The organism is Rummeliibacillus sp. POC4, from assembly GCF_003576525.1.
Lineage (GTDB): Bacteria > Bacillota > Bacilli > Bacillales_A > Planococcaceae > Rummeliibacillus.
Genome location: NZ_QWUA01000004.1, coordinates 1 through 57,671 on the forward strand (window position 1 = coordinate 1; position 57,671 = coordinate 57,671).

Annotated in this window: 58 protein-coding genes and 1 other annotated feature (1 of these 59 running past the window's edge); of the genes, 51 read left to right on the forward strand and 7 right to left on the reverse strand. The window is 35.0% G+C overall.

Translation table 11 applies throughout. From position 1 onward, the window contains the following. Positions 1-168: 168 nt before the first annotated feature. Together ctaG and D1606_RS01095 are read left to right on the forward strand one after the other, a co-directional pair. Positions 169-1,089 carry a cytochrome c oxidase assembly factor CtaG gene (gene ctaG / locus D1606_RS01090; protein WP_119414174.1) on the forward strand — a complete coding sequence of 307 codons (921 nt, stop codon included), beginning with the start codon at positions 169-171 and terminating at the stop codon, positions 1,087-1,089. Positions 1,090-1,121: 32 nt separating this feature from the next. Then, on the forward strand, positions 1,122-1,586 hold the full coding sequence (locus D1606_RS01095) for a DUF420 domain-containing protein (protein WP_199670632.1): 465 nt from the start codon (positions 1,122-1,124) through the stop codon (positions 1,584-1,586). Positions 1,587-1,616: 30 nt separating this feature from the next. On the opposite strand, the gene ytvI is transcribed toward D1606_RS01095, so the two are convergent. Both ytvI and D1606_RS01105 read right to left on the reverse strand, forming a co-directional pair. After that, positions 1,617-2,672 (reverse strand): sporulation integral membrane protein YtvI, encoded by a 1,056-nt coding sequence (gene ytvI / locus D1606_RS01100; RefSeq protein ID WP_119414175.1) that lies wholly within the window; start codon positions 2,670-2,672, stop codon positions 1,617-1,619. 177 nt (positions 2,673-2,849) lie between these two features. Beyond that, a complete protein-coding gene (locus D1606_RS01105; protein WP_119414176.1) occupies positions 2,850-3,209 on the reverse strand; it encodes a YugN family protein in 360 nt (119 codons plus the stop codon). 144 nt (positions 3,210-3,353) lie between these two features. On the opposite strand from D1606_RS01105, the gene D1606_RS01110 reads away from it, so the two are divergent. Next, positions 3,354-4,418: a CAP domain-containing protein gene (locus D1606_RS01110; protein WP_119414177.1), complete on the forward strand. Its 1,065-nt coding sequence runs from the start codon at positions 3,354-3,356 to the stop codon at positions 4,416-4,418. Here the strand turns inward: D1606_RS01110 and D1606_RS01115 are convergent. After that, complete coding sequence (locus tag D1606_RS01115; protein ID WP_119414178.1) at positions 4,415-5,155, reverse strand: amino acid kinase family protein; 741 nt, start codon at positions 5,153-5,155, stop codon at positions 4,415-4,417. The two genes, D1606_RS01110 and D1606_RS01115, sit on opposite strands and share 4 nt — an antisense overlap. A 114-nt stretch (positions 5,156-5,269) precedes the next feature. On the opposite strand from D1606_RS01115, the gene D1606_RS01120 reads away from it, so the two are divergent. Together D1606_RS01120 and D1606_RS01125 are read left to right on the forward strand one after the other, a co-directional pair. Next, positions 5,270-6,733, forward strand: coding sequence for a UDP-N-acetylmuramoyl-L-alanyl-D-glutamate--2,6-diaminopimelate ligase (locus D1606_RS01120; RefSeq protein ID WP_158582301.1), 1,464 nt, complete (start codon positions 5,270-5,272; stop codon positions 6,731-6,733). Positions 6,734-6,805: 72 nt separating this feature from the next. Beyond that, positions 6,806-7,255 carry a YlbF/YmcA family competence regulator gene (locus D1606_RS01125; RefSeq protein ID WP_119414180.1) on the forward strand — a complete coding sequence of 150 codons (450 nt, stop codon included), beginning with the start codon at positions 6,806-6,808 and terminating at the stop codon, positions 7,253-7,255. 80 nt (positions 7,256-7,335) lie between these two features. On the opposite strand, the gene D1606_RS01130 is transcribed toward D1606_RS01125, so the two are convergent. Beyond that, complete coding sequence (locus tag D1606_RS01130) at positions 7,336-8,235, reverse strand: glycerophosphodiester phosphodiesterase family protein (protein WP_119414181.1); 900 nt, start codon at positions 8,233-8,235, stop codon at positions 7,336-7,338. A gap of 130 nt (positions 8,236-8,365) precedes the next feature. Between D1606_RS01130 and D1606_RS01135 the strand changes: the two genes are divergently transcribed. Beyond that, positions 8,366-8,638, forward strand: a complete 273-nt coding sequence (locus D1606_RS01135; RefSeq protein ID WP_119414182.1) for a YlbG family protein — start codon at positions 8,366-8,368, stop codon at positions 8,636-8,638. 82 nt (positions 8,639-8,720) lie between these two features. On the opposite strand, the gene D1606_RS01140 is transcribed toward D1606_RS01135, so the two are convergent. Then, a complete protein-coding gene (locus tag D1606_RS01140) occupies positions 8,721-9,110 on the reverse strand; it encodes a DUF7147 family protein (RefSeq protein ID WP_119414183.1) in 390 nt (129 codons plus the stop codon). Between the two features lie 54 nt (positions 9,111-9,164). Here D1606_RS01140 and D1606_RS01145 point away from each other — a divergent pair, with 54 nt between their 5' ends. Genes D1606_RS01145 through coaD form a run of 3 tightly spaced genes read left to right on the forward strand, consistent with a single transcriptional unit; the run spans position 9,165 to position 11,681 of the window. Continuing rightward, on the forward strand, positions 9,165-10,586 hold the full coding sequence (locus D1606_RS01145; RefSeq protein WP_119414184.1) for a hypothetical protein: 1,422 nt from the start codon (positions 9,165-9,167) through the stop codon (positions 10,584-10,586). A gap of 41 nt (positions 10,587-10,627) precedes the next feature. After that, entirely contained in the window at positions 10,628-11,203 is a 576-nt protein-coding gene (rsmD, locus tag D1606_RS01150; protein WP_119414185.1) for a 16S rRNA (guanine(966)-N(2))-methyltransferase RsmD, read from the forward strand. Further along, positions 11,193-11,681: a pantetheine-phosphate adenylyltransferase gene (gene coaD / locus D1606_RS01155; RefSeq protein WP_369973720.1), complete on the forward strand. Its 489-nt coding sequence runs from the start codon at positions 11,193-11,195 to the stop codon at positions 11,679-11,681. The genes rsmD and coaD overlap by 11 nt, the downstream gene beginning before the upstream one ends. Before the next feature lie 55 nt (positions 11,682-11,736). Here coaD and D1606_RS01160 read toward each other — a convergent pair whose 3' ends face one another. After that, on the reverse strand, positions 11,737-12,654 hold the full coding sequence (locus D1606_RS01160) for a hypothetical protein (protein WP_124218554.1): 918 nt from the start codon (positions 12,652-12,654) through the stop codon (positions 11,737-11,739). A 184-nt stretch (positions 12,655-12,838) separates the two neighbouring features. On the opposite strand from D1606_RS01160, the gene D1606_RS01165 reads away from it, so the two are divergent. Further along, positions 12,839-13,888 (forward strand): SepM family pheromone-processing serine protease, encoded by a 1,050-nt coding sequence (locus tag D1606_RS01165; RefSeq protein WP_119414188.1) that lies wholly within the window; start codon positions 12,839-12,841, stop codon positions 13,886-13,888. Here the strand turns inward: D1606_RS01165 and D1606_RS01170 are convergent, their stop codons facing one another. Further along, on the reverse strand, positions 13,889-15,088 hold the full coding sequence (locus D1606_RS01170; protein WP_119414189.1) for a nucleotidyltransferase: 1,200 nt from the start codon (positions 15,086-15,088) through the stop codon (positions 13,889-13,891). 126 nt (positions 15,089-15,214) lie between these two features. Here D1606_RS01170 and D1606_RS01175 point away from each other — a divergent pair, with 126 nt between their 5' ends. The 41 genes from D1606_RS01175 to pyrF form a co-directional block, all read left to right on the forward strand. Beyond that, positions 15,215-15,748, forward strand: coding sequence for a YceD family protein (locus D1606_RS01175; protein ID WP_119414190.1), 534 nt, complete (start codon positions 15,215-15,217; stop codon positions 15,746-15,748). Between the two features lie 24 nt (positions 15,749-15,772). After that, positions 15,773-15,946 (forward strand): 50S ribosomal protein L32, encoded by a 174-nt coding sequence (gene rpmF, locus D1606_RS01180; RefSeq protein WP_102692762.1) that lies wholly within the window; start codon positions 15,773-15,775, stop codon positions 15,944-15,946. Between the two features lie 175 nt (positions 15,947-16,121). Then, positions 16,122-16,883, forward strand: coding sequence for an enoyl-CoA hydratase/isomerase family protein (locus tag D1606_RS01185; RefSeq protein ID WP_119414191.1), 762 nt, complete (start codon positions 16,122-16,124; stop codon positions 16,881-16,883). Between the two features lie 53 nt (positions 16,884-16,936). After that, positions 16,937-17,326: a transcriptional regulator gene (locus tag D1606_RS01190; protein ID WP_119414192.1), complete on the forward strand. Its 390-nt coding sequence runs from the start codon at positions 16,937-16,939 to the stop codon at positions 17,324-17,326. A 213-nt stretch (positions 17,327-17,539) separates the two neighbouring features. After that, a complete protein-coding gene (locus D1606_RS01195) occupies positions 17,540-17,752 on the forward strand; it encodes a biotin/lipoyl-containing protein (protein WP_119414193.1) in 213 nt (70 codons plus the stop codon). Positions 17,753-17,776: 24 nt separating this feature from the next. Beyond that, positions 17,777-19,318 (forward strand): acyl-CoA carboxylase subunit beta, encoded by a 1,542-nt coding sequence (locus D1606_RS01200; RefSeq protein ID WP_119414194.1) that lies wholly within the window; start codon positions 17,777-17,779, stop codon positions 19,316-19,318. Between the two features lie 136 nt (positions 19,319-19,454). After that, positions 19,455-20,357: a ketopantoate reductase family protein gene (locus D1606_RS01205; protein WP_158582302.1), complete on the forward strand. Its 903-nt coding sequence runs from the start codon at positions 19,455-19,457 to the stop codon at positions 20,355-20,357. A 20-nt stretch (positions 20,358-20,377) separates the two neighbouring features. Further along, entirely contained in the window at positions 20,378-20,746 is a 369-nt protein-coding gene (locus tag D1606_RS19270; protein WP_367269416.1) for a DUF3397 domain-containing protein, read from the forward strand. Between the two features lie 77 nt (positions 20,747-20,823). After that, positions 20,824-22,440, forward strand: coding sequence for a bacillithiol biosynthesis cysteine-adding enzyme BshC (gene bshC, locus D1606_RS01215; RefSeq protein WP_119414197.1), 1,617 nt, complete (start codon positions 20,824-20,826; stop codon positions 22,438-22,440). 333 nt (positions 22,441-22,773) lie between these two features. Then, complete coding sequence (mraZ, locus tag D1606_RS01220) at positions 22,774-23,205, forward strand: division/cell wall cluster transcriptional repressor MraZ (protein WP_119414198.1); 432 nt, start codon at positions 22,774-22,776, stop codon at positions 23,203-23,205. 21 nt (positions 23,206-23,226) lie between these two features. Beyond that, positions 23,227-24,165 carry a 16S rRNA (cytosine(1402)-N(4))-methyltransferase RsmH gene (gene rsmH, locus D1606_RS01225; protein WP_119414199.1) on the forward strand — a complete coding sequence of 313 codons (939 nt, stop codon included), beginning with the start codon at positions 23,227-23,229 and terminating at the stop codon, positions 24,163-24,165. A gap of 15 nt (positions 24,166-24,180) precedes the next feature. Beyond that, the gene (gene ftsL, locus D1606_RS01230) at positions 24,181-24,552 is read left to right on the forward strand and encodes a cell division protein FtsL (RefSeq protein ID WP_119414200.1); all 372 of its coding nucleotides are present in this window, start codon (positions 24,181-24,183) and stop codon (positions 24,550-24,552) included. 32 nt (positions 24,553-24,584) lie between these two features. After that, positions 24,585-26,723 carry a penicillin-binding transpeptidase domain-containing protein gene (locus tag D1606_RS01235; protein ID WP_233547995.1) on the forward strand — a complete coding sequence of 713 codons (2,139 nt, stop codon included), beginning with the start codon at positions 24,585-24,587 and terminating at the stop codon, positions 26,721-26,723. A gap of 69 nt (positions 26,724-26,792) precedes the next feature. Next, positions 26,793-28,709 carry a stage V sporulation protein D gene (locus D1606_RS01240; protein WP_119414202.1) on the forward strand — a complete coding sequence of 639 codons (1,917 nt, stop codon included), beginning with the start codon at positions 26,793-26,795 and terminating at the stop codon, positions 28,707-28,709. Between the two features lie 76 nt (positions 28,710-28,785). Continuing rightward, positions 28,786-29,757, forward strand: coding sequence for a phospho-N-acetylmuramoyl-pentapeptide-transferase (gene mraY / locus D1606_RS01245; protein WP_119414203.1), 972 nt, complete (start codon positions 28,786-28,788; stop codon positions 29,755-29,757). Continuing rightward, on the forward strand, positions 29,757-31,109 hold the full coding sequence (gene murD / locus D1606_RS01250) for a UDP-N-acetylmuramoyl-L-alanine--D-glutamate ligase (protein ID WP_119414204.1): 1,353 nt from the start codon (positions 29,757-29,759) through the stop codon (positions 31,107-31,109). The genes mraY and murD overlap by 1 nt, the downstream gene beginning before the upstream one ends. 24 nt (positions 31,110-31,133) lie before the next feature. After that, positions 31,134-32,219, forward strand: a complete 1,086-nt coding sequence (ftsW, locus tag D1606_RS01255) for a putative lipid II flippase FtsW (protein ID WP_119414372.1) — start codon at positions 31,134-31,136, stop codon at positions 32,217-32,219. Between the two features lie 22 nt (positions 32,220-32,241). Continuing rightward, on the forward strand, positions 32,242-33,006 hold the full coding sequence (locus D1606_RS01260; RefSeq protein WP_158582303.1) for a cell division protein FtsQ/DivIB: 765 nt from the start codon (positions 32,242-32,244) through the stop codon (positions 33,004-33,006). Positions 33,007-33,340: 334 nt separating this feature from the next. Further along, complete coding sequence (gene ftsA / locus D1606_RS01265; protein ID WP_119414206.1) at positions 33,341-34,630, forward strand: cell division protein FtsA; 1,290 nt, start codon at positions 33,341-33,343, stop codon at positions 34,628-34,630. Between the two features lie 52 nt (positions 34,631-34,682). Then, entirely contained in the window at positions 34,683-35,867 is a 1,185-nt protein-coding gene (gene ftsZ / locus D1606_RS01270) for a cell division protein FtsZ (protein WP_119414207.1), read from the forward strand. A gap of 344 nt (positions 35,868-36,211) precedes the next feature. Then, positions 36,212-37,045 (forward strand): sigma-E processing peptidase SpoIIGA, encoded by an 834-nt coding sequence (locus D1606_RS01275; protein ID WP_119414208.1) that lies wholly within the window; start codon positions 36,212-36,214, stop codon positions 37,043-37,045. Between the two features lie 20 nt (positions 37,046-37,065). Beyond that, a complete protein-coding gene (sigE, locus tag D1606_RS01280) occupies positions 37,066-37,773 on the forward strand; it encodes an RNA polymerase sporulation sigma factor SigE (RefSeq protein WP_119414209.1) in 708 nt (235 codons plus the stop codon). Positions 37,774-37,866: 93 nt separating this feature from the next. Then, complete coding sequence (gene sigG / locus D1606_RS01285) at positions 37,867-38,646, forward strand: RNA polymerase sporulation sigma factor SigG (RefSeq protein ID WP_119414210.1); 780 nt, start codon at positions 37,867-37,869, stop codon at positions 38,644-38,646. 95 nt (positions 38,647-38,741) lie between these two features. Next, complete coding sequence (locus D1606_RS01290) at positions 38,742-38,978, forward strand: PRC-barrel domain-containing protein (protein ID WP_119414211.1); 237 nt, start codon at positions 38,742-38,744, stop codon at positions 38,976-38,978. Positions 38,979-39,058: 80 nt separating this feature from the next. Continuing rightward, the gene (locus D1606_RS01295) at positions 39,059-39,763 is read left to right on the forward strand and encodes a YggS family pyridoxal phosphate-dependent enzyme (RefSeq protein WP_119414212.1); all 705 of its coding nucleotides are present in this window, start codon (positions 39,059-39,061) and stop codon (positions 39,761-39,763) included. Further along, a complete protein-coding gene (locus tag D1606_RS01300; RefSeq protein WP_119414213.1) occupies positions 39,747-40,250 on the forward strand; it encodes a cell division protein SepF in 504 nt (167 codons plus the stop codon). Before D1606_RS01295 ends, D1606_RS01300 begins: the two co-directional genes overlap by 17 nt. Positions 40,251-40,266: 16 nt before the next feature. After that, complete coding sequence (locus D1606_RS01305) at positions 40,267-40,530, forward strand: YggT family protein (RefSeq protein WP_119414214.1); 264 nt, start codon at positions 40,267-40,269, stop codon at positions 40,528-40,530. A 142-nt stretch (positions 40,531-40,672) separates the two neighbouring features. Continuing rightward, positions 40,673-41,458 (forward strand): YlmH family RNA-binding protein, encoded by a 786-nt coding sequence (locus D1606_RS01310; RefSeq protein WP_119414215.1) that lies wholly within the window; start codon positions 40,673-40,675, stop codon positions 41,456-41,458. Positions 41,459-41,550: 92 nt separating this feature from the next. Next, positions 41,551-42,060 (forward strand): DivIVA domain-containing protein, encoded by a 510-nt coding sequence (locus tag D1606_RS01315; RefSeq protein WP_119414216.1) that lies wholly within the window; start codon positions 41,551-41,553, stop codon positions 42,058-42,060. Positions 42,061-42,114: 54 nt separating this feature from the next. After that, positions 42,115-42,340 (forward strand) — a binding site (T-box leader). Positions 42,341-42,406: 66 nt separating this feature from the next. Next, the gene (gene ileS / locus D1606_RS01320; RefSeq protein WP_119414217.1) at positions 42,407-45,178 is read left to right on the forward strand and encodes an isoleucine--tRNA ligase; all 2,772 of its coding nucleotides are present in this window, start codon (positions 42,407-42,409) and stop codon (positions 45,176-45,178) included. Between the two features lie 105 nt (positions 45,179-45,283). Then, positions 45,284-45,760 carry a signal peptidase II gene (gene lspA / locus D1606_RS01325; protein ID WP_119414218.1) on the forward strand — a complete coding sequence of 159 codons (477 nt, stop codon included), beginning with the start codon at positions 45,284-45,286 and terminating at the stop codon, positions 45,758-45,760. Next, the gene (locus D1606_RS01330) at positions 45,760-46,671 is read left to right on the forward strand and encodes an RluA family pseudouridine synthase (RefSeq protein WP_119414219.1); all 912 of its coding nucleotides are present in this window, start codon (positions 45,760-45,762) and stop codon (positions 46,669-46,671) included. Before lspA ends, D1606_RS01330 begins: the two co-directional genes overlap by 1 nt. A gap of 211 nt (positions 46,672-46,882) precedes the next feature. Continuing rightward, positions 46,883-47,422 carry a bifunctional pyr operon transcriptional regulator/uracil phosphoribosyltransferase PyrR gene (pyrR, locus tag D1606_RS01335; RefSeq protein WP_119414220.1) on the forward strand — a complete coding sequence of 180 codons (540 nt, stop codon included), beginning with the start codon at positions 46,883-46,885 and terminating at the stop codon, positions 47,420-47,422. 33 nt (positions 47,423-47,455) lie between these two features. Further along, positions 47,456-48,790 (forward strand): uracil-xanthine permease family protein, encoded by a 1,335-nt coding sequence (locus tag D1606_RS01340; RefSeq protein WP_119414221.1) that lies wholly within the window; start codon positions 47,456-47,458, stop codon positions 48,788-48,790. Positions 48,791-48,942: 152 nt separating this feature from the next. Beyond that, complete coding sequence (locus D1606_RS01345) at positions 48,943-49,821, forward strand: aspartate carbamoyltransferase catalytic subunit (protein ID WP_119414222.1); 879 nt, start codon at positions 48,943-48,945, stop codon at positions 49,819-49,821. Between the two features lie 2 nt (positions 49,822-49,823). Beyond that, positions 49,824-51,101 carry a dihydroorotase gene (locus D1606_RS01350; protein WP_119414223.1) on the forward strand — a complete coding sequence of 426 codons (1,278 nt, stop codon included), beginning with the start codon at positions 49,824-49,826 and terminating at the stop codon, positions 51,099-51,101. Continuing rightward, positions 51,098-52,201: a carbamoyl phosphate synthase small subunit gene (locus tag D1606_RS01355; RefSeq protein ID WP_119414224.1), complete on the forward strand. Its 1,104-nt coding sequence runs from the start codon at positions 51,098-51,100 to the stop codon at positions 52,199-52,201. Before D1606_RS01350 ends, D1606_RS01355 begins: the two co-directional genes overlap by 4 nt. After that, the gene (gene carB, locus D1606_RS01360; protein ID WP_119414225.1) at positions 52,194-55,397 is read left to right on the forward strand and encodes a carbamoyl-phosphate synthase large subunit; all 3,204 of its coding nucleotides are present in this window, start codon (positions 52,194-52,196) and stop codon (positions 55,395-55,397) included. Before D1606_RS01355 ends, carB begins: the two co-directional genes overlap by 8 nt. Further along, positions 55,394-56,170, forward strand: coding sequence for a dihydroorotate dehydrogenase electron transfer subunit (locus D1606_RS01365; protein WP_119414226.1), 777 nt, complete (start codon positions 55,394-55,396; stop codon positions 56,168-56,170). The genes carB and D1606_RS01365 overlap by 4 nt, the downstream gene beginning before the upstream one ends. Continuing rightward, on the forward strand, positions 56,167-57,078 hold the full coding sequence (locus D1606_RS01370) for a dihydroorotate dehydrogenase (RefSeq protein ID WP_119414227.1): 912 nt from the start codon (positions 56,167-56,169) through the stop codon (positions 57,076-57,078). The genes D1606_RS01365 and D1606_RS01370 overlap by 4 nt, the downstream gene beginning before the upstream one ends. Further along, positions 57,079-57,671 carry the 5' portion of an orotidine-5'-phosphate decarboxylase gene (gene pyrF / locus D1606_RS01375; protein WP_119414228.1) on the forward strand. It continues 115 nt past the right edge of the window, so only the first 593 of its 708 coding nucleotides appear in the window; the start codon lies at positions 57,079-57,081; the stop codon falls past the right edge of the window. It abuts the gene before it with no gap.

The following is a 57,671-nucleotide window of genomic DNA, read 5'->3' on the forward strand; positions in this document are numbered from 1 at the left end:
ATTATTTAAAAGGACTTTTTCTCGTATATCGAACAAATTTAAAGTCAACTTGTAAGTAAAATTTTGCTCTAATAACGGTTAAAACCAAATGTCATGATTCGTTCATTGTAGTTTTGTGAGAACCTCTATATAATGTAGGTATTGATTGTAAATAAGGAGAGAATTACAATGCCATTAAGTATTTTCGGGTTTCGTGCTATGTGGAGCCCAGCATTAATAGGTGTGCTGGTGTTCTTTACGGTATTATATTTTTTAATCACGACTAAATGGAGAAATGACTTTAAATATAGTGAACCACTTAAAAAGGGAGAAGCTATATCATTTGTTTTTGCAATGATTATGCTATACGTCATTATAGGATCCCCTATTGATTTAATGTCACATATTATGTTCACAATGCATATGGTTCAAATGGCTTTTTTATTATTGTTTATTCCGATTTTCTTTATTATTGGCATTCCCAATTGGTTATGGAAGGTAGTTATTAACTTACCATATGTGAAGCCAGTATTTCATTTTATGACGAAGCCAATTTTTGCAGTTTTCTTTTTTGTGTTTATGTTTTCGGTTTATCATTTACCGGTTGTCTTAGATTACATTAAGTTAGATGAAACCGCACATGGTATTTATACATTCGTTCTATTTGTGTCTGCTTTGTTCATGTATTGGCCATTGTTAAATACAGTAGAAGGCGAACCAGCTATGAAAGATATAAATAAGTTCTTTTATATTATTGCGAATGCGATACTTATTACACCTTCTTGTGCACTAATTATCTTTTCGCCTACTGCCTTTTATGCAACATATACAGATGGAGAAACGTGGATGAAAGCGATGGCCCTTTGCGTTCCAAGTAACACATTGCAAGGATTGACTCTATCAGGTCCAGAATTATTTACGAACATGACGCCACTTGAAGATCAACAACTTGGTGGTGTAATAATGAAAATTATTCAAGAAATAATTTTTGCGGTTATTTTAGGACGAGTATTCATGGTGTGGTATAAAAATGATCAAAAGAATGCTGATAAAATGACTGAAGAAGCATTAAAAGAAAGACAAAGATTATCTCAAAATCAATTTCATTGATTGAACAAAATTACAGTGTTAGGAGTAAAATTATGAGTGTACCTATTTTACCTACAATAAGTACTTCCTTTATAGTTCTAAGCGCGATACTTATCGCGATTGGTTGGATACTTATTAAACAAAGAAAAAAAGAAGCACATAAAAAGACAATGATTGCTGCTGCTGTGTCAGCTTTACTTTTCTTTATCATCTATCTTTCAAGAACAGTATTTATCGGAAATACAGCTTTTGGTGGCCCTGATCATTTGAAAATATACTATACAATTTTCTTGGTATTTCATATAATGTTAGCCACTTCAGGTGCAGTGTTCGGGATTGTTACTTTAATAGCAGGCTTTACAAATAAACTAGAGCGTCATCGTAAAATAGCGCCAATTACTAGTATAATTTGGTTCTTTGTAGCGATTACCGGCGTAGCTGTTTACTTATTACTTTACGTTTTTTATAGTGGTGGACCAACAACTTCTGTTATTAAAGCAATTTTGAATAATCATTAATGAGAAAAAACTAATTCCACATAAATGGAATTAGTTTTTTCTTTTAAATGCAGTCCAACTTTTCCTGAATTGCCCAATAACAACGATTAGAATCGCAACAAATGGGCCTATGAAAAATCCAATAATGCCGAACATTTCAAATCCCACGTACATGCAAATGAGTGTAGTAAGAGGTGGAAGTCCTAGATGATTACTCGTAACTTTAGTTTCTAAAATTTGCCGCAGAACAATAACAACGATAGCTAATATAAATAGAATTGTTCCTTCAAAGTTTTGTCCGCTCATCCAACTGATGATTGCCCAAGGAATTAGGACCATCATCGCTCCTAAAATAGGTAGCAAATCTACAAACCAAATAACTATAGCCATTGGTAATGCATATCGGGGTGTAATCCATAATAAAGTACATAATGTAACAGAAAAAATAATAACACTCACGATTAATTGTGCTTTAAGAAATTCCAGGGTTCCTTTTTTAAAATGTTGGAGGAACACCGTTACAGAAGGGTTCTTTTCTATATGTAACCATCGACTTAAAGATTTCGTGATTTTGGGAATTTCCAACATAGCATAATATAAAGCCAAGAAATAAATGAACATTTTAAAAATAGCTGAGGGAAACTTTTGAAATAAATTGAGTAAATAATTAGCTTGAAAATATGTCGTTGCAATTTTTTGCAGGCTGTTCAACATATCTTCAATCCATTGTTGGATAGAAATAATTATAGGACGTGGTAAATCATGTGTAATATTAGCTAACTTTGCTTGGAAATAAATCCATCTTTCATTAATTGTTTCTAAAAGATGTGGTATCCAATGTGAAAAATCACTAAACTTATGCAGTACGATTAAGTATAGTAAATAGCAGAAGAAAAGTACAACTATACTAAAGATTGAGAAAAAGACTGGTACAATAAAGCGACGTGTTTTGTTCCACTTTTTTTCATACCTAATAATTAGTGGATTAAAACAAAGTGCAGTAAGAAAGGCTATAAGTATTGGTTTTGCATAAAAAAGAGAAAATACTAAACAGATTATAAAAATAAGCCAACGCCAAGATTTTGAAAAAATACGATGTAAACTCATCCTAATCACCCATATATATTTGACAATGATAGTATGAGGAGATTTCTGAAAATCATGCTAATTGAAATATTTTTTCAGCATTCGCCCAAATAGTGGATGCATAATTAGAGAAGAAATAAAAAAGCTATACAAAGTTTCTGTAAACTTTGTATAGCTAAAAAGATAAGTGCATGAATCCTATTTATTGAATTGATCTAGTTCTTTTGAGATGGAGTCTAAAATGTTTTGGCAATTTTTCACGAGTTGAGCAGGATAGATTTCATCTTCTCCATATTCAACGCCATGTGGGTAATAATGTTTACCAAGAACAGGTTTTAAAAGTGTAATATTAGCATCATTTGATCCATTATCGCCATCTTTTGTATAACCAAATACTCTTAAGTAGTAAGTACCTTCAGCTACGTCGAATCTTCTATCCCATGTAATACGTTCGTAATCCCATCCAGTAGCACGAATTAAGCCATTATTGCCCATTAGTTCATCAAGTAAAGTAATGTGCGCAACTTTGTTTTCAAGTCCAGTATTTTCAAAATACATTCTAATTTTCCTCCTTCGACACTTTCGTACAAATACGTTCCATTTTATAATAGAGCAAAATGGGACCGGTTGCAATGACAACATTGTGAATCCGTTTATGTAATTGGTATAATAACATTATTAAAAAATAGGAGAGAGATTGATGTGAAAGTCTTATTGAGGGTTTTAATTATATTAGCGGGAATATTGATTGCTTTCTTCTATATAAATCAACCAGTTAAAGAAAATGCACCACTGAAAGCACCTAATTCTAATGGGAAAGTAATTCCTCAGAAAGTTGCTCCTGATTTAAATAATTCGGTAGTAGAAAGACCAAATAAAGGATTATCTACTTTAGTCGGTCTTTCAACCAAAAAACTGAAAAAAACATTGGGAACTCCTGATCGAAAAAGTCCATCTGCTTATGACTTTGATTGGTGGGTATATCAAAAATCGCCAAGTAATTATTTACTTATTGGGGTTGAAAATAATAAGGTAAAACAAGTATATATTACAGGTTCTGAAGCGGATGCATCTCCTTTTAAAATAGGTCAGGGGATTGATGAATTATATCGAAATACCATTACAGATACGGAAGTTAGTGTAAAAATCAAACAAAATATTTATACCTTTATATTGAACGAAGCGGATTTACAGTCACGTATTTTAATCATGTATGATGGTTTATATGCACAATTGTATTTTGATGCGATTGATAAAACGTTAGAAGCTGTTCGGTATATTGATGGTGAAACTCTTGTTAAACAACACCCATATGATATGACTTATGTGGGAGATTTGATCACCCCATCAGTTCCTTCTTCGTATAAGCAAGTAGAAATTGATCAAGAAAACCGTAAACAATTATTTGAGTTAACCAATGTTTATCGAGTTCAAAAAGGTCTACCAGAGTTGACTTCTGCGGAAGATTTAAATGAGCTGGCTATGGCGCATAGTGAGAAACTTGCAGTCAATAATCTTTCAAAAGAAGAACAGGCAAGTGATGCGTTTAAAGATCGACTAAAAATTGCGGAGATTCAATTTGATTCTGCTGGAGAAAATGTAACAGAGGATTATTTAGATGCGCCAGAAGCTATAAATGGACTCTTAAATTCCGAGAAACATCGAGACACCCTATTGAATAAGCATTTCAATCAAATCGGTACAGGTGCCTTTGGTAAACATTTTACACAAGTTTTTATCAAACGTAGTGAATCAGATAGTCATTAATCATCATCTGGAAATACAAATGTACCGGATTCTAGATTAAAAATATTCCGTATATGCAGCTTGAGTTGGTGTTGTTGAGCCATTTCAGCTGCTTTTTTTTGTATTAAAGGATGGACATTATTCAATAATGATAAAAACTTGGAATAAGGTATTGCTCTAATAAGTTCAACATCATCTTCATAATTAGGATCTCCAGTCATTACACCTGGAACGTCCTTATAATACTCTATTGTTGCATTAGGCAAAGTGGCCCCTAAAACAGCGGCGGTTAAATCACTACCACCTCTACCAAGAGTGGCAATGTATCCTTCTTCTGTAATACCTTGAAATCCAGGAATAACCAAACAATCATGATGTTCTAGGGCGGATAAGAGTGTTTCCTTGTGAATATCAATAATTTCAGCATCTCCGAAATTATTGGTAGTTATTATTCCTAGTGGAGCTCCATAAAGCAATAGATTATCTATTCCATCTTGCTTTAGTTCTGATGAAAGTACTGCAGCAGAAATTAGCTCTCCGCATGCAGCAACTAAATCCTTTGCCTTTGGAGAAGTACTTAATGCATCTGTTATATCCAATAAAGTATCAGTTGCGTAAGCATCGCCATCTCTACCCATTGCAGAGACAACAACAACTGTTTTTCCATGTTCTCTTAGAGCTCTTTTAATATGGAGAAGGCAATGCTTACGAGAAGCTTTAGATTGCATAGCAATTCCGCCAAATTTTTGAATAATCATTTTGTGACTCCTATCTCCTCGTGACATATTCTGTATATTCTTCATACGATATAAGTGGTGGAGGGGTTATAGTAATGTATTCATTCTCAACTAAAAGGTGCAGGAGGAACATCGTTGATATTGGCAGAATTATTAAAAGAATGGCCGTGTGAATTAGAATGTGGTTCAATACGTTCTGAAATTAAAGGAATAACAGATAGAGCTAGTGATGTTAAACCGGGAGATCTATTTGTTGCACGCAAAGGGAAAAAATATGATGGATGGGATTTTAAAGATTTAGCTATACAAAATGGTGCTGCAGCTATCGTACATAATAGATACGAAGCAAAAGTCAACCTACAAATTCCAGTTGTCTGGGTGCCAAATTGTTCAACTTTTTTATCATATGCGAGTAAAAAGATATATGGAGCTTTTGATGAAAAGTTGACAATTGTAGCTGTGACAGGTACTAACGGTAAAACAACAGTAACACATTTAATCGGGCAATTACTTCAATCATTGAATGTGAAAGTAGCTGTAATAGGAACAGTTGGCCTGTTTATAAATGGGAAGAAGCAAAATATTATGCTAGAACCTTTAACAACACCTTTAGCTACAGAATTGTATAGGATTTTTGCTTATTGTGTTAGTCAAGGGGTAACACATGTCGTGATGGAAGCTTCATCACTTGCATTATCTGAACATCGTCTTGATGATTGTAATATTAATATTGGCGTATATTTAAATGTTAGTAGGGATCATTACGAAGAACATGGTGGAGAAAAATATTATTTGGCGGCGAAAAAGAGGTTATGCTTATTCTCTGAACAAATTATTGTAAATATTGATGATCCTTTCTGTAAACAATTACTTTTGGAATATCCTAATGTAAAAAGCTTTGGAAAAAATAATTTAGCTGATTGCAGTATTATTCACGGACAGAATTGTGAAAAGGGTACAAAGTTGTTAATCCAAAATAATGATATACCAACTGATATTATTACTCCTTTTCAAGGTGAATATTTGCAATATAATATACTAGCAGCTATTGCAGCGATTACGGAATTAGGATTTTCTTTACAAGAAATAGCACAACATACTAGTAAATTGACTCTGCCAACAGGAAGAATGCAGGAAATACCTAATCCATTAGGTATTCGAATTTTTATAGATTATGCTCATACGCCAAGTGCATTAGAAGCATTATTAAAAGCATTAAGACCACAAACGTTAAATCGATTAGTGGTAGTTTTTGGGTGTGGGGGAGACCGAGACCAAGGAAAAAGATTTGATATGGGGGTAGTAGCGGATCAGTATGCTGATATGATTTGGCTTACTGATGATAACCCAAGAAGTGAATCAGCCAGTGCAATTATAAATGCTATTGCAAAAGGGATTCATACTAAGCCCTTTAGGATAGAGCATAATCGTAAAAATGCTATTCAGCAAGCTATTTACGATTGTAATCAAGGAGATGTAGTAGTTATAGCTGGTAAAGGACATGAAGAGGGGCAAATAATTGCAGGCGAAATACTTCCTTTTTCGGATGAAAAAGTAGTTGAAGAAATTATATCAAATATGAATAGTGAAAATAACTAATTCTTTCAATCCTCTAATCATACAAAAAAGCCATAAATCTGTTATGATATGAGTAGATTGGGGGAAATACCGATGATGATGACTTCTGAATGGGTTATGATTCTGGAAGAAGTGCAAGACCTTAATACAATGATCCGTTCCTCCGAACAATTTGCGAATCTTCAAAAGGCGCATTTAGCGGTATATTCTGATGAAGAACTTGTTCGTAAAATTAATGATTTTCAACGGATGAAGGATCAGTATGAAGATGTCCAACGTTTTGGAAAGTATCACCCAGACTATCAAACAATTATGAAATCAGTTCGCGCAAAAAAACGTGAATTAGATGTTAATGATAAAATTTCTGCTCTTAGACTAGCAGAAAATGATTACCAAGATTTGTTGGATGAAATCGGACTTTTAATCGGCAAAACTGTTTCTGACTCGATTAAAGTGCCAGTAAGTAATCCATTTTTCCAATCTGAATCCTCTTGTAGTAGTGGTGGATGTGGTTCAGGTGGTAGCTGTTCATGCTCAGCATAAGTTAAAAGAATAAGCTAAAAGAGGTTTCTACATTAGTTAGTAGAAACCTCTTTTTAATAGACTTTAATCTATTAAATTGATTATACATTAACCACTTTAACAGCTAAATCTGGTCGGTCTGTAACAATCCCTCTTGCACCAAGATTGATTAACTTTTTCATAGACAATAAATCATTTATGGTCCAAAAATGGACTGGAATATTTAAGTCACTTAAAAATTGGATAAAACTTTGATTGTTTAAAGCAAATACACCATACTTTTCTGGTATTTGGAAAACATCTACTTTTGGGTGATACAAATGACCAAATTGACTCGTAAATGAGGTATAAGCTTTTCTTATTTCAGCTTGTCCCGCACCTAGTGCTACCTTATTTTGAGCATATAGATTAAAACGATCAATTTGTTCATCGTAAAAGCTTGTTACAACAACACGATTCGTAGCATCTAGTTCTTCGATTAAACGCCATAGTTTAGAAGGCATTAGACCACCTTCATATGTATCGGGCGCATCTTTCATATCAATATTAACAAACATATCTGGGAACTCAGTTAGTAAATCACGTAATGTGACAATAGATTCAAATTCATCACGATATGAGAGATACCCATCTAAATCGACAAAATTATATCCAAAGTTAAACTTCTGTAATTCTTCTAAAGTTAAGTCAGCCACGCGTCCAGTTCCATCACAAGTACGATCAACATAATCATCATGAAAAACAACAATTTCTTCATCTTTTGTTAGACGAATATCAATTTCAAATCCGTCTACACCTAATTCAGCAGCTTTTCGAAATGCAGCCATAGTATGTTCTGGTGCTAATTGTGAACCACCACGATGAGCTAAAATTACAGGATGTTCATAGCTTAGCGCAATTTTACTTTCTCGTTTTTGTGGTTTGGAAAGGGCTTTTGATCCTGCCCAAGCTGCAGCACTCGCAGCAGCAATTGCGATTGCCACTTTCGTTTTCTTTCCCATATTAGTCCTCCTCTGAATGCAGACTTATGCTCTTATTATAACGGATAACAATGTATCCTGTCAGCTAAACTTGGTTGCGCCTAATTTCACTGCTGTGTTATTCTTTAAAATAAGAAAAGAGGGAATCCATATGAAAGATCGACAAGGCTTAATCGTATATGTACATCATTTAAAACAGGCAAAATCATTACGCCGTTATGGCCATGTACATTATATTTCAAGAAGACTTAAATACGTCGTTTTATATTGCAATCAAGAAGATGTTGAAAGTACAATAGCTAAATTGACTCGTCTCCCTTACGTTCGAGAAGTCTTACCGTCTTATCGTCCATTTGTTAAGACCGTGTTTGAAAATGCTAAACCAGATAAAGCAAAAGAATATGATTATAAAACAGGTCTCTAAAGGATTAACACTCCCCGTCGATATAAAAAAAGATAGTTAATTATATCTAGTGGAAATGTGAAATCACTATATAAATGAGTAATTAGTGCAGTGATGGGATATAGTGATAAAGGCGTAATATTCCAATTAAGTATTGATAATATAGCTCTTTTTCAACATAAACTGAGGAATGTTTGACATCTAATGTGATGAGTAATTGATCAAGTTCTTTTACTGTCTCCTCAAATAGTTCTAATCGTTTAGAAGGCTTTTCTGTTGAATAAGGAATCCCTTCTCGACAAATATAGATTGGCGAAAATTTACTTTCTCCAACTGGGTTTAATGCAACGGCTATTGATGCTACTTTTTTATCACCAATAGTAGATGTAAAAACAAATGTATGATGAATACGATGCTTATTTGTTTTCATAAGCTCGCATAATTCATATACATCACCATAACCCTCTCCTAGTTCTATAAATTGTTGAATCATTTATCATACACGTCCTTTCTTTACACATAGTATCACGATTTGGGGGATTAGCACATGAAATTTGCAGCCTGTTTATTTTCGATCCTGTTATTTATAAATGGTATTATGTTGACTTTTCAATACCACGTCTATTCGGATCAATTATCAGAACAAGATAAGGCATTTCATTACGATCAAGACATAGATGTTGTATATCGAAAAGGAAAACTAATTGTTAATCATCATCTTAATTCTTTACCAGAAGACAGTATGAGATTTATATGGCCTACCAAAAGTATTAAAAAGTCTTGCTCTAAAAATGACAAAAATAACTGTAATCGGTTAAATAAAACCATTACTGGTTTGCAAAAAGGGAAAAAGGAAGAACAGACATTATCTTATATTATTCCTATCTCAAAAACAGGGATTAAATCTGGACAAATTCTGCGAGATATTTTCTTAAAGATAGAAAATGGGACACCAGTTCATACAACAATACATATTACAGATCAAACACATTCAAATGGACAATGGATCACGGGGTTACCAGAAGTGGCTAGCAAAAAATTGTCTTTAGTTCAATATGCAATGTTTAGTGGAAATGGTCCTGTAACTTCTTTATATTGGCGAAAAAGTAAAATGAAAAAAGTATTTACGAACGATCAAATGACACTTTATGGGAAAAATGATATTCCAAGTGATTTAACTAAATCATTGAATGGTTTAGAATTAGAAAAATTTGAACATGTAGACATTATTGAAACTGAGAAAAAGAGACACTCTGCAGGAAGAATTTTATTTACTTCTGAAATCAATGAAAAAACATTAGAACAAAAAGTGATTATATCTCAGATTAATCAAAAATATAAATTTAATACAAGTCCATCATGGGCTCCAGCAATTGTTGCATCTTTCTTAACAAACCGTACTTTGGGCTCTACTAAAGCACAAAAAATGACAAATGTGTTAAAGGATTATATGAATCAAAACCAAACGACAGAATGGAAAAAAGGATTAGAAGAGATGGAAGGTAAAGAAGTAACGACAACAAGATTGGATAACCTTTTATCTAAAACTCTACATTTAAAAACTTCATTCTTTAATATGAATGCAACGAATGGTAATAATATAGCACCATTGTTATTTGAAGATAAACGTCCGGTTTATATAAATGAATTGCAACAAAATAACGTGCAAGTTATATTTAAAGATGGACGTATTTTATATTCTATTAAGCCAATCCTAAAAAAATTAGGATATGCTTCAAAAGTTGGCACACATGGCTTCTATATTACAAGTAATAGTCGTTCCTTTAGATTCCCTATGGATGAGCCATTTTATGTTTACAACAATCATCGATATGATATTATCTCTCAACCAATTGAAAAGTATGGAAATGAATATTATATAGAAGAAGCATGGCTAGTACGATTATTCCTAGTAAACGTTGAAAAGTCAGATAAACGTATAGATATAAAAACAAGTGACCACGAATAATAGAATACGCAAATATTAGAAACATAAAGGTTTGATAAACAATGAGAGTAATTGCTGGTGAACGAAAAGGTATGCCATTAAAAGCTGTAAGTGGTATGACGACACGACCTACTACAGATAAAGTGAAGGAATCCTTATTTAATATACTTGGCCCTTTTTTCGAGGGTGGAGTAGCACTGGATTTATTTGCTGGAAGTGGTGGTCTAGGGATCGAAGCTTTAAGTAGAGGTATGGAAAAGGCTATTTTCATCGAAAAAGATGGTCGGGCATTCCATAACTTAAAAGAAAATATTTCAAAATGTCGTTATGAAGAATGTACGGAAGTTTACCGTAACGATGCAACACGTGCTTTAAAATTATTGATTAAAAGAGAAGTACAAGCAGATTTAATATTCTTAGATCCACCTTATAAAAAACATCAATATTATGAAATGGTTGAAGACATTGTTTCAAACGGAGTAATTTCAAAAGAAGGTACCATTGTTTGTGAACATGATACTGAAACTGACTTGCCAGATGCTTTTATAAATTTCCACAAGTTTCGTGAAGAAAAATATGGTGGTACCATTATTTCATTCTATCGTTTAGACGAGGAAGAAGGAGATTGTGTTGAATAAAATCGCTGTAGTACCAGGTAGTTTTGATCCAATAACGAATGGACATTTGGATATTATTAAACGAGCTGCTGATATTTTTGATACTGTATATGTTGCTGTGATGAATAATTCAAGTAAAAAGCCACTGTTTGATGTCAATGAACGAATTGATCTGATTGAAAAGGTTACGGATACTTTGCCAAATGTTAAAGTTGAATCTTCTTCAGGATTATTGATTAATTATGCAAAATCCAAAAATGCAAATGCTGTTGTACGTGGTTTAAGAGCAGTATCGGATTTTGAATATGAAATGCAAATAACCTCTATGAATCGATTTTTAGATGAACATATTGAAACTTTCTTTATCATGACTAAAAACAAGTATTCTTTTTTAAGTTCTAGTATTGTAAAAGAAGTTTCACAATATGGCGGAGATATACATGGTTTAGTACCTGAAATAGTGGAAAAAGCCTTAAAAGAAAAATTCAAACAAAAATAATCTCAATATATAAAAAGGTTACCTTGTAAATTTTACTTGGTAACCTTTTTATGTATTAGAATGATAGAAAAATAAGCCAATATAAGAAAGGAATCAAAAGTGTTTGAAAAATCCTTGTATATACATATGGAACCATCGAAATATTAGCCTCTTTTGCTAGGACCGCTACTTGTAGATGAATACTTAATCCTTGCATCGTTAAGATAGTGATGACAATCAATTCTAGCCATTGTGAATGTGCAAATAAATCTTGAGCATTGTCAAGTCCTGACGTCATTTCAAGAACAGTATATAAAGTTAACATGATCCAATCGGGTAATTGATGTACAAATCGTAATAATGTCTCAGTTAATACATAACTAATTGTAGTAAAGAAAATAACTGTAGCAGCTACTAAAAGTACTGTTGGTAAGCTATTTTTAATACTTTCAATAAGTGGTGATGCTGATTCAGTAGAAGTTTTTTTAGTAGAGATAGATCTTACATTTATTTTTCTAAATTTGAGTATGAATACGATGAGCATGACTATATTAACAGCATGGATAATAGCAAGCATATACCATCCACTAATAGGACTTTTTAATATTTCCACACCCACAAAACCAACAACAAATAGTGGACTTGGTGCATGGCATATAGCTAGTAGTAAAGGTGCTTCTTTTTTGGTGATTTGTTGTTGTTTTAACAAGAAACTAATGGTAGCAGCTCCAGTTGGAAACCCTCCAAGTGCACTAAGAAAATAAATTTGTAAGTAAAATTTCCATTTTGAATGCTGAGGAATACTAGATATATTCGTTAATCGTAAAAGCCACTGGGTTAATATGAGATAAGGAAGTAAATATGGAAATAAATGATCGATAAAAAGTTCCATCCCTGTATCGGCACCTTGATGGGCTAGTCCAGGTTGTAATAGTAATAGTAGTATAAAGAGCCAGCACAGGAATATATTGCTGTAATGTAATACGATGTACATCATCCATTCTAATTATTTTTTCGCTTTAGAACCGAAGTAATCTCCAAAGGGAGTATTATTTGTATGTAAAAGCTAGGTGGGAGTTTTACTTTAAGAAAAAGCAAACTAGTGATAAACTTATTGAACAGTTGTAATAGAACAGTATTTTATATGTTGTTGGCAGTTGTTATTTGGAGGTGAAACAATGAAGTTAAAAAAGTTTTTTACGCTAATTGTTGTTGTAGCAATCGTCATAATTGGCTTTGTTTACCCATTGCATTATTATATTATGCAACCCGGCGATGCATATGATTTAGATAATTATGTAAAAGTAGAAAATGCTGATGAACCTGGTAAGGGAAAACTTAGTATGATGACGGTAGCAATGTCAGTTGCTACACCATTTACCTATGTGTTAGCGAATCTCAGTGATGAAAAGGAAATTTTAAAAGACAGTCAAGTTCGTAGTCCACATGAAAGTGATAAGGATTATAATAATCGGCAACTTAAACTAATGACTGATTCACAATTTAATGCTAAACTTGTTGCCTTTAAAAAGGCAGGTTTGGAATATAAGATTAACTATAATGGTGTTTATGTATACTATGTTGTAGAAAAAGGTGCAGCTGATAATATTTTAGAAACCGGTGACGAAGTTATTGGTATTGATGATATTAAAATTCATAAGCATAAAGAACTTGTAGATTATTTAGCTAGTAAGAAAAAAGGGGATCACGTGAAAGTAAAAATAAAACGTGATCACCAAACATTAGAGAAAAAAATAACATTAAAAAAAATACCAGGTGCTGACGGGAAGGTTGGATTAGGTATCACTTTTGCTGACAGTACATCTATTACTACAAATCCTGAAGTTAAGATTAATGCAGAAGATATAGGCGGCCCTTCCGCAGGATTAATGTTCACTTTAGAAATTATTGATCAATTGACGAAAGGCGATCTAACAAAAGGATACAATGTCGCTGGTACAGGTGAAATGTTTGAAACAGGTGATGTTGGCCGGATTGGTGGAATAGATAAAAAAGTAATTGCTGCAGATGATGCCGGGGTGGAAATTTTCTTTGCACCAGATGATACGTTGTCAAAAGAAATAAAGAAAAAAAATCCTGGGATACAATCAAATTACCAAGAAGCAGTAAAAAAAGCCAAAAAAATAGGTACGAAGATGAAAATCGTACCTGTAAAAAATGTAGATGATGCATTGGAATATTTAGAAAAACTTCCAGAAAAGAAATGATCAATATCGAATGGGTGGGATTTTATAATCCATACCCATTTTATTTTTTCCAAGAGCTAGCATATATAAATCTGTTGCATGAATATCTTGTAGTAGCATCGAATCACTTGAACTCGCTACACGACTAATAACAGGTAGAGTAAATAATTTTTTTCGTTCGGATAAATAATGTTGCCCGTTTTTGCTCATACCAAGTAAGCGAATATAGCTAGGTTTATTCGATGAGTGTAGCTGTTGCCATGTGAAATTTGTAAAAATATGTGTCAGCATTCTTTGAATTCTTGTCCATGTATATCGCTTCGATTTAACTTTATGCATAAAGCTATTGAAATCATTACACTCTTTTGCTGCTTGAATGATTGAAAATTCAATTCCTTCAGTGACTTCAGCATATAATGCAATCTGTTCTGGTGATAGTCGTAGGATAGAGAATCTCAAATATGGCCAAAAAAGTTCCCAACTAGCAAAATGTTTAAAATCCTCGTGCCATTCAGTTAATGTTTGGAGCGAAGATTTTGGTAAAAAAGAAGTGACGCTTTGTAGGGAATGCTTTTCTTGAATTTCTTGGCGTATACCTGTTGCACTGGCAATTGTTTTACCATTGTCTATTTTCTCATGGTAACCTGCTTGAATTCTTTGAATCGTAATTGGTTTAATGTTCGTATTGTATTTTTTTATATTTTCTACGTAATGGTAACCAAGGATATTATTAGGTTTTGTTAAATCGGCATATGTAAGCTCGGTGTCAGAGAGTAGCTGCTGATAGGCTGTATTTAGTGCTTGAGGGTAGCTTAAACCAGTTTTAACGAAACGCTTAATGTTTTCCTGCAATTTATCATTATGGGCCTCTAGAAGCTCGTACGTATTCAAAAACGGTGTGATATCTCCTTGCTCGCTTCCAAAAGATAAAAAGTCACATTGCAGTGCTTCTAATAATAGAACACCACCTTTAGCAAAATCGCTTGCTTGTGCAGTGGCGTAGATATAAGGCAGTTCAATTACTAAATCTGCACCATTTTCTAGTGCCATTTTTGTTCTTGTCCACTTATCCACGAATGCAGGTTCACCACGTTGTAAGAAATGACCACTCATAACTGCAATAATTACATCTGCATCTGTAAGTTCTCGTGATTGTTTGATATGATAGAGATGTCCGTTATGAAATGGATTGTATTCGACAATAATACCTGTTGCAATCAAATCTTCACCCCGTTTATACTTAGTAATATGATTATACGAGGACTTTTGTCTAGTGACAAGAAAATATCTTGACATCTATAAATTAGCATTATATAATCAACTTTGTTGTCTTGAGGTGATAAATGTATGAAATGGGCAATCCCACAATTATCTAAATATCGCCAAAACGGGATGCCAATTGACGAAATTGTTCAATTGGACGGACTTATGCGTCGTAATACGGACATTCGCCGTAGTACACCCGTTCATGTAAAAGGATTCTGCACATTTGGTGCGAGTCAACTGAACTGTCATTTTCATTTGACTGGCACACTTATACTTCCTTGTTCACGAACTTGGGAAGATGTCGAATTCACTTATGATATTGAATCAGATGAAGTTTTCAGCTGGTCCGATACAGTAGATCCTGATGAATATGATAATGTTCATCTTGTTGAAGGCGAAGTTATCGATGTTGACCCTGTTTTAGAAGAGCTAATATTATTAGAAATTCCAATACAAGTGTTCAAAGAAGGTGCTGAAAAGCCAGCTCCAAAAAATAACGCCGATTGGTCTTATTTAACAGAAGATGAGCTTTTAAGTCAAAAAGAAAAAGACGCAAAAAAAACGGATCCAAGACTGGCTGCTTTAGCTAAGTATTTTGATCAAACAGACGAATAACCGATCTGTAAGGAGGTGCCATCAATGGCTGTACCATTTAGAAGAACTTCTAAAACTGCGAAACGTCAACGTCGCACACACTTTAAACTAGCTGTACCAGGTATGGTTGCTTGCCCTAACTGTGGTGAACTTAAATTGGCTCACCATGTATGTAAAGCATGTGGACAATACAAAGGTAAAGAAGTTGTGAGCAAATAATTCAGTATTTGTTCTAAAAAAGACTACTAGAGAGACCATGGCTCTCAAGTAGTCTTTTTTTATATATTAGCTTATTTAATTTTTTAAAGTGCTAGAAATCTTTACTTTATATTAAAGCATCCATTTATGATAAAATAATTGATAATTCTAAAAATTAAACAAAGGGGATTTAGAAATGGCATATTATTTTTCAGAGCAAGATGGTATTTTAACATTTACGATTAATCGTCCAGAAAAACGTAATGCGATTAATGATGAAGTGATGGAAGGTTTTAAAGAGGTTATTACGTATGTACATAATCACGAATCGGTCCGATTTCTAGTAATTACTGGTGAAGGTGATAAAGCTTTTTGTTCTGGAGGGGATTTAGCCGAATTTCATAATCTTCATACAGAGGAACAAGCTTTTGGTATGTTAAGTAAAATGGCGAAAATCTTATATGAAATTGCAACATTACCAGTACCTACAATCGCACTAGTAAATGGGACAGCAGTTGGTGGAGGCTGTGAAATCGCAACTGCTTGTGATTTTCGATTGGTCAAAAAGGAAGCTAAATGTGGTTTTATACAAGGAACACTAGGGATTACATCTGGATGGGGAGGAGGAACTTATCTATTTGAAAGAGGATTACGTCATGATAGAGCGCTAAAAATGTTAGTAGATGCAAAGGTATATCCAGCAAACTTACTTTATGAGATTGGCTTTGCAATGCGTGTATTTGAAACTGATAAAGAACAGGCTTTAGATGAATTTATAGCAGATATGCGAAAAGTTCATCCAAATGTTCACAAGGCATATAAGGAAATGGAGCTACGTAAATGGAGAGAACGACATCTATTTGATCGTGTGATGGATGAAGTTAAAACGTGTGCAAAGTTATGGGAAAGTGAAGAGCATCATAATGCAGTAAAACAGTTTCTATCAAAGGCAAAATAACTTCTAAACTTAAAAAACTCGCATATAGTAGTAAAAAATGCGAGGTGATATGAGTGGAAATAAAAAAACGAAAAGACCAATGGCTTCAACAAGATGATGACCGTCTAGCACAAATTGTGCTACAGGCCGTTAGTGAAGGGCGCTCGCAATTAGCTGGTTTTCAAGAGGCAGCAGAGGCATTAGGTAGGACAAAGCAAGCTTGTGGATTTAGATGGAATAAAACATTACGCAAAATACATGAAAAAGAATTGGAAAATGCAAAATCTCAACCAAAGCAAATGATGAGAACGCATTTAAAGCAAGCGCTAACAAGTTTTGATCAATTATCTGAAGCTTACTATGAGTTGAAGGATGAATATGATCAACTTCAACATAATTATTCGGAACTAATTCAATGGCTTGAAACAGGTACTCAATTTTTAAAAAAGGAAACATCTGAATAGATGTTTCTTTTTTGATTTTCAAGCAATCACTTGTTGCCTAAAAGATCTCAACGTCTTTTTATTATAGATTTGATTGTTGTTATCTTGCGTTTTTAAGTTGTTGTTGTTTTTTATAATATAGTTTTTTTATGATAACTCGAATGTTCTCACGATTTTTAAATAGAATAATAGTAAGCAACATTATTTCTATCAAATCAGAAATGGGGGCAAATAATGATGAATATAAAATCAACTATGGCAGGGATTGTATTTCACATTGACGTGAAAATAGGGGAAGAAGTAAAAGAAGGACAAACAGTTGTTATTTTAGAGTCTATGAAAATGGAAATACCTATTGAATCGAATGTAAATGGGGTTGTTAGTGAAATCCTTGTCCAAGAAGGTGATTTTGTTAATGAAAACGATTCATTAGTAGTAATTTCTTAATCAGGATTATGAGGGAGATGCGAAATGACAAAAGAGACATTAAAAAATTCACGATTAGAAAAGACATTAGAATCAATTTTTGCAGGTGGCGCCCAAAAGTATCATGAAAAACTAGCTGAAACCAATAAGCTATTCGTTCGTGATAGGCTAGAGTTATTATTTGATAATGGAAAATACGAAGAAGATGGTCGTTTTGCGAATTGTGAGGAAGAAGGGTTACCTGCTGATGGCGTAGTGACAGCTGTTGGCAAAATAGGTGGACAAACTGTATGCGTTTTGGCGAATGATTCAACTGTTAAGGCGGGATCGTGGGGAACTCATACAGTCGAAAAAATTATTCGTATTCAAGAAACAGCTGAAAAAAGTCTAGTTCCTTTGCTATATCTAGTAGATTCAGCAGGTGCAAGAATTACAGACCAATTAGCTATGTTTCCTGGACGCAGGGGTGCTGGAAGGATTTTTCACAATCAAGTTCGCTTATCGGGAGTAATTCCGCAAATCTGTTTGCTATTTGGACCATCAGCTGCTGGAGGAGCATACATTCCTGCATTTTGTGATGTAGTTATTATGGTAGAAGGTAATGCGTCTATGTATTTAGGATCACCAAGGATGGCAGAAAAAGTAATTGGTGAAAAAGTTACTTTGGAAGAAATGGGTGGAGCAATGATGCATTGCTCTATAAGTGGTTGTGGGGATATACTAGTCAAAACTGAGGAAGAAGCAATTCGGGAAGCAAGAAGATATTTAACGTATTTTCCACAGAATTGCAGCGAGAAACCAACAAATGGTATTCCTGTACAGCCGATAGAAGGAAGAAGGTTGGGGGATATTATACCTCAAAATCAAAATGCACCGTTTGATATGTATGAAGCAATAGGACAACTAATCGATCAAGGTAGTTTTTTTGAAATAAAAAAATTATTTGCGCAAGAAATTATTACAGGTTTAGCAAGAATAAATGGAAAAGCAGTGGGTATTATAGCCAATCAACCAAAAATAAAAGGCGGCGTACTCTTTATAGATTCAGCTGATAAAGCGGCTAAGTTTATCAATCTTTGTGATGCTTTTAATATCCCTCTTTTATTTTTAGCAGATGTACCAGGTTTTATGATTGGTACGAAAGTAGAGAAGAATGGGATAATTCGTCACGGTGCCAAAATGATAGCTGCAATGAGTAGTGCGACAGTTCCGAAGATATCTGTCATTGTACGAAAAGCGTATGGAGCAGGCTTATATGCGATGTGTGGACCGGCATTTGAGCCTGATGTTTGTATTGCGCTTCCTACTGCTCAGATAGCAGTAATGGGTCCAGAAGCTGCGGTAAATGCAGTATATGCAAATAAAATAGAACAAATTGAAGATGTAACTGAAAGACGGCAATTTATACAACAAAAGCAACAAGAATATCAACAAGAAATTGATATTTTTAAGCTAGCTTCTGAGTTAATAATTGATGATATTATTTCACCTGAAAATCTTCGGCAATCCATTAGTAACAGGTTTGAAAATTTAATCTCAAAACAAGTTATCTCACCATATCGAAAACATCCAGTATATCCTGTATAATACTATTAATGCTAAGATCCGCCTATATTAGGCGGATCTTTTATCGGAGTATTTTAGAAAAGACAGCTATTTTGAGCTGAATCGTTCCTATGTTAACTTGAAGAGAGTTAATATGAGGACAAAAGAAGGTGTGAAAATGCATTTTGTAATTGTTGGAGGAGGGGCTGTTGGCTTAGTAATGGCCAATTGTCTAGTCAAGCAAGGGCATAAAGTAGAACTGCTTGTCCATTCAAAACTACAAGAGGAAAAGATTCGAAATAATGGTGTGAGTTTTATAAATAATGAAGGTCTACAAAGTAATGTTACCTTTAAAGTAAGTACAAATCCTGATGATTTGGATGTTAAGGCGATTTGGATTATTGCAGTAAAGTACCATCATTTACATGAACTACAATCATTATTCGACAAGTTACCAGTAAATGCGGAGTTATTATTTATCCAAAATGGGATACGTCATATAGAAATTGCCAAATCACTAAAACAACATACTATCTATTTAGGAACGGTTGAGTTTGGAGCAGAAAAAGTTAATCAAAATACAGTCATTCATAGAGGAATTGGGGATTTAAAAATCGCTCAATTGAGGGGGAGAAAAAACGAATTTAAAAAGTTTGATAGTTTGGATGCAAATTTCTTTCCTGTTGTACTTTTGGATGATTACAGAAAAATGTTACTTCGAAAAGCATTATTAAATTGCTTTGTGAACACGCTTACCACTATACTAAAAGTAAAAAATGGAGAGCTTATTACCAATCCATATAGTGCAAAATTATTGCATCAATTATATCAAGAAGTAATTGAAGCCTTTCCAGAACAAAAATCTCAGCTATCTTACGAAGATGTGAAAGATGTATGTGAAAGTACTGCAACGAATACCTCTTCGATGCTTGCAGATTATTTGAATGGAAGAATAATGGAGATTGAAACCATTATAGGTGGCATCATTGAGTTAGCACAACAAAGAGGATATAACTTGCCTATGTTGTCAACTTGTTATTCTATATTGCTAGCAATGCAAGAAGGTGGTGGAAATAATTGATGGTTTTGCTATCAATTATTATGGACGTTTTAATATTATGTCCTTTTGTATTTTTGGGGATTAGTTATATAATTCTAAAAAAGTTTTCGAATAAGCGGAAAAATATATTTAGTAAAGCTGCTGATCTTACGACGTTTATTTTACTTTTTTCAATACAAGCTTCAGTAAAATTTATTTGGTCGTATGATATAGGTTTTATTGTTTTGATTATCGCTAGTATTATTGCTATCGTTTTCACTACGATAGAATGGAGGACAAGAAAAGAAATAGAACTAATGCCTCTATTCCGCAAAATATGGCGTTTTCTGTTTTTAGTTCTTACGTTTACATACATAGCAATATGGTTTGTAGGTTTGGTCTTAAAAATAATTGAATTAGCAACACGATGAGCGTATTTTTTAAATAAACTAATGGTAGATGTTATACTTCAATATAGTCAACTATCATAGAGGAGTTTACAAATATTATGAAATTGGAACAAATTGAGATTCCTGTAACGAATCATTTATTAGACGATTATCGACATGGAAAATCATCTATATTATCATTTTTTCATTATCCAAATGAAGAAAAGTCATTCTCAAAAAGATTAGAAGATTTACAAAAACATCCTATACGTCGTGAACAATTAGTGATGGTAATCAGAAAGTTTATGGAGCCATTAGAAATATCCGAAAAAGCAGAAAAACATCTTCAAGAATTAGAAGAGAATGCTGTCGTCGTAATAGGCGGACAACAATCCGGTTTATTGACAGGCCCATTATACTCTGTTCATAAAGCAATTTCTGTTATTTTGTTAGCACAACAACAGCGTGGGAAATTAGGGATTCCTGTTGTACCTGTTTTTTGGATTGCAGGTGAGGATCACGATATCGATGAGATCAATCATACATTTACTGCTGCTAATGGACGATTAGAAAAACATATTTACGGCGAACGTTCAAAGAGGAAAACAATGGCATCTACAACGATGCTTGATGTTGAAACAACGCGGAAATTTATCCATGAAACGTTTATGCAATATGGTGAAACAGCATACACAGGAGACCTGTTAGCTAAAATAGACGCTATATTATTAAAAAGTTCAACATATACGGATTTCTTTGTTCGATTGATGAACTGGTTATTTAAAGAAGAAGGATTATTATTTATCGATGCAGCATATTCAAGTTTACGTGAATATGAGTCACCTTATTTTGAAAAGATCATTCAAAATGCAGAAGAAATAGCAGATGTAGTAACTATTCGTGAAGCAGATTTAACAGAACTAGGATACGGAACACCTATTGGTGCGACAAAAGAAGCTGCAAATCTTTTCTATGTCAAAGATGGTGAACGTTTCTTATTAGAACGCCATGGTGGTAAATTTATCAATCATATGGCGAATGTCCAATTTACGACGAGTGAGATGTTAGAATTAGCTAAGGAGAATCCTACTTGTTTAAGTAATAACGTTGTTACCCGTCCATTAATGCAAGATATGGTATTTCCTGTACTAGCATTTGTAGGAGGCCCAGGCGAACTAGCTTATTGGTCAACTTTAAAGGATGCCTTCGAAACATTAGGCATGAAAGTGCCGGTTTTTGTCCCACGTATGAACATGACGATTGTAGATCGACAAGTTCAAAGCTTACTTGAAGAAGTCCAGATTACAGTGCCAGATGCTATTACTGGTAAAACAGGAACTCGTAGAATGTCATTTGAGGATAAGGTCTATGATGAGAAATCAAAACAAATGATAGTAAAAACAAAACAATTGTTGAGAACACAATATGACGTAATACAAGAGCATTTACGTAATACGAATATAAATCTAGAAAAATTAGTTGATAAAAATCTATCAATTCACGAATCACAATTAGATTTCTTAATGAGAAAAATTGAAAATGAAGTATTGCTACAAAATGATGTACAATTAAGGAAATACCGCACGATTGAAGATCGCTTATTACCGGGTGGTGGATTACAAGAAAGAACATTTAATCCATTCCAATTTATGAATGAGTATGGAGAAGAATTAGTTAAGGATATGCTGTCATTACAATTTAAGCTAAATGGTCAACATAATGTGATTTACTTATAGGAGTTTTTGACTAATTAAACATAGAATGATTTGCATTGAAATAAATTTTTGATGTTTTGATGATAAAAAAATATCTTATATCTAAAGGATATCTCATTGAGGTATCCTTTTTGCATGAGAAAAGTAATAGAAAAAGATAATAGTTTTGTTTTTATAAATTTTGCAAAGCAATAGATAGGAGAAAAATAAGAAAATTCCATTAAAAATGTAGAGTAAAAAAGGATTTCAAGGACAATTTACGTATTTTTAAAGTTTATCTTTGAATTATTTATGAATTAGTGGAGGAATGTGGGGGAATGTGGTAATCTATTTTCATATAGTGGGGTGAGTACCATGTTCATGGGGGAATATCAACATAACATCGATGCCAAAGGCCGCTTGATTATACCGGCAAAATTCCGAGATTATTTCCAAGAAGGTTTTGTCATTACACGTGGATTAGACCAATGTTTGTTTGGATATCCTATGGAGGAATGGCGAAAACTTGAGGAGAAATTGAAGAACTTACCTGTGACCAAAAAGGATGCACGTTCATTTACACGATTTTTCTTTTCAGGTGCAACCGAGGTAGAGTTTGATAAGCAAGGCCGCATTAATATTCCCATGAATTTGATATCATACGCCCATATAGAAAAAGAATGCGTCATTCTCGGAGTGTCCAATCGTATTGAAATTTGGGCACAGCAATCTTGGCAAGATTACTTTACAACATCTGAGGATTCTTTTAATGAGATTGCTGAGAATATGATTGACTTTGATATATAGCAACAAAGAGGAGGATTTCAGTTGTTCAATCATACGACCGTATTACTGAAAGAAACCGTTGATGGATTGAACATTCGTCCTGACGGTATATATGTAGACTGTACTTTAGGAGGCGCAGGACATAGTGAGTACCTTGTTAGACAGTTGTCTGATGAAGGTCGCCTCATCTGTTTTGATCAAGATTTATCTGCTATTGAAAATGCGAAAATTAGATTAGCCCCTTACATCAATCGTGTAACATTTGTCCATTCAAATTTCCGTTATTTAAAAGAAGAACTTGCAAATTTAGGATTATCCAAAGTAGATGGCGTTTTATATGATTTAGGAGTTTCATCTCCACAGCTAGATAATGCTGATAGAGGGTTTAGCTACCATCAAGATGCACCATTGGATATGAGGATGGATACAACAGCTGAACTAACAGCTTTTCATGTTGTTAATGAGTGGGATTACAATGATTTAGTGAGAATTTTTTACCGTTATGGTGAAGAAAAATTTTCTAAACAGATTGCTCGAAAAATAGAAGAAGCAAGAAATAAAGAACCAATTCGTACAACAGGTGAACTAGTAGAACTTATTAAAGAAGGAATACCTGCGGCAGCCAGACGTAAAGGTGGACATCCTGCGAAAAGAGTATTCCAAGCAATTCGAATTGCTGTTAATGATGAGTTAGGTGCAGCAGAAGAATCTTTGCAACAAGCACTAGAGGTCATTGGTGTAGGTGGTAGAGTGAGTGTTATTACTTTCCACTCTCTTGAAGATCGTTTGTGTAAGTCAATTTTTAAAGAAGCATCTTCTTTACCGGATCTTCCGCCTGGATTACCAGTAATACCAAAAGAACTAACACCATCTATAAAACTTGTAACAAGAAAACCAATATTACCATCAGATGAAGAACTTGAAGCGAATAATCGTGCGAGATCTGCAAAACTTCGCATTGCAGAAAGAATAAAAGACTAAGAGGAGTTGATAAATGTGGCACTACAAGAGCGAGAAGAACAGCATAATTATATATTGCAACCCATGGCTCCAGAAAAAACTGTCCAAAAGAATGTAACAAGGCCTATCAAAAGTAGAGTAACGAAGATAGAAAAGCTACTTATGATTGGTATGGTTGCAGTAATTACTGTAATTGCAGTCATGAATTTAAATGTGCAATCTTCTATTAATAGCACAACAGTTGAAATACAAAAGACTGAAAATAATATAGATGACATTAAAAAGCAAAACTCAGAGTTGTCAATGGAAGTAAGCGAACTTTCGACATATGATCGTATTTGGAAAAAAGCAAAAGCTATGGGCTTAAAACTTAACGAAAAAAACGTGAAAGTAGTGTCAGGACAATGAAAAAGAGTAAATTTCAATGGGGAGCCTCCACGATGCTAATCATCTATGGGCTCCTATTTTTTTTAATGTTTTTTAGAATTTTCTATATTCAAGTAACAGGACAGGCTGAGGGACAACAATTAGCAGCAAAAGCAGCAGCTAGATATGAAAAATCGAAAATCATTACAGCTAATCGAGGAAATATTTACGATAGACAGGGGCAAGTTATTGCAAAAGATGGGATAAGTTATCGTCTTGTAGCAGTTATTAACCCAAAAGCATCGGAAGGAACTAATAAGGTGCTACATGTGCAAAATCCAAAAATGACAGCAATGATTTTGTCCAAATATATCAATATGGATGAAAAAAGTATATATAAAATATTGACGAAAAAGTATATTGAAACAGAAAAAGGAAAAAGAGAACTTTCCCAAGTCGAATTTGGTTCAGCAGGGCGTAATATTAGTCATACTGTAATGGAGGAAATTTCAAAAGAGAAATTACCTGGTATTATTTTCGAAGAAGATAACAAAAGGTTTTATCCAAATGGCGTGTTTGCTTCTAATTTAATCGGTATCGCCAGAAAAGAAAATCAAGAAAACGCGCAAGCGCAAACTGTAGGGAAAATGGGACTGGAAGCTATTTATAACAAAGAGCTTTCCGGAGTGAATGGTCATGTTCAATATAAAAGTGACTTGTTTGGCTATCTATTGCCAAATAGCGAAAAAATGGTACAACCGGCGCAGAATGGTAAGAATGTATACTTAACAATTGATAAAACAATACAAAATTTCCTTGAAGATTCTATGAGTAAAGTATATGAACAATATAAACCGGAATCGATGGTTGCAGTTGTTGCCAATCCTAAAACGGGCGAAATATTGGCGGTGTCACAACGACCAACATTTAACCCACAAACAGGTGAAGGTTTAAATAGTAGTTGGATTAATGAAATGACTGAAACTACGTTAGAACCAGGTTCAACGATGAAAACATTTACACTTTCGACTGCAATTCAAGAGGGAAAATGGAATCCAAATGAAGTCTATCAATCTGGTCAATACAAAGTGTATGATCGTATAATTCGAGATGCTAACCAAGTAGGTTGGGGAACAATTACGTATTTAGAAGGAATTCAACGTTCTTCAAATGTAGGAATGGCAAATCTATTGAAAAAAATAGGGGATAAAACTTTTATTAGTTACTTAAAGAAATTTGGCTTTGGTCAAAAAACAGGTATTGATTTACCAAACGAAGCAACTGGGAAGATTTTAGATGAATATCCTATTAACCGCGTTACAACAACCTATGGCCAAGGATCTACAGTTACGCCAATTCAGTTAATTCAAGCACTTACAGCTGTCGCAAATGACGGAAAAATGATGCAGCCTTATGTTATTAAAAAAATTGTAGACCCTAACACAGGCGATATTGTGAAAGAACATAACCCAATTGTTAAAGGAAAACCAATTTCTGCAGATACTGCTAAACAAGTGAGAGAAACATTAGCAACAACAGTTACTTCTGAAAAAGGGACCGCACAAAATTTTGCAAGTAAGGAGTACGAGGTAGCAGGAAAAACTGGTACAGCTCAAATTCCAAAACCAACAGGTGGTTATTATTGGGGGAAAAATAATTTCCTATATTCTTTCTTAGGAATGGCTCCTGTTAAAGATCCGAAGTTAATCATGTATGTCGCAATAGAAAAACCAAATTTAGGTGTAACAGAAGTTGGATCAGAACCTACTTCTAAAGTGTTTAATACAGTTATGGAAAGCAGCTTAAAGTATTTGAATATCAAGCCTTCCAAAACGAGTACTACTAAATCTATTGTAATGGATGACTTAGTCGGAAGAGAATCTTCTGAAGTTATAACAGATTTAGAGTCTAAGAATATCCAAACAGTATTAATTGGATCAGAAGGTAAAGTCACAAATCAATACCCAAATAAAGGCCAAAAAGTTTTATACAATAGTCATGCTTTCATCAAAACATCTGGCAATATAAAAATACCAGATTTCACTGGATGGTCATTGCGGGATATTATAACGTACCAAACCCTCTCAGGGATGAAGATTAGTATCCAAGGGGACGGTTTTGTACAAAAGCAAAATATTAAAGCTGGTACAATTTATGAAGGAAATCAAAAAGTTATATTAAAAATGGTCAAACCACAAGAACAGTATAAATAGTTCGAAAAGAAGCATAGCTACCCTTTGAAAATCATACTTTGAATGTAAAAAGGTGTGATTTGTCCAACTATGTGGGTTACTAAAAAAGTAAGTGTTAGATTGAAAATTGTCATGATGATATTCATTTGCTTAGGGTTATTGCTTATTGGAAAATTAGTTATTGTTCAATTTATTCAACATGAATTTTTAACAAAAAAGGCGGAAGAAAATTGGGACCGTGAAGTGCCTATGAAAAGCTTGCGAGGGAATATTGTGGATCGAAGTGGCAAGCTTTTAGTAGGCAATAAACTCGCGCCAACGCTTTACTTTATGCCAGCACAAAATAAAGAACCAGATAAAGTTGCAGCACAACTCGCACCTATCTTACAAATGGACGAAAAAGAATTAGCAGAAAAGCTAAACAAAAGGGTGACCATTGTAAAGATTACACCCCAAGGGAAAAATATTTCTTATGAATTAGCAGAAAAAATCCAGCAATTACAAATTCCTGGCCTTTACACTGGGTTGGATTATATTCGAGACTATCCATATGGAGTCTTACTCTCAAGATTATTAGGATTTACTGGTAGTGACATGCAAGGCTTAGCAGGGTTAGAATATCAGTATAACGATTTGTTGTTAGGAAAAGAATCTGCTATTCGTTTATTTACTGATGCAAAAGGTGCAAATTTACCTCATGTTGAAGATGGCTGGAAGGAAGGGCAAGATGGTGCTACGTTAGAACTAACCATTGATGTCGATGTTCAGAAGGTTATTGAAAGAGAATTGTCTCAAGCGATGGAAAAGTATGATGCAGATCAAGCGATAGGAATTGCTATGGATCCTAATACTGGAGAGATTCTTGGATTAGCTTCTTATCCTACATATAATCCTGCAGAGTATCAAAAAGTAGATTCTAAGATTTATAATCGTAATTTACCAGTATGGATGACGTATGAGCCGGGGTCTACCTTTAAAATTATTACACTAAGTGCTGCATTAGAAGAAGATGTAGTGGATTTGAAAAAAGATTCTTTTTATGATCAAGGCTATACCTTAGTTGAAGGTGCTAGACTTAGATGTTGGAAAAGGGAAGGTCATGGACAAGAGACATTTATGGAAGTAGTCGAAAACTCATGTAATCCTGGTTTTATTGAATTGGGAAGACGGGTAGGACCTACTAAACTTCAACAGTATATTCGTGATTTTGGATTTGGTCAGGTGACAGGTTCTAATATGGCTGGCGAATCAACAGGTATTCTATTTGCACCTAAAAATTATGGACCTGTAGAACATGCAACTACGTCATTTGGTCAAGGTATCTCTGTCACGCCAATTCAACAAGTTCAGGCTGTATCTGCAGCTGTTAATGGTGGAAAACTAATGACACCGTATATTGTTAAAAAAATTCTTAATGGTGATAATGGTCAAGTTTTAAAAACATATGAACCTACTGAAAAACGGCAAGTCATAAAATCTGAGACATCCGCAAAAGTTCGTGAAGCATTAGAATCGGTAGTTGCAAATGGATCAGGTAGAGGGGCTTATCGTGATCATTTAAGAATTGGTGGTAAAACAGGTACAGCTCAAAAGGCTGAAGATGGACGCTACAAGAGCGGAGAATACATTGTATCTTTTATTGGATTTGCACCAGCAGATGACCCTAAAGTAGTGGTATATGTAGCAATTGATAATCCAAAAAATGGCCCGCAATTTGGTGGTGTTATAGCCGCACCAATTGTTGGTCAAATAATTGAAGATATTCATCCAATTGTGGGAATTACTGATCGTAAAGAACAAATTGAGAAACAGTATCGTTGGGGAGATATCGAAAAAGTCCGAGTTCCCAACTTGGTTGGTAAAACGAAAAAAGAGATATCTGGAATGTTATATCCATTCCGATTAGAGTGGCATGGAGAAGGCGATAAAATAGCATCTCAACTTCCAAAAGCAGACGCACAAATCGTTAAAGATGGGACTATTCACGTTTATTTAGAAAAAGAGTAATCTTAGTCTTTAAAAATGAATCTGAAACTACTATGATAGTACATGTACTAAAGAAGGATAGAAGGAGAATTTTTTCATGTCAATCGCAACAATGCTAATTATTTTAGCAATTTCATTTATTATTTCGGTCATATTAGGGCCGATTATCATTCCATTATTAAGACGCTTTAAATTTGGTCAAAGTATTCGTGAAGAAGGTCCAAAATCACATATGAAAAAGGCAGGTACCCCTACAATGGGTGGTGTCATTTTCTTATTATCAATTATTGCCACTACCGTTATTATAAGTCTAGTAAAAGGTGCTTTTACATCTCAAACCATTATTTTAGTGCTCGTACTTATTGGTTTTGGAGTTGTTGGCTTTTTAGATGATGGACTTAAAATCATCTTCAAACGTAATTTAGGATTAACTTCTTTACAAAAACTAATTGCACAAATTGTTATTTCAATTGCGGCCTATTTTTTATTGAAAATGGGGACGTTTCATAATACAGTTCAAATACCATTTACTGATTTTGCAATACATTTAGGCTTAACCTATGTACTATTCTTAGTATTCTGGTTAGTAGGCTTCTCTAATGCAGTCAATTTAACAGATGGATTAGATGGTTTAGTCTCAGGTACTGCTTCTATTGCTTTTGCAGCTTATGGTGTTTTAGCACTTTTAAATGATCAATTAGATGCAGCCATATTCGCATTTTCAGTTGTAGGTGCCCTACTAGGTTTCTTAATCTTTAATGCAAACCCTGCAAAAGTATTTATGGGGGATACTGGTTCACTAGCATTAGGTGGAGCTTTAGCCATGTTATCAATCTTAGTTGGTCAAGAACTTTTATTATTATTAATTGGAATAATTTTTGTACTTGAAACTTTATCTGTTATGATGCAAGTAACAAGTTTCAAATTAACAGGTAAAAGAATTTTTAAAATGAGTCCACTACATCACCATTTCGAGCTTTCAGGTTGGTCTGAATGGCGAATTGTCCTAACGTTCTGGTTAACAGCATTAGTGGCAGCATTGATTGCAGTGGTTCCGGAGGTATTATAATGAAAAACTTAACCATAATGGAACACAAAAAAGTATTAGTACTAGGTTTAGCTAAAAGTGGTGTAGCTGCTGCAGAGTTACTTCATAAAATGGGCGCTTTTGTCACAGTAAATGATGCAAAACCTTTTGAAGAAAACAAAGATGCTCAGCAGCTTCTACAACAAGGAATTACCGTTATTTGTGGTCGCCATCCAGAAGATTTGTTAGATGAAGGGTTTGAACTAGTCATCAAAAACCCTGGTATTCCTTATACAAACATTATTGTTCAAGACGCAGTAAAAAGAGGAATCCCTGTATGGACAGAAGTGGAGTTAGCTTATTTAATTAGCGAAGCACCAATGATTGGTATTACAGGTTCAAATGGGAAGACAACGACAACAACTTTGTTATATCATATTTTAAACCAAGGTGGTTTGAATCCTTTAATCGCTGGTAATATCGGTACAGTAGCGTGTACTGTAACAGAAAAAGCTACTACCGATAATATAATTGTGACTGAGCTATCATCATTCCAACTTATGGGTACTGAAACATTTAAACCGAAGATTGCTATATGGACAAATTTGTTTGAAGCACATATTGACTATCACGGTTCTATGGAAGCGTATGGTAATGCAAAATTCAACATTACGAAAAACCAAGATGCATCTGATTATTTAATTTATAATGCAGACCAAGAAATTGTCTCTTCTTACGCTAAAAAGTCTAAAGCACATCTAATTCCATTTTCATCAACTCGTGTTATTGAAGATGGAATTAGTGCAGATGATGACATGATTTATTGGTTAGGTAAACCATTTATGAAACGGGATATTATAGCATTACCTGGAAAACACAATTTAGAAAACGTACTTGCCGCTGTAGCAGCTGCTATTATTGTGAATTGTCCTAAGGATAAAATGGAACATGTTTTAAATTCATTTACTGGAGTTAAACACCGTACGCAATTTATCCGTGAATGGCAAGGACGCAAAATTTACAACGATTCTAAAGCAACTAATACATTAGCTACTAAGAGTGCACTTGCCGCATTTAAACAACCTATCGTATTACTAGCAGGTGGTTTAGATCGTGGACATTCGTTTGAAGAGTTAAGACCATTTATGGCGAATGTGCATGCGATTGTAGTATCTGGACAAACTGCAGATCGTTTCGCAGAATTTGCGTCTTCATGTGGCGTTAAAACAATTGTTCATGCAAAAAATATTCAAGAAGCTGTACCGAAAGCTGCTGAATTATCTGAACCTGGGGATGTTATTTTACTATCACCAGCATGTGCAAGTTGGGACCAATATCCTAATTTCGAAACAAGAGGAGATTTATTTATCGAAGCAGCTATGTTATTGAAATAGTTGCCACTAAAAAGTATAGGAAGGATGCCTTGCCTGATACAACGTGAAAGACTCTCGTTAATGATTGCAACCTTATTTTTGACTGTCATTGGCATAGTTTTTGTGTATTCTGCTGGTTCTTACTGGGGAAAAGTTCACTATGGACAAACAGCACCTTTTTTAGTTAAACAGCTAGTCTTTCTTGGAGTGGCATTATTAGTTTTCTCTTTTTGCGGTCGGTATAACGGCCTGCAATCGGAAAAGACTTGGACACTTCTATATTGGCTATCTATACTTTTGCTTGTCGCAGTCTTAGTGCCAGGAATTGGTGTTGTCCGAAATGGATCACAAAGTTGGATTGCAGTTGGCCCACTTAGTTTACAGCCATCTGAACTTACCAAAATTGCTACAATTGTAAAGCTTAGTTTTGTTTTGGCAAACCAAAAATCTACTGGTCCTAAGATTCATTGGCGGCATTTTTTATATTTGTTTATACCGGTAGGTCTTATAATGTTGCAACCAGATTTTGGTTCAGCGTTTATCCTAATCGTTTCAGTTTTTTTACTTTTTTTTATAGCAGGTTACCCAATTCGTTTTTATGTTTTTCTTATCATTGCAGGTATTTTAGGATTAGTAGGGTTAATCCTTTCTGCGCCATATCGTCTTAAACGAATAGAGGCTTTTGTAGATCCGTGGTCTGATCCTCTCGGAAGTGGATTTCAAGCAATTCAGTCCTTACTTGCAATCGGCCCAGCTGGATTGTATGGTTTTGGTTTCGGAAATAGCCGTCAAAAGTATTTGTATTTGCCAGAACCACAGAATGATTTTATATTTTCTATTATTGCAGAGGAAATGGGCTTTATCGGAGCTGTGGCCATTATATTAGCTTTTGGTGTGTTGCTTTATGCTGGGTTTAAATTAGCTTTTAAATCTAGTCTCAAAGTTTCGTTATATTGTATTGCAACATTAATTGGTATGATAGGGTTTCAAGCTTTTTTAAATATTGGAGTTGTTTCTGGATTATTACCAGTAACAGGTGTTACATTACCATTTATTAGTTATGGAGGTACATCGCTAGTTGTTACATGGATTGCGATTGGAATAGTTTGGAATTTCTCTAGAGAAAGATAATTTTTAGAAAGGAGTGTTCAGTTTGGATAAAATTATTGATATAGAAGAACGAATTCCGACATTAAAAGAACGCCGTAAAAAAAGAACTAACCGTCGATTCACACTACTTATTGTTATTTTCGTCATTACCCTACTGACACTTCTGTATTTTCAATCACCATTAAGTCATATAAACAAAATTACAGTTGAAGGGAATAATTTAAAGAGTACTGATTATTACATAAAGCATAGCGGTCTCCGAACAAATGATTCACTATGGGAGTTTAATAGTGGTAGGGTTGAGAATCTACTAAAAGACCAGAAAGTAGTAAAACAAGTAACAGTTAAAAGAAAATGGATCAACAATGTTACAATTTCCGTAAAAGAGTATAAGCAAGTTGCTTTGTTGAAAGAAAATGACCAATATAATTTAGTATTAGATAATGGTACAATTTTAAATATGTCTAAAATTCCATCAAGTTTTAAAATGCCTATTTTAGTAGGATTTGAAGACGAAAAGACAAGGATCAAAATGATTCAACAATTAAGTAAATTGAATAATGAATTAATTGGCTTAATTTCTCAAGTAAATGCGATTCCTGATAAATCCAATCCCTATGCTATTCAAATGTTCATGAATGACGGTTTTGAAGTAAGGGCTTCAATACCTTCTCTCGCTTCAAAATTAAAATATTACCCATCAATCGTTTCTCAAGTTAAAAAAGGCGAAAAAGGCGTCATTGACTTAGAAGTGGGTACGTTCTATCGTTCTTATAAAACTGAATACGGTAAAACTAAAAATGAATAGAAATTGAATTATATTACATAACATGCATAAAAACTCTAAAATTATTCTAATTCTTCTATTAATAGGTTTTAAATAGACTTTAAATGTAGTAATCTTAGCTTAAAAGAAATAAAGATAGCAATTTTAAATCGTAATTCTTAGTTTGGCCCTAAATCAAGTCAAAATTTATAATTTTATTAGCATTTTGTACCATGAAAATAATAAAAAATGCATCAAAAGTTAAAAAAACAGTGTAAATGAAGGAATTTTAGGTAGTTGTCATGAATTTACTTAGACAAGTTCGTATTTTTACAATAGAATATTTATTAAGAGTTGTTGAAGGAGGTGCCACAGTTTGAGTCATTCAGAATTATATGTTTCATTAGATATAGGATCTTCATCTATAAAGGTTCTAATAGGGGAAGTCAATGATGAGACTGTGCATGTTATTGGAGTAGGCAATGTCAAGTCATCAGGGATTCGTAGAGGAAGTATTGTAGATATTGATGCTACTGTACAATCCATCAAGAAAGCTGTTGATCAAGCAGAAAGAATGGTTGGTTTGACGATTAATAAGGTGATTCTAGGAATCCCTGCTAATCAAGTACAATTACACCCCGTAAAAGGTGTAGTTGCTGTAAACAGTGAAAATCGAGAAATTACAGATGTAGATTTAGACCGTGTAATCGAATCTGCTGAGTTAATGTCTATACCACCTGATCGTGAGTTGGTGAATATAGTTCCAATACAGTATATAGTAGATGGATTAGATGGGATTAATGACCCGAGAGGTATGATTGGTATTCGTCTAGAGATGGATGGTACGATGGTTACAACATCAAAGACTGTATTGCATAATTTCTTAAGATGTGTTGAAAAAGCAGGTTTAGAAATCCAACAGATTTATTTACAACCATTAGCCGCAGGACAATTTGCGCTAAATGAAGATGATCGTAATCGCGGTACTGCCTATATTGATATAGGTGGTGGCTCTACTACTCTAGCAGTATTTAAAGATGGTCATTTTATACACACTGCAATGATACCTGTTGGTGGTGAACATATTACAAAAGATTTATCAATTGTTTTAAAAACGCCAACTGAGCAAGCTGAAAAGATAAAATTAGAATTTGGACATGCATATTATGATGATGCTTCTGATGATGAATTGTTTGAAGTTCCTGTAATAGGTGCAGATACAAAAGAGCAATTTAGTCAAAGATACATATCCGAAATTATTGGTGTAAGACTTGAAGAATTATTTGATTTAATCATTGATGAATTATATCGAATGGGTATTCAAGATCTTCCTGGGGGTGTGGTTTTGACTGGTGGTGTTGCAAAATTAGAAGGATTACCTCAATTAGCGCGCCATGTTCTACAAACAAGCGTTAAAATTTATGCACCGGATTATATTGGTGTAAGAGAACCTGAATATACTTCAGCTGTAAACTTAATACGTTATGCATATAAAGAATCACAATTTAATCGAGATGTTGTTAGTGATAATGATTCACTTGGTCCTGTAATGCATGAAGAACACCAAATAGAACAAACAAAAGGTACTTCAGTATTTGAAACACATGAGCAAAGAGACAGTGTACTCACAAAAGTTAAAGGATTTTTTAATAGATTCTTAGAATAATAATCATGGCGATTTATTCTACACATTATGAGCTGAATTAGGAGGAATAGAGATGTTAGAATTTGAAACAAGTGACGATCAACTTGCTGTTATAAAAGTCATCGGTGTTGGTGGTGGCGGTAATAATGCTGTAAACCGAATGATTGAACATGGGGTACAAGGTGTGGAATTTATCGCCGTTAATACTGATGCACAAGCGCTAAAATTATCAAACGCTGAAATAAAATTACAAATCGGTGCAAAGTCTACTCGTGGATTAGGTGCAGGTGCTAACCCTGAAGTGGGAAAAAAAGCTGCTGAAGAAAGTAAAGAACAAATCGAGGAAGCATTAAGTGGTGCAGATATGGTCTTTGTAACTGCTGGTATGGGGGGTGGTACAGGTACTGGTGCAGCACCTGTAATCGCTCAAATTGCCAAAGATCTTGGTGCATTAACTGTTGGCGTGGTTACTCGTCCATTCACATTTGAAGGGAAGAAACGTCAAAAACAAGCACTTTCAGGTACAGCTGCTATGAAAGAGGCAGTTGATACATTAATTGTTATTCCAAACGATAAATTATTAGAGATTGTTGACAAAAACACACCAATGCTTGAAGCATTCCGCGAAGCTGATAATGTACTACGACAAGGTGTACAAGGTATTTCAGATTTAATCGCAGTTCCTGGTCTTATCAACTTAGACTTTGCCGATGTTAAGACAATTATGTCTGACAAGGGCTCTGCCTTAATGGGTATTGGTATTGCTTCAGGTGAAACACGTGCTATAGAGGCTGCTAAAAAAGCTATTTCAAGTCCATTACTTGAAACATCTATTCATGGAGCAAAAGGTGTCCTTATGAATATGACAGGTGGTTCTAATTTAAGTTTATACGAAGTACAAGAAGCTGCTGATATTGTTTCTTCTGCTTCAGATGAAGACGTAAATATTATCTTCGGTGCTGTTATTAATGACAATTTAAAAGATGAAATTGTTGTCACTGTTATTGCAACTGAGTTTACAGAAGATGAAAATCAATTTGACACTCATAATAACTTAAATCGCAGTGGAATTGGTTCACTTCGTCAACAACAATCACCAGTTCAACAAGTGGCAGGACGTGAAGTTCGTTCAGAAGAAGTAGTTCAACAAACTCAAGAAATCCCACGCCAAACTACACAATATCAAACGAATACTCAAACTCAAGATGATACATTGGATATTCCAACATTCTTACGTAATCGCAATAAACGTCGTTAATCCAGATAAATACTATAGGTAGTGACAAAATAGCCTTAACTCACTTAAAAAGGGAAATTGCATTATGCAATTTCCCTTTGGTGTTTTATATTGAATATGTATGAAGAGGAATGCTTCTCTAATCGAATATGTTCTTAAGTTTAGAATTTTAAGCCCTGAAAATTTACTGATCGTAAAATTTTCAGGGCTTTTTATTTGAAGATAGTTTTGATTAATCTCTTTTTTGCTAAAAGATTACTTAGAAAATTGAATGATTATGTCGGAAAGTTTCTCCGATTTACATTCACCCTTTGACATTTTTTGTAGGCATATTATGATATCTTTTCTATGCGGGAGGTGGTGAATTGTATGGCGAAGTACTGATATTAATGAATGCAATTTTTAACTATGTCATTCTTTCTTTTGCAAACTCAATATGTTTTCTACAACAATCAAAAGGAAGGTTGCTTATCAGTGCTTTCCTTGCAGGAATTTGTATTGTTATTTTTGGACACCATTTTCTTATGTTAGTTGTTGTATTTATATTGATGATCACGGTTGCATTTGGTTGGCAAATTCGCAAATGGTGGAAAGGTGCCCTTATGTGCTTTGTAGCTGCATTGTTTGCAGGGGGATTATTTACTGCGTTCGAGCCATTATGGATCAATACTTCGGTGTTCACTTTGTTGTTAGTAAGTGGAATTGTTGCAACAGCAGGGCTCTATTTATTGAAAAGTCGATTGCTAGTAGCAAGAGGAGATACTTTGCAACAACGTTTAATGCAATTATGTGAATTGCAATTAGGAGAAATGACCATTACTTTGAAATGTTTTATAGATACAGGAAATACGACAGTTGAGCCACTATCAGGAAAACCTGTTCATTTTGTATGTTATAAAGCAATAGAACATTCCTTACCTGAAAACTTTAAAATGGCATTGTTTCAATGGAATGTAAATGAGCCATATGATTTGGAAATGTTTCCGGAATATTTTCGGAAAAAGGTGGCTGTTATTCCAATTACAACTGTTCAAGAGAAAAAAACGTATAGTTTAGCTTTTCGATATGATAAATGGCTTTTAAAAGAAGAGGAAGCCCGTCCTATATCACCAGGCTTTTTTATTATTACCATCCAAAATACCCCGTTTCCACAAGAAGCAGATGCCATATTACATTTTACTGCTTTATATCACATTTAATGATTGGAGGATTTAATAATATGATTCGTCGATTTTGGCGTTGGTTAATAGAGACTATTGCAAGCTTTAGAAGAACAGGTACCTTTTATATTGGGAGTCATGAATCTTTACCGACACCTTTAAAAAAAGAAGAAGAACAAGAGATGATTGCAGCTTTCAAAAATGGTGATATGCATGCTAGAGATATATTAATCGAGCATAATTTAAGGCTTGTTGTTTATATTGCGCGACGTTTTGATAATGCAAAAACGCCAATAGAAGACCTTATTAGTATTGGCTCGATTGGTTTAATAAAGGCAATAGAAACATTTAATGCCGATAAAAAAATCAAATTAGCTACTTACGCATCAAGATGTATCGAAAATGAAATTTTGATGCACTTGCGAAAAACAAGTCGTATGAAAGGCGAAGTGTCGCTTGATGAGCCATTAAATTCAGATGGAGATGGCAATGAGTTATTACTATCTGATATTTTAGGAACAGATGAACATCTTATTACCGACGACGTAGAAAAGAAGATGGAACGTCAACATATGTTCCATGCCATTCAAAAATTAGATGAAAGAGAACGTTATATTATGGAATGCCGTTTTGGATTAGCTGGTAAAGAAGAAATGACACAGAAAGAAGTGGCTGATCATCTAGGCATTTCACAATCTTATATTTCCCGTTTAGAAAAGAAAATAATTCAAGAATTGCGGAATCATTTAAATCAATTAACGTCATAACGGTTGAATTTGGAAAGAAAAAACACGCATATTATTATTCGATTCGGACAGACTGAACTTACTAACAGTGATAAAGCATCCGGAGGACAAAATATGCGAACAAAAGTTGAAATATGTGGTGTTGATACATCCACGTTACCTGTTTTGAAGCATGAAGAAATGCGACAATTATTTGTGGCATTGCAAAATGGACAAGAGGAAGTAAGAGAACAACTAGTGATGGGGAATTTACGGTTAGTATTAAGTATAGTCGGACGTTTTGCTTATAGAGGAGAACAGGCTGATGATTTGTTTCAAGTAGGCTGTATTGGTTTACTAAAATCAATAGACCATTTTGACTTATCACATAATGTTCGATTTTCGACCTATGCTGTTCCTATGATTATTGGTGAAATCAGAAGACATTTGAGAGATCACCATCCACTACGTGTTTCAAGATCTCTACGCGATATTGCATATAAAGCTATGCAAGCGAAAGAGCAATTTTTAACCGAGGAATTACGAGAACCAACGTTAACTGATTTAGCAAGAATGACAGGTTTACCTCAAGAGGATATATTATTTGCACTAGATGCAATACAAGAGCCAATGTCACTTCATGAGCCTATATATGCTGATGGTGGAGATCCTGTTTATATGATGGACCAATTAAAGGACCAAACAGTTTCTGAAGATCGCTGGTTAACGTATGTCGCTATTAAAGAACAAATACAAAAATTAGATAGAAGACAACAAAATATTCTTTCCAAACGATATTATTATGGCCATACTCAAACAGAAATTGCAAAAGATCTAGGTATTTCTCAAGCACAAATTTCAAGATTGGAAAAAAGTGCTTTAAAAACAATTCAAGAACAGGCTAGTGAAAAATAATATTCAATCGACTAACGAGAAGCATCAATCATAATCAAGATTGATGCTTCTTTTTCATATATATACATAATAAAATACGTTAGGAGGGATGCGAATTGCGCTTTTCAGATATTCAGCGTAAAGAGATAATTGCTGCTAGTAGTGGGCGCTTTCTAGGATATGTTGAAGATGCTGTCGTTCAAAAAGATACAGGATATGTTGAAGCCTTTGTGGTTGCAGAGCCAAAAAAATTTATGTCATTTTCAGGTGCTCAAAAGGATGCCTTAAAAATACCAATTGAAGATATAATTGTTGTTGGTAAAGATGTCATTTTAGTTAAGGGATTAGATTGAAAAATATGGTTATTCATTGATAAATTGTAGTATGCTTGATACAATAAAAAAACAAGTACCTATGAAAAGATGAGGCTATTATGACATTAATTATTGAAAATTTACAAGATATTCAACAAAATATTGAAAATGCTTGTCTTAAAGCTGGCAGAGAACCATCAGATGTCACAATAATTGCTGTTACGAAACAAGTTTCAACAGAGCGAGCAATTGAAGCGTTAGAAGCCGGCTTGACTAATTTAGGTGAAAATAGACCTGAAGGGTTATTAGAAAAACATGAGATGATTGCAAATAGAGCAACATGGCATTATATAGGTTCAATGCAAACAAGAAAAGTACGAAAAGTTATAGACCAAATTGATTATTTACATTCACTTGATCGTATAAGTTTAGCTCAAGAAATTGAGAAACGTGCCGATTCTATTATTAGTTGTTTTGTACAAGTTAATGTATCAGGTGAAAAGTCTAAACATGGGCTAACTCCAGAAGAAGTACCAGAATTTATCGATCAATTAGCAGATTTTACGCATATTCGTATTGTCGGATTAATGACAATGGCGCCTAATACGGAAGATAAAGAAATAATTCGAAATGTATTTAAAAAACTAAAAAAATTACAGTTAGAGATTGCTAGTAAGGGATATGAATATGCTCCATGTACTGAACTGTCAATGGGAATGTCTAACGACTATGAAATAGCTGTTGAAGAAGGTGCAACATTCGTCCGTATTGGCACTGCTCTAGTTGGGAACGAAAGAAGGGATTCTTATGAAAATGAAGGATAAACTTAAAAACTTTTTCTATTTAGAAGAGGAAGATGACTACGTAGAAGAAAACGTTAAACAACAAGAATCTATTCAACAACAGGCAGCGCCGGCCGTACAAAGAAAGCAAGTAAAACCAGCTGTAAGTAGACCTGCAGTGGTCAAGAAACCCGCAGTTAGAGAACGTGCTAAACAAGTAGAACACTCAAGTATCCCTAATATAGTGAGTATTACACAAAAAACGTCAAAAGTAATTTTATCGGAACCTCGTGTGTACGCGGAGGCTCAAGATATTGCTGACAATTTGAAAAATAAGCGAGCAGTTGTTGTGAATTTACAAAGAATTGATCGAGAACAAGGCTTACGAATTATAGACTTTTTAAGTGGAACTATTTTTGCTTTAGGTGGGGACATCAAGCGAATTGGTACAGATATATTTTTATGTACACCAGATAATGTAGAAGTAGATGGTAATATTTCAGATTACTACTATGAAGATTTACAATAGAGGAGTTTAAATGTCCATGTTATTGATATTTACAATCGTAAATTACTTATTTCAATTTTATTCGATAGCGCTAATTATCTATATATTAATGTCTTGGGTTCCAACAGCGTATGATTCCAAATTTGGAAGATTATTAGCGAAGATTTGTGATCCATACTTAGATTTCTTTAGAAGATTTATCCCACCAATTGGAATGATTGATATTTCACCAATTGCTGCACTAATCGTTTTAAATTTAATCCGAGCAGGCGTATTCAATGTACTAGGTTATATATTATAAAATCTAATCCCCACTCTTTTCATGGTGGGGTTTTTTGTTTAAAAAGATGATATTCATCTTAAAAGATGATAAAAAATTAGAATGACGTTACTATTGATTTACGATTGGATAGCGTTTTTGACAAAAAGAAAGGAAATAGTATATGGAAGAAATATTCCAACATTTTAGACCGGAAGAAAAAGTATTTATCGAACAAGTGATAGGATGGAAACAAGAAGTAGAAGATTTTTATGCACCAAAGTTGACAGATTTTCTGGATCCACGCGAACGTCTAATTGTCCAATCTATAATCGGAAAAAATGGAGATATTATGGTAGCTGAAAGTGGCCGTTTTAGCGAAGCAGAAAGAAAACGTTTGATTATTTATCCAAATTATTATCAACCAAGTGATGAAGATTTTTATATAACAATTTGTGAAATGACATTTCCTTCAAAGTTTATCCAATTGAAACATCCTGATGTATTAGGTGCAATTATTTCTCTAGGAATAGACCGTTCTAAGTTTGGAGATATACGATTAAGTGATTCAACTATTCAGTTTGCAATAGCTAATGAGATATTGGATTATGTACGTGTTAATCTCGATAGTGTAGGAAAAGCAAAAGTACAAGTAAAAGAATTGCAACAAAATTCACCTCTTTTGCCACCAGAGTCAAAATGGATAGAGCAAGTCCTTACAACAAGTTCTATGCGTCTAGATACCGTATTGTCATCAGTTTATCCGATTTCTCGTCAAAAGGCAGCTTTACTTATTAATGCTGGTAAAGTAAAAGTGAATTTTGTAGTGAGAGAACAAGTTTCGTTTGAATTACATGAATTGGATCTATTATCCATTAGAGGATATGGTAGAATAGTCATAAGAACCATTGAGGGAAGAACAAAAAAAGATAAATTGCGCATTAAAATTGGTCGAATTGAACGGAAATAATAATTTTTGTTAAAAATTATGTTTTTCTAGTGAACTTACTTTTATACAAATGTATAATAATTAATAAATGCTGTTAAGGAGAGGTGCAAAACATGCCATTATCACCACTTGACATACATAACAAAGAATTTACCCGTGGTTTTAGAGGTTACAACGAAGATGAAGTAAACGAGTTTCTAGAACAAATTATTAAAGACTATGAACTTATTCTAAAAGAGAAAAAGGAATTAGAAGAAAAACTTTTATCAAGTAATGAACAGATTGGTCATTACAACTCCATCGAAGAAACATTACAAAAATCAATTGTTATTGCTCAAGAAGCTGCAGAAGAAGTGCGCCGTAACTCGCAAAAAGAAGCTAAACTTATCGTAAAAGAAGCAGAAAAAAATGCAGATCGTATTGTTAATGAGGCACTTTCTAAAGCTCGAAGAATTGCATTAGAAATAGAAGAGTTGAAAAAACAATCAAAAGTGTTCCGAAATCGCTTTAAGATGATTGTGGAAGCGCAATTAGATTTAATCGAATCAGATGACTGGGATCATTTGATGGAATATGAAGTAGATACAACAGAGTTAGAACGATTAGATTTACCACAAGATTAATCGTAGTACTTGACTGTATGCGTATCGTTTTCTATAATGTCATCATATATGTATGAAAAGGTTATGATGGAGACAGTATTTTTTAAGTGCGGTTAAGCGATTTGAGGATAGTGAAAGCTCAAACGAAACACTTTTAAAAGAAAATCACTCCTGAACTAGATTGCTGAACGAAAGAAAAGTAAGCAATCTCGTCAACACCACGTTACGGTGTCTAAAGCGGCGTCATGAACAATGACGCAACTAGGGTGGTACCGCGAGAAGACTCCTCCTCGTCCCTTTTTGGGATGGGGAGTTTTTTTATTTTATTTAGTAAAAGTACCTATATTTAAAAGGAGGAATTTTCAATATGGAATACAAGAATACCTTATTGATGCCAAAAACGGATTTCCCTATGCGTGGAAATCTGCCAAATAACGAACCTAAAATGCAAGAAAAATGGGAAGAAATGGACATTAATGCAAAAGTACTTGAACGTACAAAAGATCGTCCTGCTTTTATCCTTCATGATGGCCCTCCATATGCAAATGGTGATCTTCATATGGGTCATGCATTAAACAAAGTTTTAAAAGATATGATCAACCGTCATCGTTCAATGACTGGTTACTATGTACCTTATGTACCTGGTTGGGATACTCATGGCTTACCAATCGAGCAAGCATTAACAAATAAAGGCCATGACCGTAAGAAAATGTCTATCGCTGAATTCCGTGAATTATGTAAAGACTATGCTTATGAACAGGTAAGTCGTCAACGTGAACAATTCATGCGTATTGGTGTTCGCGGTGATTGGAAAAACCCTTATATTACGTTAAAACCTGAATTTGAAGCACGCCAAATTGGTGTATTTGGTGCCATGGCTAAAAAAGGTTATATCTACAAAGGTTTAAAACCGGTTTACTGGTCTCCATCTAGTGAATCTGCATTAGCTGAAGCAGAAATTGAATATAAAGATATCAAATCACCTTCAATTTATGTAGCGTTTGATGTAAAAGACGGTAAAGGGGTTGTCAATAATGATGAGAAATTTATCATCTGGACTACAACTCCATGGACAATGCCAGCTAACCTTGGTATTTCTGTAAACCCTGAATTCACATACGTTGTAGTAAAAGCAAACGGTTCAAAATATATTATCGCTAAAGGCCTGCTTGAAAAAGTAGCTGAAAAGCTTGGTTGGGAAAACCCTGAAATCGATCGTGAAATTAACGGCGCAGATCTTGAAAATGTGACTGCTCAACATCCATTATTTGATCGTGAATCACTTGTAATGCTTGGTGACCATGTAACTCTTGAAGCAGGTACTGGTTGTGTTCATACAGCTCCTGGACATGGGGAAGATGACTATCAAGTAGGTAAACGATATGGTTTAGAAATTCTTTCTGTAGTTGATCATAGAGGATGCTTAACTGAAGCAGCAGGAGAATTTGCTGGTATGTTCTATGACAAAGCAAATAAACCAATCTGTGAAAAACTAGAAGAAGTAGGCGCATTATTAAGTCTTTCTTTCTTCACACACTCATACCCACATGACTGGCGTACAAAAAAACCTGTTATTTTCCGTGCAACACCACAATGGTTTGCATCAATTGATAAATTCCGTCCTGAATTACTTCAAGCAATTCGTGACACAAACTTCACACCAGCATGGGGTGAAACTCGCCTTTATAATATGATTCGTGATCGCGGTGACTGGTGTATTTCTCGTCAACGTGCTTGGGGTGTTCCAATCCCAGTATTTTATGCTGAAAACGGTGAAGAAATTATTACAGAAGAAACAATTGCTCACGTTCAAGAATTATTCCGTGAACATGGTTCAAACATTTGGTTCCAAAGAACTGCAAAAGAGTTACTTCCTGAAGGATTTACTCACCCAGGTTCTCCAAATGGCGAATTTACAAAAGAAAATGACATTATGGACGTTTGGTTCGACTCAGGCTCCACTCACCAAGGCGTATTAGAAGAACGCCCTGAACTACGATACCCAGCAGATTTATACTTAGAAGGTTCTGACCAATATCGTGGTTGGTTTAACTCTTCTCTAATCACTTCTGTTGCGATGAATGGTCACGCTCCATATAAAGGTCTACTATCTCATGGTTTCGTACTTGATGGTGAAGGACGTAAAATGAGTAAATCAATTGGTAATATCATTGCACCAAGTAAAGTGATGAAACAATATGGTGCAGATATCTTACGTCTTTGGGTTGCATCTGTTGACTATACTGCTGATGTTCGTATCTCAATGGATATGTTAAAACAAGTGTCTGAAGTTTATCGTAAGATTCGTAATACCCTTAAATTCTTACATGGTAACCTACATGACTTCAACCCAGAAAAAGATTATGTAGCATATGAAGATTTACGTGAAGTAGATCAATATATGTATATGGAATTACAAAATCTGATCAAAACTTCTCGTGAAGCATATGATCATTATGAATTTGCAACTGTTTATAAAGCAGTGAATAACTTTATTGCAACAGAATTAAGTTCATTCTATTTAGATATTGCAAAAGATGTTGTTTATATCGAAGGTGCAGATAATCATGCTCGTCGTGCTATGCAATCTGTTATGTACGATACATTACATGCTTTGTTGAAATTAATGACTCCAATTATCCCACATACTACTGATGAATTATGGTCATATTTACAATACAAAGACGTAGAAAGTGTCCAATTGACTGATATGCCAGATGCCGTTCAAAAAGAAAACTTTGCAACATTAACAGATAAATGGACAAAAATTATGAATATCCGTAATGTTGTTTTAAAAGCATTAGAAGAAGCGCGTAATGCAAAAACAATCGGTAAATCATTGGAAGCTAAAGTAACAGTTTATGGCACTGAAGAAGTTGTTACTTTACTAAATGATGCGAATATTAACTTCGCTCAATTAAATATTGTCTCTGAATTTGTAGTAGCAGGTTCTTTAGCTGATGCTCCAGAAAATGCTGTTAAAACTGATAAAGTTGCAGTAGTAGTAGAAAAAGCAGAAGGCGAAAAATGTGAACGTTGCTGGACAATTTCTAAAACAGTAGGTCATAATCATAACCACCCTACTTTATGTGAACATTGTGCAGAAACTGTAGAAAAATATTACGCAGATGTAGAATAATAAATACTAAAATGGTCGTTCACAACTTGTGGACGGCCATTTTTTTCGATTCTGGACATTATATGATAAAATAGGTTAGATTCGGGAGTAAACGGAGGACTTGCTGTGTATAAATATTATGGAATAGCTATTTTCGTGATCATACTTGATCAACTGTCAAAATGGAGTATTGTTGAGAATATGCATTATGGGGAAAGTATTTCGATTTTGGATCCTTATTTTGGATTGTTATCACATCGAAATCGTGGTGCAGCATGGGGGATGTTGCAAGGTCAATTTTGGTTATTTGCACTTGTCACAGTGATAGTAATTGCGGGTATTATATATTACTACCATAAAGAAGCAAAAGGAAAACCGATGTTTCAAGTAAGTCTAATGCTATTATTAGGCGGAGCAATTGGAAACTTTATCGATCGATTATTCCGTGGGGAAGTAGTAGACTTTGTACATGTAATTATTCCGGTGATCAATTATGATTTTCCGATATTTAATATTGCAGATGCATCTCTAACTTTTGGTGTTATTTTGCTAATTATTTATATGGTGTTTGAAGATAAATTAGAAAAGAAAAAGGTGAAGTAATGTCAGTAATATATACTGCAACAGAAGAGGTAAACGGTGAACGAATTGATAAAGCACTTGCCTCTATGCAACAAGAATGGTCACGAACTCAAATTCAAGGTTTTGTACAAGGAGGTTTTGTCAACGTAAATGGACAGGAAGTAAATCGAAAATATAAAGTTCAAGTAGGGGACGTTATAGAGGTAAATCCGCCTGAACCAGAACCACTTGAAATTATTGCTGAGGATTTGAATCTTGAGATTGTTTATGAAGATTCAGATGTTTTAGTTGTTAACAAACCGAAAGGCATGGTAGTACATCCAGCGCCTGGTCATACAAAAGGTACTTTAGTAAATGGGCTAATGTATCATTGTAAAGATTTATCGGGCATTAATGGTGTGATGCGTCCTGGAATTGTCCATCGGATTGACAAAGATACTTCAGGCCTTTTAATGGTTGCGAAAAATGACCAAGCACATGAATCTCTTGTACAACAATTAGTAGATAAAACCGTAACTCGCCGTTACACAGCATTGGTTCATGGTCATATTCCACATGATAAAGGAACTATTGATGCGCCAATTGGTCGTGATCCTAAAGATCGTCAAAAAATGGGCATTGTTGATAATGGTAAACATGCTGTCACACATTTCCAAGTAATTGGCCGCTTTGGTGTTGACTATACACTAATCGAATGCCGATTAGAAACAGGGCGTACACATCAAATTCGTGTGCATATGAATTATATCGGCTATCCCTTAGTTGGAGATCCAAAATATGGTCTTAAAAAGACTATCGACTTTGGAGGTCAAGTATTACACGCCGGCATTTTAGGATTTGTGCATCCAAGAACAAAAGAATATTTGGAATTTGAAGTACCGCTTCCTGCAGATTACCAACAGTTGCTAGAAGAATTGAAAAATAACTATTGACTACTTAAGTCATAAAAGAATATACTTAGTTCAGTGAAAATCTAATATTCACCTTTTAAAGACAGTCCAGAGAGGCTGAGAAGGGATGCGAAGAATGTGAGATTACTGTACGAGTTACAGTCTATTTGACATATCTATAAGTATACCTATATCCTCTTGGGCTCTTAGCTCAAGAGTTTTTTGTTTTTAGCCAAGAAAGGAGGCAAAATATATGACTAAAAAAGCCGAGCTTCTAGACCAAGCAGCGATGAACAGAGCATTAACGCGAATTGCTCATGAAATTATTGAACGTAACGAAGGAATTGATGAATGTATTCTTGTTGGGATTAAAACAAGAGGCGCCTTTCTTGCGAGACGTTTAGCCCAAAAAATAAATACAATCGAAAAGAAAGAAATTCGTTCAGGTGAATTGGACATTTCTTTGTATCGAGATGATTTATCAGTTAAAACGATCAATGAAGAAGCTCTTGTACAACAAGTGGATATTACTTATGATGTAACAAATCAAAAAGTAATTTTAGTTGATGATGTTCTTTATACTGGTAGAACGGTACGAGCAGCAATGGATGCTGTAATGGATATCGGTAGACCTTCACAAGTCCAACTTGCAGTCTTAGTAGACCGTGGTCACAGAGAACTCCCAATACGAGCAGACTTTGTAGGAAAGAATATTCCAACAGCAAGCCATGAACGAATTGTCGTAAGTATGGTAGAAGTTGATGATCAAGATTTAGTAGCCATTTACGAATAGATATGAAGCTTTAAATACGGAGGAATTATAGATATGTCAAAAGCTGTTTTAGATATCAACGATAAGCCAAAAACCGGGCAACTAATTACGTTGAGTTTACAACATATGTTTGCGATGTTCGGTTCAACAATTCTTGTACCAACATTAACAAATTTATCACCTGCAATCGCACTACTAACAAGTGGTATTGCTACTTTAGTTTTTTTATTGGTAACTAAGTTTAAAGTTCCAGCTTATTTAGGATCATCATTTGCATTTATTGCACCTATCCAAGTAGCATCTGCTGCAGGAGGACCTGGAAGTGCGATGATTGGTGCAATGGCCGTTGGTTTAGTATACGGACTCGTTTCATTATTCATTTGGAAAACAGGATATAAATGGATTATGAAAATCTTACCACCGATTGTAGTGGCACCGGTTATTATGGTAATCGGTTTAGGCTTAGCAGTCACTGCAGTTAATATGGCAATGTATGAAAATGCCAACACACCAGATGCAGTTTATAGTCTGCCATACTTTACAGTAGCTTTAATTACTTTAATCGCAGCTATTATTTGTAACAACTACTTTAAGGGTGTTATTAGTACAATGCCAATTTTGATAGGGATGGTTGTGGGTTACATTGCATCTCTAATTTCAGATGCTGTATTTGGAACGCACTTAATCAACTTCAACAAAGTGATAGAGGCTAAATGGATTCAAGCACCAGATTTCTTGATTCCTGGAATTGATTACGACTTCAACATTACATCAACATTACTTTTAGCAATGGTTCCAATCGTCATCGTAACGATTTCAGAGCATATTGGACATCAGTTGGTTTTAGGTAAAGTAGTTGGCCGTAACTTCATTAAAGAACCTGGGTTAAACCGATCATTATTAGGTGACGGTCTTGGAACATTAATTAGCTCATTAATCGGTGGACCGCCAAAAACGACTTATGGTGAAAATATCGGTGTACTTGTTTTGACTCGCGTATTCAGTGTTTGGGTAATTGGCGGTGCAGCAGTAAGTGCAATAATCTTAGCCTTTTCAGGTAAGTTAATGACACTAGTAGGAACAATTCCTACACCAGTACTTGGTGGAGTTTCCATCCTACTATTCGGTATAATTGCGTCAAGTGGTTTACGAATGTTAGTAGAAAACAAAATCGATTTTGATGATAAACGAAATTTAGTCATAGCTTCCGTAATCCTGATTCTAGGTATTGGTGGTGCGAAGATCATCTTTTCTGAAACATTCTCAATTCAAGGAATGGCATTAGCTGCCATCGTAGGAGTTGTGTTAAACCTTATTTTACCCGGTAAAGCACAACCTGATTTAGAATTACTAGCTGATGAAGAACAAGAAAAACATAAAAAAAATTAAATAAGACAACCTTTTAAAAGTTGCCCAGAGAGGCACAGAAGGGTGAATTGATACGATAGGTGAAAAGCAATAGTCTATCATGTCATATCCTTCCTGAGCCTCCTTGATATTCCAAGGAGGCTTTTATTTACATAAATATTAGGAGGCACATGATGAAAAATTTACTGTCAATGGAAAGTGTATCTAACGAAGAAATCGAAGCGATTCTAAAACGCGCTGCAGAGTTTGAAGCAGGAGCAAAATCACAACTAGAACGAGACTACTTAGTAGCAAATCTATTCTTTGAGCCAAGTACAAGAACAAAAACAAGTTTTGAAACTGCCGAACGCCGAATTGGTGCAACCGTCATTCCTTTTGAAGCAGGATTTTCAAGTACTTTAAAAGGTGAAACATTGTACGATACAGTGAAAACGTTAGAGTCGATTGGAATGGATGCAGTAGTTATTCGTCATAAAAAGGATGCCTATTATGAAGAATTATTAGAGGGTATTAACGTATCGATTATTAATGCAGGAGATGGGGCAGGCCAACATCCTTCTCAATCTATGCTAGATTTATACACAATTTTCAAAGAGTTTGGTAAATTTGAAGGCTTAAATATTACAATAGCAGGTGATGTGTCTCATAGTAGAGTAGCTAAGTCGAATATTATTGCCCTTCGTCGTCTAGGTGCGAATGTCAATATTGTTTGTCCTACCCAATGGCAAGCGGAATTTGAAGCCCATCATGATTGGGATGACTTACTTGAAACTAGTGATGTAATTATGCTGTTGCGCGTACAACACGAACGAGATGCTGCATTTGAGGGATATTCCGATGAAAGTTACCATACAAGATATGGCTTGACAAAGGAAAGAGAGAAACGAATGAAAGATGGGGCAATTATTATGCATCCTGCACCTGTAAACCGTGGAGTAGAGATTGACTCATCACTTGTAGAATGTGAGCGATCACGGATTTTCAAGCAAATAGAAAATGGAGTTTTTGTAAGAATGGCAATTGTCGAAAATATCTTGAAGGGACGAAACTAACCATGACAAAACTTTTAAAGAACGTTCTGATGCTAGATGAGCAAGGAGATTTAAATGCCACTGAAATTTTTATCGAGGATGGTAAAATTGCTACAATCGGTGAGCATTTAGAGCGAAATGCTGATGAAACAATTGATGGAAAAGGTCATGTGATTGCGCCGGGCTTTGTAGATGTTCACGTCCATTTACGTGAACCAGGTTTTGAACACAAAGAAACAATTGCAACAGGCACTATGTCAGCTGCAAAGGGTGGATTTACTACAATTTGTGCAATGCCAAATACAAAACCAGTACCTGATTCTATAGAAAACTTGGATATGATCAATGGTTTAATAGAAAAAAGTGCGATTGTTCGAGTACTTCCATATGGCTCACTTACAGTAGCACAATCAGGTGATGCTCGAACAGATTTAAGAGCTTTAAAAGAACATGGTGCTGTCGCCTTTTCAGATGATGGTGTAGGTGTTCAAGAAGCGGCAACTATGTATGAACAAATGAAAGATGCTGCAAAAATTGGTATGACAGTTGTTGCTCACTGTGAAGATAACTCGCTAATTTATAACGGTGTTATGCATGATGGAAAACGTAACAAGGAATTGAATCTACCTGGAATTCCTTCTATTTGTGAATCTGTTCAAATTGCACGTGATGTGCTCTTAGCAGAAGCGGCAGGCGCTCATTATCATGTGTGTCATGTTTCAACAAAAGAATCCGTACGAGTGGTACGAGACGCAAAAGCAGCTGGTATCAATGTGACCGCTGAAGTCTGTCCACATCATTTGTTATTAGAAGAGATGGATATTCCATCTGATGATGCAAATTGGAAGATGAATCCACCACTCCGAGCAAATGACGATTGGCAAGCGCTACATGAAGGATTACTTGACGGTACTATAGATTGTATTGCGACAGACCATGCACCTCATACACAGGAAGAAAAATGCTGCGGAATGGTAGGTGCACCATTTGGAATCGTTGGATTTGAAACAGCTTTCCCGCTTTTATATACACAATTTGTTGAAACTGGAAAATGGACTCTTAAGCAATTAATTGATTGGATGTCTATAAAACCAGCTAAACTTTTCAATTTACCATATGGGAAAATTGAAGTTGGAGCATCAGCAGATTTAGTTCTATTAGATTTGAAAGAAGAGAAAGTCGTAAATGCAGAAGAGTTTGCCTCAAAAGGAAGAAACACACCTTTTAATGGGTGGAAGGCAAAAGGTTTTCCAGTCTTAACAATTTCAAAGGGAAATATTGTATGGGAGGATGCACAATGACAACAAGAAAACTCATTTTAGAAACAGGCGAAGTATTTGAAGGGCAGGCTTTCGGTAGCGAAAAAGGATCACAAGGCGAAGTCGTATTTACTACAGGGATGACAGGTTATCAAGAAACGCTTTCTGACCCCTCATTTTGCGGGCAGATTGTTACAATGACATATCCTTTAATCGGAAATTATGGCGTTAACCGAGATGACTTTGAAACCATTTCACCAGCAATTAAGGGATTTGTCGTACATGAATTGGCAAAAGCTCCATCGAATTTCCGTAATGCAGGAACATTAGATGACTATTTCAAAATGAAGGATATTCCAGGAATTGAAGGTGTAGACACACGAAAACTAACTCGTTTAATACGTAACGAAGGTTCTGTAAAAGGTTATCTTTCAGCGGCTGGGGAAGAAGTGAATATAGATGAAGTAGTGGAACAACTTCGTCATACAACATTACCAACAGATCAAGTTGCACAAGTTTCTACTAAAAGCGCATATCCTTCCCCTGGACGCGGGAAACGTGTTGTATTGATGGACTTTGGGATGAAACACGGAATTCTCCGTGAGCTAAACAAACGTGATTGTGATGTTATTGTAGTACCGTACAACACAACTGCAAAAGAAGTTTTAGCATATCATCCTGATGGTATTATGCTATCGAATGGCCCAGGAAATCCACAAGATGTTCCTGAAGCAATAGAAACTGTAAAAGAACTAATCGGAAAAGTGCCAATCTTCGGGATTTGCCTTGGTCAACAGCTGTTCGGTCTTGCATGTGGCGCTAAGACATTTAAGTTGAAATTTGGTCATAGAGGGGCAAACCATCCTGTAAAAGATCTTCGTACTGGTCGTACAGAGTTAACTTCTCAAAACCATGGCTTCGCAATTGATAGTGATTCACTTGAAGGAACGGATTTGGAAGTGACACATATCGCTTTAAATGATGGAACATGTGAAGGATTACGACATAAAAAATATCCTGTATTCACTGTACAATATCACCCTGAAGCTTCACCTGGACCAGAAGATCCTAACCACTTATTTGATGAGTTCATAGAGTTAATGAATAACAATACTAGAGAGGAGCAAAAACAACATGCCTAAACGCCAAGATATTAAATCCATTTTAGTAATCGGTTCTGGCCCTATTGTCATTGGTCAAGCTGCAGAATTCGACTATGCAGGTACACAAGCCTGCCTATCTCTTAAAGAGGAAGGTTACCGAGTTATTCTTATAAACTCAAATCCAGCTACAATTATGACAGATACTGAGATTGCAGATAAAGTATACATAGAACCAATCTCACTTGAATTTGTTTCTAGAATTTTACGTAAGGAACGTCCTGATGCAATCCTACCTACACTTGGAGGACAAACGGGTTTAAATATGGCAATTGAGCTTCATAATTCAGGGATTTTAGATGAGCTAGGAATTGAAATTTTAGGAACAAAATTAGATGCTATTAACCAAGCTGAGGATCGTGATTTATTCCGAAATTTAATGTATGAGTTAGGTGTTCCGACTCCTGAGTCTGATATCATTCATAACCTTGAAGAAGCCGAAGCATTTGTTGAGAGAATCGGCTATCCAGTCATCGTTCGACCAGCGTTTACGCTTGGGGGTACTGGTGGTGGTATTTGTTATAACGAACAAGATCTTCATGAAATTGTTACTTCAGGATTAAACTACTCACCAGTTACTCAATGTTTATTGGAAAGATCAATTGCTGGTTTTAAAGAAATTGAATATGAAGTAATGCGTGATTCTAAAGACAATGCAATTGTAGTATGTAACATGGAAAATGTGGACCCGGTTGGTATCCATACAGGTGATTCAATAGTTGTAGCGCCATCTCAAACATTATCAGATCGTGAATATCACATGCTACGAAATGTCTCATTGAAAATAATTCGAGCTTTGGGTATTGAAGGTGGATGTAACGTTCAATTAGCCCTTGATCCGAATAGCTTTAATTACTATATTATTGAGGTGAATCCTCGTGTATCCCGTTCATCCGCACTTGCATCAAAAGCAACAGGATACCCAATTGCCAAACTTGCAGCAAAAATTGCTGTTGGCTTAACTTTAGATGAAATGATTAACCCTGTAACTGGAAAAACATATGCGTGCTTCGAGCCAGCTTTAGACTATATCGTAGCAAAAATCCCTCGTTGGCCATTTGATAAATTTGAAACTGCAAAGCGAAACTTAGGTACTCAAATGAAAGCAACAGGTGAAGTAATGGCAATTGGCCGTAACTTTGAAGAGGCCATTCTTAAAGCAGTACGTTCACTTGAAACAGGCCATAAACATATCGAGATGAAACATGCAGAAGACTTAACAGATGAATGGATTAAAAAACGTGTTAAAAAGGCAGGAGATGAACGTCTATTCTTCCTTGCTGAAGCAATACGTAGAGGTGTCACAATCGAAACTATTCATGAATGGAGCCAAATCGATTTATTCTTCTTAGATAAATTTAAAAATATCATTGATTATGAAACTGTTTTAAAAGAGCATCCGAATAATCCGGATGTATGTCGTAAAGCGAAAAAATTAGGCTTTGCAGATGAAACAATCGCGAAACTTTGGAATACACAAGCAAACAAAGTATATGATTTCCGTAAAGAACATGGCATCATACCTGTTTACAAAATGGTTGATACATGTGCAGCAGAATTTGAGTCTGAAACACCATACTTCTATGGAACATATGAAGATGAAAATGAATCCATCCGTTCAGAACGCGAATCTGTAATTGTTTTAGGTTCAGGCCCAATCCGCATTGGTCAAGGTGTTGAGTTTGACTATGCAACGGTACATTCAGTATGGGCTATACAAGAAGCTGGATATGAAGCTATCATTATTAACTCAAATCCAGAAACAGTATCCACTGACTTCTCGATTTCAGATAAGCTTTATTTCGAACCACTAACTATTGAGGATGTTATGCATATTATCGATTTAGAACAACCAAAAGGGGTAGTTGTTCAATTTGGTGGTCAAACAGCGATTAACCTAGCAGACAAATTAGAAGCACGTGGTGTGAAAATTCTAGGGACTTCACTTGATTCAATCGATAGAGCTGAATCGCGTGACCGCTTTGAAGAAGCACTACACGAACTAGGTATTCCACAACCTCTAGGTAAAACAGCAACTAACACACCTGAAGCGATTGCAATTGCAGAAGGGATCGGCTATCCGGTTTTAGTTCGACCTTCCTATGTACTAGGTGGCCGTGCAATGGAAATCGTCTATAATACAGATGAATTAAAACACTATATGGAAAATGCCGTAGAAGCATCACCAGAACATCCGGTATTAATAGACCGTTATTTAACAGGAAAAGAAATTGAAGTAGATGCAATTTGTGATGGCGAAAATGTGCTAATTCCAGGAATTATGGAACATATCGAACGTGCAGGTGTACACTCAGGTGACTCAATCGCAGTATATCCGCCACAAAACTTATCACAAAAACATATAGATACATTAGTAGACTATACAACTCGATTGGCAAAAGGATTAGGAATTATTGGACTTATGAATATTCAATATGTCATTTCTCAAGATGTTGTCTATGTAATTGAAGTAAATCCACGTGCATCACGTACTGTACCATTTTTAAGTAAGATTACCAATATTCCTATGGCGAATGTAGCAACCAAAGCTATATTGGGCCATACAATTCCACAACAAGGCTATCCAACAGGATTAGCGCCAGTTAAAAAAGGAGTTTTTGTAAAAGTACCGGTATTTAGTTTTGCAAAATTGCGTCGTGTAGATACAACTTTAGGACCTGAGATGAAGTCCACAGGTGAAGTAATGGGTAAGGATAGCACATTAGAAAAGGCATTGTATAAAGGTTTTGTAGCAGCAGGTATGAAAATTGAAGATCATGGTGCAGTGCTTATGACCGTTGCAGATAAAGACAAAGCTGAAGCTATTACACTCGCAAAACGTTTTGTAGAAATCGGTTATTCCATTTTAGCAACACCTGGAACAGCAGAATCTTTAAAACAAGCCGGTATTAAGTCAACGATTGTTGATAAAATAGGCTCAAATGGCCCGACATTACTAGATGTAATACAAAATGGTAATGCTCAATTAGTTATTAATACACTAACAAAAGGCAAACAACCTGCTCGTGATGGTTTTAGAATTCGTCGTGAGTCCGTAGAAAATGGTGTTGCTTGTCTTACTTCTCTTGATACAGCAGATGCTATTTTAAGAGTTATTGAATCCATGACATTTACAGCTAGTGCTATGCCAAAGGCAGAATTAGAGGTGCATGCATGATTAAACAAGAGAGAATGAAAGTCGTACGTCATAAACAAATAGCAGATGATATTTTTGAGCTGACCTTAATTGGTCAGCTTTCCCTTGAAATGAAACAACCTGGACAATTTGTACATATCCGTGTCTCTGATAGTTTCGAACCATTATTAAGAAGACCAATTAGCATTTGTTCAATTGACCCAGAACATATGGAATTTACTATGTTGTATCGTGCTGGTGGTAGAGGTACTAAATTATTATCGTTAAAACAACCAGGAGACGAAGTAGATATACTTGGTCCATTAGGAAATGGTTTTCCTGTAGAAGAGGCAAATACAGGAGAGACAGCCTTGTTAGTTGGTGGGGGGATCGGTGTACCGCCATTGTATGAGTTATCTAAACAACTAAATGCTAAGGGTGTTCGTACAATCCATGTACTAGGGTTCCAATCGATTAATAATGTTTTTTATGAAAAACAATTTAGTGAACTTGGTGAGACTTACATTGTAACAGCAGATGGAAGCTACGGCACAAAAGGTTTTGTAACGGATTTATTAGCTCAACTGAACCCAGAGTTTGATGTTTTTTATAGTTGTGGTCCACTACCAATGTTAAAGGCTTTGGAGCAAACATATCCTGATAAAAAAGGCTTTCTATCTTTTGAAGAAAGAATGGGCTGCGGTCTAGGTGCTTGCTATGCATGCGTTTGTAAAACAACTGATGCAGTTGAAAATGACTATTTGAAAGTTTGTTCAGATGGTCCTGTCTTTCCGAGAGGGGTGGTTGCATTATGAATCGATTACAAGTTGAGTTGCCAGGATTATCATTGAAAAATCCAATTATACCTGCATCTGGGTGTTTTGGCTTTGGTCAAGAGTATGCAAAATTATATGATTTATCGAAACTTGGAGCAATTATGATTAAAGCAACAACGTTGGAGATTCGTAAAGGAAATCCAACACCTCGTGTAGCTGAGACATCTTCTGGAATGTTAAATGCGATTGGGCTTCAAAATCCAGGGTTGGCACATGTAATGGAATATGAATTGCCTTGGCTTGAACAATATGATGTCCCGATTATCGCAAATGTCGCTGGAACTGATACAACTGATTATGTAGCTGTAGCTGAAAAAATCTCAACTGCACCAAATGTCAAAGCATTGGAGTTAAATATTTCTTGTCCGAATGTCAAATGTGGTGGGATTCAATTTGGTACAGATCCTAAGACTGCAAGTGAACTAACAGCAGCCGTCAAAGCTGTATCCAAAGTTCCTGTATATGTGAAGCTATCTCCAAATGTTACGAATATAGTAGAAATTGCAAAGGCAGTTGAAGCTGGTGGCGCCGATGGTATTACCATGATTAATACATTAATTGGTATGAGACTACATCCAAAAACAGGAAAGCCTATTATTGCAAATGGTACTGGTGGATTATCAGGTCCAGCTGTTAAACCAGTAGCTATTAGAATGGTATATGATGTAAGTCAACAAGTGAATATTCCAATCATTGGTATGGGTGGTATAACAAATGCTGAAGATGTCATTGATTTCTTATCTGCGGGGGCAAGTGCTGTTGCTGTTGGTACTGCAAACTTTGTGGATCCTTTTGTATGCCCGAATATCATCGACGAGTTACCTCAAAAGTTAGATGAACTAAACTGTGAAAAAATATCAGATCTTGTTGGAAGGAGCCATCGATAAATGACAGATAAGCCGATAATTGCTTTAGATTTTCCGTCTGAAGAGAAAGTCTTTCAATTTCTATCTCAATTTCAAGAATCATTATTTGTGAAAGTAGGACTAGAACTTTATTTACAAGAAGGCCCATCCATCATTAAAAAGATAAAAGCGCAAGGTCATGAAGTTTTTCTTGATTTAAAACTTCACGACATACCCAATACTGTTAAATCTGCAATGAGAGGTTTGGCGAAGCTTGGTGTAGATGTGGTTAATGTTCATGCTGCTGGAGGTAGCGAAATGATGAAAGCGGCATTAGAAGGTTTGCAAGAAGGAACGCCGGTAGGGGGAAAACGCCCAGCCTTAATAGCAGTGACGCAACTTACTTCAACAAGTGAGGAGCAAATGCATCGCGAGCAAAAAATCACAACTACATTGGAAGAATCTGTTCTAAATTATGCAAAGTTAGCAAAGGAATCCGGGCTAGATGGTGTTGTCTGCTCTGTTTTAGAGGCAAAAGCTATCGAAAAAGTTTGTGGTAAAGAATTTCTTAAAGTAACACCTGGCATTCGTTTATCTGGTGGTGCATTACATGATCAAAAACGTGTTGCAACACC

What these genes read in the sequence shown, in the direction of transcription:
- ctaG (WP_119414174.1), top strand. Translation starts at nt 169, where the DNA reads ATGCCATTAAGTATTTTCGGGTTTCGTGCTATGTGGAGCCCAGCATTA.
- D1606_RS01095 (WP_199670632.1), top strand. Translation starts at nt 1,122, where the DNA reads ATGAGTGTACCTATTTTACCTACAATAAGTACTTCCTTTATAGTTCTA.
- ytvI (WP_119414175.1), bottom strand. Translation starts at nt 2,672, where the DNA reads ATGAGTTTACATCGTATTTTTTCAAAATCTTGGCGTTGGCTTATTTTT.
- D1606_RS01105 (WP_119414176.1), bottom strand. Translation starts at nt 3,209, where the DNA reads ATGTATTTTGAAAATACTGGACTTGAAAACAAAGTTGCGCACATTACT.
- D1606_RS01115 (WP_119414178.1), bottom strand. Translation starts at nt 5,155, where the DNA reads ATGATTATTCAAAAATTTGGCGGAATTGCTATGCAATCTAAAGCTTCT.
- D1606_RS01125 (WP_119414180.1), top strand. Translation starts at nt 6,806, where the DNA reads ATGATGATGACTTCTGAATGGGTTATGATTCTGGAAGAAGTGCAAGAC.
- D1606_RS01130 (WP_119414181.1), bottom strand. Translation starts at nt 8,235, where the DNA reads ATGGGAAAGAAAACGAAAGTGGCAATCGCAATTGCTGCTGCGAGTGCT.
- D1606_RS01135 (WP_119414182.1), top strand. Translation starts at nt 8,366, where the DNA reads ATGAAAGATCGACAAGGCTTAATCGTATATGTACATCATTTAAAACAG.
- D1606_RS01140 (WP_119414183.1), bottom strand. Translation starts at nt 9,110, where the DNA reads ATGATTCAACAATTTATAGAACTAGGAGAGGGTTATGGTGATGTATAT.
- D1606_RS01145 (WP_119414184.1), top strand. Translation starts at nt 9,165, where the DNA reads ATGAAATTTGCAGCCTGTTTATTTTCGATCCTGTTATTTATAAATGGT.
- rsmD (WP_119414185.1), top strand. Translation starts at nt 10,628, where the DNA reads ATGAGAGTAATTGCTGGTGAACGAAAAGGTATGCCATTAAAAGCTGTA.
- D1606_RS01160 (WP_124218554.1), bottom strand. Translation starts at nt 12,654, where the DNA reads ATGTACATCGTATTACATTACAGCAATATATTCCTGTGCTGGCTCTTT.
- D1606_RS01165 (WP_119414188.1), top strand. Translation starts at nt 12,839, where the DNA reads ATGAAGTTAAAAAAGTTTTTTACGCTAATTGTTGTTGTAGCAATCGTC.
- D1606_RS01175 (WP_119414190.1), top strand. Translation starts at nt 15,215, where the DNA reads ATGAAATGGGCAATCCCACAATTATCTAAATATCGCCAAAACGGGATG.
- rpmF (WP_102692762.1), top strand. Translation starts at nt 15,773, where the DNA reads ATGGCTGTACCATTTAGAAGAACTTCTAAAACTGCGAAACGTCAACGT.
- D1606_RS01185 (WP_119414191.1), top strand. Translation starts at nt 16,122, where the DNA reads ATGGCATATTATTTTTCAGAGCAAGATGGTATTTTAACATTTACGATT.
- D1606_RS01195 (WP_119414193.1), top strand. Translation starts at nt 17,540, where the DNA reads ATGATGAATATAAAATCAACTATGGCAGGGATTGTATTTCACATTGAC.
- D1606_RS01200 (WP_119414194.1), top strand. Translation starts at nt 17,777, where the DNA reads ATGACAAAAGAGACATTAAAAAATTCACGATTAGAAAAGACATTAGAA.
- D1606_RS01205 (WP_158582302.1), top strand. Translation starts at nt 19,455, where the DNA reads ATGCATTTTGTAATTGTTGGAGGAGGGGCTGTTGGCTTAGTAATGGCC.
- D1606_RS19270 (WP_367269416.1), top strand. Translation starts at nt 20,378, where the DNA reads ATGGACGTTTTAATATTATGTCCTTTTGTATTTTTGGGGATTAGTTAT.
- bshC (WP_119414197.1), top strand. Translation starts at nt 20,824, where the DNA reads ATGAAATTGGAACAAATTGAGATTCCTGTAACGAATCATTTATTAGAC.
- mraZ (WP_119414198.1), top strand. Translation starts at nt 22,774, where the DNA reads ATGTTCATGGGGGAATATCAACATAACATCGATGCCAAAGGCCGCTTG.
- D1606_RS01235 (WP_233547995.1), top strand. Translation starts at nt 24,585, where the DNA reads ATGCTAATCATCTATGGGCTCCTATTTTTTTTAATGTTTTTTAGAATT.
- D1606_RS01240 (WP_119414202.1), top strand. Translation starts at nt 26,793, where the DNA reads ATGTGGGTTACTAAAAAAGTAAGTGTTAGATTGAAAATTGTCATGATG.
- mraY (WP_119414203.1), top strand. Translation starts at nt 28,786, where the DNA reads ATGTCAATCGCAACAATGCTAATTATTTTAGCAATTTCATTTATTATT.
- murD (WP_119414204.1), top strand. Translation starts at nt 29,757, where the DNA reads ATGAAAAACTTAACCATAATGGAACACAAAAAAGTATTAGTACTAGGT.
- ftsW (WP_119414372.1), top strand. Translation starts at nt 31,134, where the DNA reads ATGCCTTGCCTGATACAACGTGAAAGACTCTCGTTAATGATTGCAACC.
- ftsZ (WP_119414207.1), top strand. Translation starts at nt 34,683, where the DNA reads ATGTTAGAATTTGAAACAAGTGACGATCAACTTGCTGTTATAAAAGTC.
- sigE (WP_119414209.1), top strand. Translation starts at nt 37,066, where the DNA reads ATGATTCGTCGATTTTGGCGTTGGTTAATAGAGACTATTGCAAGCTTT.
- sigG (WP_119414210.1), top strand. Translation starts at nt 37,867, where the DNA reads ATGCGAACAAAAGTTGAAATATGTGGTGTTGATACATCCACGTTACCT.
- D1606_RS01295 (WP_119414212.1), top strand. Translation starts at nt 39,059, where the DNA reads ATGACATTAATTATTGAAAATTTACAAGATATTCAACAAAATATTGAA.
- D1606_RS01300 (WP_119414213.1), top strand. Translation starts at nt 39,747, where the DNA reads ATGAAAATGAAGGATAAACTTAAAAACTTTTTCTATTTAGAAGAGGAA.
- D1606_RS01305 (WP_119414214.1), top strand. Translation starts at nt 40,267, where the DNA reads ATGTTATTGATATTTACAATCGTAAATTACTTATTTCAATTTTATTCG.
- D1606_RS01310 (WP_119414215.1), top strand. Translation starts at nt 40,673, where the DNA reads ATGGAAGAAATATTCCAACATTTTAGACCGGAAGAAAAAGTATTTATC.
- D1606_RS01315 (WP_119414216.1), top strand. Translation starts at nt 41,551, where the DNA reads ATGCCATTATCACCACTTGACATACATAACAAAGAATTTACCCGTGGT.
- ileS (WP_119414217.1), top strand. Translation starts at nt 42,407, where the DNA reads ATGGAATACAAGAATACCTTATTGATGCCAAAAACGGATTTCCCTATG.
- D1606_RS01330 (WP_119414219.1), top strand. Translation starts at nt 45,760, where the DNA reads ATGTCAGTAATATATACTGCAACAGAAGAGGTAAACGGTGAACGAATT.
- pyrR (WP_119414220.1), top strand. Translation starts at nt 46,883, where the DNA reads ATGACTAAAAAAGCCGAGCTTCTAGACCAAGCAGCGATGAACAGAGCA.
- D1606_RS01340 (WP_119414221.1), top strand. Translation starts at nt 47,456, where the DNA reads ATGTCAAAAGCTGTTTTAGATATCAACGATAAGCCAAAAACCGGGCAA.
- D1606_RS01345 (WP_119414222.1), top strand. Translation starts at nt 48,943, where the DNA reads ATGAAAAATTTACTGTCAATGGAAAGTGTATCTAACGAAGAAATCGAA.
- D1606_RS01350 (WP_119414223.1), top strand. Translation starts at nt 49,824, where the DNA reads ATGACAAAACTTTTAAAGAACGTTCTGATGCTAGATGAGCAAGGAGAT.
- D1606_RS01355 (WP_119414224.1), top strand. Translation starts at nt 51,098, where the DNA reads ATGACAACAAGAAAACTCATTTTAGAAACAGGCGAAGTATTTGAAGGG.
- carB (WP_119414225.1), top strand. Translation starts at nt 52,194, where the DNA reads ATGCCTAAACGCCAAGATATTAAATCCATTTTAGTAATCGGTTCTGGC.
- D1606_RS01365 (WP_119414226.1), top strand. Translation starts at nt 55,394, where the DNA reads ATGATTAAACAAGAGAGAATGAAAGTCGTACGTCATAAACAAATAGCA.
- D1606_RS01370 (WP_119414227.1), top strand. Translation starts at nt 56,167, where the DNA reads ATGAATCGATTACAAGTTGAGTTGCCAGGATTATCATTGAAAAATCCA.